Origin of the sequence: Phaeodactylibacter xiamenensis (assembly GCF_965229835.1) — a bacterium.
Lineage (GTDB): Bacteria > Bacteroidota > Bacteroidia > Chitinophagales > Saprospiraceae > Phaeodactylibacter > Phaeodactylibacter xiamenensis.
The window spans coordinates 1730142-1787812 of the sequence record NZ_OZ245931.1 but is presented as its reverse complement, the minus strand read 5'-3'; the positions used below and the strand labels follow the sequence as shown (position 1 = coordinate 1787812).

The 57671-nt window shown below is 48.4% G+C and carries 51 protein-coding genes, 1 tRNA gene and 1 pseudogene (2 of these 53 cut by a window edge); 15 read left to right on the top strand and 38 right to left on the bottom strand.

Annotated elements, in window-relative coordinates:
- From ACO08I_RS06550 to ACO08I_RS06495, 12 genes are all read right to left on the bottom strand, one after another.
- Nucleotides 1–87 carry the 5' portion of a potassium channel family protein gene (locus tag ACO08I_RS06550; protein ID WP_282774023.1) on the bottom strand. Its footprint begins 621 nt before the window's first position, so the window shows 87 of its 708 coding nt (coding positions 1–87); it begins with the start codon at nt 85–87; its stop codon lies off the left edge, out of view.
- Nucleotides 88–96: 9 nt separating this feature from the next.
- Nucleotides 97–1845: a TrkH family potassium uptake protein gene (locus ACO08I_RS06545; RefSeq protein WP_421948858.1), complete on the bottom strand. Its 1749-nt coding sequence runs from the start codon at nt 1843–1845 to the stop codon at nt 97–99.
- Complete coding sequence (locus tag ACO08I_RS06540) at nt 1845–4682, bottom strand: UPF0182 family protein (RefSeq protein ID WP_421948857.1); 2838 nt, start codon at nt 4680–4682, stop codon at nt 1845–1847. Before ACO08I_RS06540 ends, ACO08I_RS06545 begins: the two co-directional genes overlap by 1 nt.
- 121 nt (nt 4683–4803) lie before the next feature.
- Complete coding sequence (locus ACO08I_RS06535; RefSeq protein ID WP_421948856.1) at nt 4804–6525, bottom strand: SulP family inorganic anion transporter; 1722 nt, start codon at nt 6523–6525, stop codon at nt 4804–4806.
- Between the two features lie 161 nt (nt 6526–6686).
- On the bottom strand, nt 6687–7340 hold the full coding sequence (locus ACO08I_RS06530; protein ID WP_421948855.1) for a Crp/Fnr family transcriptional regulator: 654 nt from the start codon (nt 7338–7340) through the stop codon (nt 6687–6689).
- A gap of 3 nt (nt 7341–7343) precedes the next feature.
- Nucleotides 7344–7523, bottom strand: coding sequence for a hypothetical protein (locus ACO08I_RS06525; RefSeq protein ID WP_282774033.1), 180 nt, complete (start codon nt 7521–7523; stop codon nt 7344–7346).
- 2 nt (nt 7524–7525) lie between these two features.
- A complete protein-coding gene (locus tag ACO08I_RS06520; protein WP_421948854.1) occupies nt 7526–8125 on the bottom strand; it encodes a class I SAM-dependent methyltransferase in 600 nt (199 codons plus the stop codon).
- Nucleotides 8126–8232: 107 nt separating this feature from the next.
- The gene (locus ACO08I_RS06515) at nt 8233–8550 is read right to left on the bottom strand and encodes a rhodanese-like domain-containing protein (protein ID WP_421948853.1); all 318 of its coding nucleotides are present in this window, start codon (nt 8548–8550) and stop codon (nt 8233–8235) included.
- A gap of 97 nt (nt 8551–8647) precedes the next feature.
- Nucleotides 8648–8962 (bottom strand): ArsR/SmtB family transcription factor, encoded by a 315-nt coding sequence (locus ACO08I_RS06510; protein ID WP_044229081.1) that lies wholly within the window; start codon nt 8960–8962, stop codon nt 8648–8650.
- Nucleotides 8963–9086: 124 nt separating this feature from the next.
- Complete coding sequence (locus ACO08I_RS06505; RefSeq protein ID WP_282774040.1) at nt 9087–9404, bottom strand: hypothetical protein; 318 nt, start codon at nt 9402–9404, stop codon at nt 9087–9089.
- A 527-nt stretch (nt 9405–9931) separates the two neighbouring features.
- The gene (locus ACO08I_RS06500; RefSeq protein ID WP_282777984.1) at nt 9932–10600 is read right to left on the bottom strand and encodes an HNH endonuclease; all 669 of its coding nucleotides are present in this window, start codon (nt 10598–10600) and stop codon (nt 9932–9934) included.
- The gene (locus ACO08I_RS06495) at nt 10597–11871 is read right to left on the bottom strand and encodes an AAA family ATPase (RefSeq protein WP_282777982.1); all 1275 of its coding nucleotides are present in this window, start codon (nt 11869–11871) and stop codon (nt 10597–10599) included. The genes ACO08I_RS06500 and ACO08I_RS06495 overlap by 4 nt, the downstream gene beginning before the upstream one ends.
- A gap of 141 nt (nt 11872–12012) precedes the next feature.
- Between ACO08I_RS06495 and ACO08I_RS06490 the strand changes: the two genes are divergently transcribed.
- From ACO08I_RS06490 to ACO08I_RS06470, 5 genes are all read left to right on the top strand, one after another.
- The gene (locus tag ACO08I_RS06490) at nt 12013–12219 is read left to right on the top strand and encodes a hypothetical protein (RefSeq protein WP_282777980.1); all 207 of its coding nucleotides are present in this window, start codon (nt 12013–12015) and stop codon (nt 12217–12219) included.
- A gap of 109 nt (nt 12220–12328) precedes the next feature.
- Nucleotides 12329–15877 carry a tetratricopeptide repeat protein gene (locus ACO08I_RS06485; RefSeq protein WP_421948852.1) on the top strand — a complete coding sequence of 1183 codons (3549 nt, stop codon included), beginning with the start codon at nt 12329–12331 and terminating at the stop codon, nt 15875–15877.
- A 3-nt stretch (nt 15878–15880) separates the two neighbouring features.
- Complete coding sequence (locus tag ACO08I_RS06480) at nt 15881–19780, top strand: tetratricopeptide repeat protein (protein WP_421948851.1); 3900 nt, start codon at nt 15881–15883, stop codon at nt 19778–19780.
- A gap of 3 nt (nt 19781–19783) precedes the next feature.
- A complete protein-coding gene (locus ACO08I_RS06475; protein WP_282782625.1) occupies nt 19784–20212 on the top strand; it encodes a hypothetical protein in 429 nt (142 codons plus the stop codon).
- Between the two features lie 52 nt (nt 20213–20264).
- The gene (locus ACO08I_RS06470; protein ID WP_282782623.1) at nt 20265–21038 is read left to right on the top strand and encodes a hypothetical protein; all 774 of its coding nucleotides are present in this window, start codon (nt 20265–20267) and stop codon (nt 21036–21038) included.
- A gap of 18 nt (nt 21039–21056) precedes the next feature.
- On the opposite strand, the gene ACO08I_RS06465 is transcribed toward ACO08I_RS06470, so the two are convergent.
- From ACO08I_RS06465 to ACO08I_RS06430, 8 genes and pseudogenes are all read right to left on the bottom strand, one after another.
- Nucleotides 21057–21770, bottom strand: a complete 714-nt coding sequence (locus tag ACO08I_RS06465; RefSeq protein ID WP_282782621.1) for a M48 family metallopeptidase — start codon at nt 21768–21770, stop codon at nt 21057–21059.
- A pseudogene (locus tag ACO08I_RS06460) lies at nt 21770–24229 on the bottom strand (type I restriction endonuclease subunit R); the annotation flags it as partial. The gene ACO08I_RS06465 and the pseudogene ACO08I_RS06460, both read right to left, overlap by 1 nt.
- A gap of 143 nt (nt 24230–24372) precedes the next feature.
- Entirely contained in the window at nt 24373–25230 is an 858-nt protein-coding gene (locus ACO08I_RS06455; protein WP_421947430.1) for an IS3 family transposase, read from the bottom strand.
- The gene (locus ACO08I_RS06450) at nt 25230–25508 is read right to left on the bottom strand and encodes a helix-turn-helix domain-containing protein (RefSeq protein ID WP_044220061.1); all 279 of its coding nucleotides are present in this window, start codon (nt 25506–25508) and stop codon (nt 25230–25232) included. The genes ACO08I_RS06455 and ACO08I_RS06450 overlap by 1 nt, the downstream gene beginning before the upstream one ends.
- Nucleotides 25509–25540: 32 nt before the next feature.
- Nucleotides 25541–26248: a type I restriction endonuclease gene (locus ACO08I_RS06445; protein ID WP_421948850.1), complete on the bottom strand. Its 708-nt coding sequence runs from the start codon at nt 26246–26248 to the stop codon at nt 25541–25543.
- Nucleotides 26241–28736, bottom strand: coding sequence for a GmrSD restriction endonuclease domain-containing protein (locus tag ACO08I_RS06440; protein ID WP_421948849.1), 2496 nt, complete (start codon nt 28734–28736; stop codon nt 26241–26243). Before ACO08I_RS06440 ends, ACO08I_RS06445 begins: the two co-directional genes overlap by 8 nt.
- Nucleotides 28733–30571 carry a DUF262 domain-containing protein gene (locus ACO08I_RS06435; protein ID WP_421948848.1) on the bottom strand — a complete coding sequence of 613 codons (1839 nt, stop codon included), beginning with the start codon at nt 30569–30571 and terminating at the stop codon, nt 28733–28735. Before ACO08I_RS06435 ends, ACO08I_RS06440 begins: the two co-directional genes overlap by 4 nt.
- A complete protein-coding gene (locus ACO08I_RS06430; RefSeq protein ID WP_421948847.1) occupies nt 30568–30741 on the bottom strand; it encodes a restriction endonuclease subunit S in 174 nt (57 codons plus the stop codon). Before ACO08I_RS06430 ends, ACO08I_RS06435 begins: the two co-directional genes overlap by 4 nt.
- A gap of 84 nt (nt 30742–30825) precedes the next feature.
- Here ACO08I_RS06430 and ACO08I_RS06425 point away from each other — a divergent pair, with 84 nt between their 5' ends.
- Nucleotides 30826–31104, top strand: coding sequence for a helix-turn-helix domain-containing protein (locus ACO08I_RS06425; RefSeq protein ID WP_044220061.1), 279 nt, complete (start codon nt 30826–30828; stop codon nt 31102–31104).
- Nucleotides 31104–31961, top strand: a complete 858-nt coding sequence (locus ACO08I_RS06420) for an IS3 family transposase (RefSeq protein WP_421947430.1) — start codon at nt 31104–31106, stop codon at nt 31959–31961. Before ACO08I_RS06425 ends, ACO08I_RS06420 begins: the two co-directional genes overlap by 1 nt.
- A gap of 68 nt (nt 31962–32029) precedes the next feature.
- On the opposite strand, the gene ACO08I_RS06415 is transcribed toward ACO08I_RS06420, so the two are convergent.
- Entirely contained in the window at nt 32030–32881 is an 852-nt protein-coding gene (locus ACO08I_RS06415; RefSeq protein ID WP_421948846.1) for a restriction endonuclease subunit S, read from the bottom strand.
- Between the two features lies 1 nt (nt 32882).
- Between ACO08I_RS06415 and ACO08I_RS06410 the strand changes: the two genes are divergently transcribed.
- Complete coding sequence (locus ACO08I_RS06410) at nt 32883–34007, top strand: IS701 family transposase (protein ID WP_421946784.1); 1125 nt, start codon at nt 32883–32885, stop codon at nt 34005–34007.
- A 123-nt stretch (nt 34008–34130) separates the two neighbouring features.
- Here ACO08I_RS06410 and ACO08I_RS06405 read toward each other — a convergent pair whose 3' ends face one another.
- The 16 genes from ACO08I_RS06405 to ACO08I_RS06330 form a co-directional block, all read right to left on the bottom strand.
- Complete coding sequence (locus ACO08I_RS06405; protein ID WP_421948845.1) at nt 34131–34457, bottom strand: restriction endonuclease subunit S; 327 nt, start codon at nt 34455–34457, stop codon at nt 34131–34133.
- On the bottom strand, nt 34448–37159 hold the full coding sequence (locus tag ACO08I_RS06400; protein WP_421948844.1) for a type I restriction-modification system subunit M: 2712 nt from the start codon (nt 37157–37159) through the stop codon (nt 34448–34450). The genes ACO08I_RS06405 and ACO08I_RS06400 overlap by 10 nt, the downstream gene beginning before the upstream one ends.
- Before the next feature lie 504 nt (nt 37160–37663).
- Nucleotides 37664–37864, bottom strand: coding sequence for a hypothetical protein (locus tag ACO08I_RS06395; RefSeq protein ID WP_421948843.1), 201 nt, complete (start codon nt 37862–37864; stop codon nt 37664–37666).
- 44 nt (nt 37865–37908) lie between these two features.
- On the bottom strand, nt 37909–38130 hold the full coding sequence (locus ACO08I_RS06390; protein ID WP_421948842.1) for a hypothetical protein: 222 nt from the start codon (nt 38128–38130) through the stop codon (nt 37909–37911).
- Nucleotides 38131–38250: 120 nt separating this feature from the next.
- Complete coding sequence (locus tag ACO08I_RS06385; RefSeq protein ID WP_421948841.1) at nt 38251–39405, bottom strand: tyrosine-type recombinase/integrase; 1155 nt, start codon at nt 39403–39405, stop codon at nt 38251–38253.
- Nucleotides 39406–39598: 193 nt separating this feature from the next.
- Nucleotides 39599–39892, bottom strand: a complete 294-nt coding sequence (locus tag ACO08I_RS06380; protein ID WP_282781137.1) for a hypothetical protein — start codon at nt 39890–39892, stop codon at nt 39599–39601.
- 5 nt (nt 39893–39897) lie between these two features.
- Entirely contained in the window at nt 39898–41487 is a 1590-nt protein-coding gene (locus tag ACO08I_RS06375) for a hypothetical protein (RefSeq protein WP_282781135.1), read from the bottom strand.
- Nucleotides 41488–41544: 57 nt separating this feature from the next.
- Nucleotides 41545–41988, bottom strand: coding sequence for a single-stranded DNA-binding protein (locus ACO08I_RS06370; protein ID WP_282781133.1), 444 nt, complete (start codon nt 41986–41988; stop codon nt 41545–41547).
- Nucleotides 41970–43142, bottom strand: a complete 1173-nt coding sequence (locus ACO08I_RS06365; protein ID WP_421949710.1) for a protein rep — start codon at nt 43140–43142, stop codon at nt 41970–41972. The genes ACO08I_RS06370 and ACO08I_RS06365 overlap by 19 nt, the downstream gene beginning before the upstream one ends.
- Before the next feature lie 364 nt (nt 43143–43506).
- A complete protein-coding gene (locus ACO08I_RS06360; RefSeq protein WP_282781130.1) occupies nt 43507–43947 on the bottom strand; it encodes a hypothetical protein in 441 nt (146 codons plus the stop codon).
- 146 nt (nt 43948–44093) lie between these two features.
- Nucleotides 44094–44426 carry a hypothetical protein gene (locus ACO08I_RS06355; protein ID WP_282781129.1) on the bottom strand — a complete coding sequence of 111 codons (333 nt, stop codon included), beginning with the start codon at nt 44424–44426 and terminating at the stop codon, nt 44094–44096.
- Between the two features lie 133 nt (nt 44427–44559).
- The gene (locus ACO08I_RS06350; protein WP_421948840.1) at nt 44560–44748 is read right to left on the bottom strand and encodes a helix-turn-helix domain-containing protein; all 189 of its coding nucleotides are present in this window, start codon (nt 44746–44748) and stop codon (nt 44560–44562) included.
- 77 nt (nt 44749–44825) lie between these two features.
- The gene (locus tag ACO08I_RS06345) at nt 44826–45671 is read right to left on the bottom strand and encodes a hypothetical protein (RefSeq protein ID WP_282781127.1); all 846 of its coding nucleotides are present in this window, start codon (nt 45669–45671) and stop codon (nt 44826–44828) included.
- Between the two features lie 185 nt (nt 45672–45856).
- A tRNA-Leu gene (locus ACO08I_RS06340) sits at nt 45857–45940 on the bottom strand.
- A 116-nt stretch (nt 45941–46056) separates the two neighbouring features.
- On the bottom strand, nt 46057–47070 hold the full coding sequence (gene fbp / locus ACO08I_RS06335; RefSeq protein ID WP_044228821.1) for a class 1 fructose-bisphosphatase: 1014 nt from the start codon (nt 47068–47070) through the stop codon (nt 46057–46059).
- Between the two features lie 139 nt (nt 47071–47209).
- The gene (locus ACO08I_RS06330) at nt 47210–47491 is read right to left on the bottom strand and encodes a hypothetical protein (RefSeq protein WP_421948839.1); all 282 of its coding nucleotides are present in this window, start codon (nt 47489–47491) and stop codon (nt 47210–47212) included.
- Nucleotides 47492–47772: 281 nt separating this feature from the next.
- Here ACO08I_RS06330 and ACO08I_RS06325 point away from each other — a divergent pair, with 281 nt between their 5' ends.
- The 7 genes from ACO08I_RS06325 (at nt 47773) to ACO08I_RS06295 (ending at nt 57308) form a co-directional block, all read left to right on the top strand.
- Nucleotides 47773–48336 carry an RNA polymerase sigma factor gene (locus ACO08I_RS06325; protein ID WP_421948838.1) on the top strand — a complete coding sequence of 188 codons (564 nt, stop codon included), beginning with the start codon at nt 47773–47775 and terminating at the stop codon, nt 48334–48336.
- Between the two features lie 3 nt (nt 48337–48339).
- Complete coding sequence (locus ACO08I_RS06320; RefSeq protein ID WP_421948837.1) at nt 48340–49095, top strand: hypothetical protein; 756 nt, start codon at nt 48340–48342, stop codon at nt 49093–49095.
- A gap of 106 nt (nt 49096–49201) precedes the next feature.
- The gene (locus ACO08I_RS06315; protein ID WP_421948836.1) at nt 49202–51334 is read left to right on the top strand and encodes a S8 family peptidase; all 2133 of its coding nucleotides are present in this window, start codon (nt 49202–49204) and stop codon (nt 51332–51334) included.
- A 177-nt stretch (nt 51335–51511) separates the two neighbouring features.
- Nucleotides 51512–54154 (top strand): CHAT domain-containing protein, encoded by a 2643-nt coding sequence (locus ACO08I_RS06310; RefSeq protein ID WP_421948835.1) that lies wholly within the window; start codon nt 51512–51514, stop codon nt 54152–54154.
- 73 nt (nt 54155–54227) lie between these two features.
- Nucleotides 54228–56030: an ABC transporter ATP-binding protein gene (locus tag ACO08I_RS06305; protein WP_421948834.1), complete on the top strand. Its 1803-nt coding sequence runs from the start codon at nt 54228–54230 to the stop codon at nt 56028–56030.
- A gap of 177 nt (nt 56031–56207) precedes the next feature.
- Nucleotides 56208–56849 carry a hypothetical protein gene (locus ACO08I_RS06300; RefSeq protein WP_282781232.1) on the top strand — a complete coding sequence of 214 codons (642 nt, stop codon included), beginning with the start codon at nt 56208–56210 and terminating at the stop codon, nt 56847–56849.
- A gap of 78 nt (nt 56850–56927) precedes the next feature.
- Entirely contained in the window at nt 56928–57308 is a 381-nt protein-coding gene (locus ACO08I_RS06295; protein ID WP_052516456.1) for a DUF3276 family protein, read from the top strand.
- 336 nt (nt 57309–57644) lie between these two features.
- Here the strand turns inward: ACO08I_RS06295 and ACO08I_RS06290 are convergent, their stop codons facing one another.
- Nucleotides 57645–57671 carry the 3' end of an outer membrane beta-barrel protein gene (locus tag ACO08I_RS06290; protein ID WP_421948833.1) on the bottom strand. It continues 534 nt past the right edge of the window, so 27 of the gene's 561 nt are visible here — the last part of the coding sequence; its start codon lies off the right edge, out of view; its stop codon occupies nt 57645–57647.

Below are 57671 nucleotides of genomic sequence, written 5' to 3'. Positions count from 1 at the left end.
CACGCCAATGACTTCGTGACCGTCTTCCACAAGCCGCAGCCCAAGGGTCGCTCCAAAATTGCCAAGACCGATAATGATAAACTTCATAACTGAGCATTAATTGATGAAAATATCTTCTTCCGGATACCGGGCCGGGTCATGCTGCTCCTTCGCCCACTGTCGCGCCAGTCCGGTGAGAAAGGTGAGAAAGCCCACCCGCCCGATAAACATGGTCGCAATGAGCGTAAGCTTGCCGGGTTCTGACAGTTGCTCCGTGATGCCCATGCTCAGCCCCACGGTACAGTAGGCGGAGACGCATTCAAATACGATGGGCATCAGCGCGGTACCGGGCTCGAAGTGATACAATAAAAAGACGGGTACTCCAATACCTGGCAGGGAGAGCATAATAATGGCCAGAGCCCGGTTGAGTGCACTGACCGGCACACTGCGCCACCCCAGCACAATACGATTCCGGCCCAGTACCTGCTGCCAGATGTTGAGCAGGGCAATACCAAAAGTGGTCGTTTTGATGCCGCCTCCGGTAGACCCCGGCGAAGCGCCCACCCACATCAGCAAAATCAGCAAAAGCAAGGTAGGGCCGGCGAGGTTGCCTGTGTCAAAGGAATTGAACCCGGCCGTCCGCGCCGTAACGGAACCAAAAAAGGCGGTTGCCCACTGCCCAAATGAACTTTGGTTACTGAGGCTGTTGGCGCCTTCGAAAAAATAAAAACCGAGCGTACCAGCTACAAGCAGGGCTGTAGTGGTCCGCAGCACAAGCTTATCATTGGCGGAAAGCAAAGGCAAAGAGGCCGGGATAGCCCGGTCAGCGCGATTAATCACCCGGTAAAAGTAGTACCGCAGGGCTTCCCCCATGTACTGCAGGTAGCCAATGATAGTGTTGAACCCTATGCCCCCCAAAATAATCAGGGCAGCAATCGTTAAATGGACGCCATATTGCATCCGGAAGGTTTCTTCGTACAGCGATTGGGGCAGGGTAGAAAAACCTGCATTACAAAAAGCGGATATGGCGTGAAAGATGGCAAACCAGGCCCGGTTGCCGTCCGGAGCACTCCCGGTTGCCAGGCCACTGTAAATAAGCAATGCCCCTATGCCCTCTGCCACAAAGGTGAATACCAGGATGCGGACTAACAGTCCTTTAGTGCCTTCAATGGTACGGCTGTTGATCATATCCTGCAGCATCAGCCGGTTGCGGAAAGAGCCAAAGCTGCGGAAAAATAACCCGAAAACATTAGTAAACGTCAGCATGCCCAGCCCGCCCAGCTGCAGGAGCACCAGAATGAATGCCTGCCCGGTCAGGGTGAAATCTTCCCCCGTGGTCAGCACGGTCAGCCCGGTTACACAAACGGCACTTGTGGCCGTAAACAGGGCATCAACCAGAGATATTTCGACTTTGGCAGACTGCGGCAGGAGTAGCAGCAGCGTGCCCAGCCCAATCAATACTGCGAAGCTGCTGACAAAGATAAGGGCTGGGTGCATGCGCCGGGTTTCTATCCGGAATAGCCGTTCGATGATCAGCGTCAGGGAAAGGAGCAAAACCAGTAGGCGGACCAGCCAATAAGCCTGCAAAGGGAATACTTGTACCAGACTCAGCAAACTGAAAACCATAACCAGCAACCCTGAAATCAACAGCACGATCCGTGTGTTGCGCCTGAAAAGCAGCGGCCCCGGATGCCTGCCCAGGCTGTACCCTGTTTCCAGTGCCAGTAAGCTTCCAAAAAGAGCATATACCTCTCGCTCGTAAGCGAAAGCCTGACCGTAGCCATACTCCCAAACCAGGATGCTCAACATACCTGGAGCGAGGATGGTGACGGCCAGGTCAATGATATGGTAGGCAGACCACTTCATTATTGGTCTTGCGATTGCTGATTGAGGTCTTCCAGGGCGCGCTGAAGGTCATTCAGGGCTTGGGCAGCGGCTTCAAACCGCCCCTCTCCGGTCGCGTTCCGGTAGCGTTGGAAGGCTTCCCGGGCGCTTGAGATACCAGCCTGAATGCTCGTGCCTTCCTCATAGGCTGCAGAGGAGGGTTCGCCACTCTGATCCGTTGACGCAGTCGTATCGAAGAGCCCCGCCAGTGCTTCATCAAAGGTCTCGGCGTAGCTAAGCTGATCGTTGTGCATGATGCAGACCAGGCGCAACTCGGGATAAGCAGCGGTCTCAGCCTGCAGGTAAATGGGCTCGACGTAAACAATGGTTTCTGCCACGGGGATGGCCAGCACATTGCCGCGGATGACTCTTGAGCCTCTTTGGTCCCATAGGGAGAGCTGTCCGGACAGGTAGCTGTTCTGATCGATTTTGGTTTCCACCTGCTGCGGGCCAAGTACCCGTTTTTCTTTTGGGAAATTGTAGGCTAAGAACCGGCCATACTGCCCTGGATCACAAAGCCCGGCGATCCAACCGATAGATACCTGCCGGTTTTTGGGGGTAAAGGGGAGGATAAGCGAAAAACCTGCTTCCTCACTATTCGGAGGCTGCCACATAATATAGTAGGGCTCTACCGGCTGAACGCTGCCGTAGTACTTTTCAGTCGCGCGTATCCACAGGTCTTCCTGATTGTAAAAAACCTCAGGGTCGTTCATGTGGTATTTGGCATAGACCAGCCCCTGAGTCAGCAGGTAGTCGACCGGATAGCGGATGTGGGCCTGCAGCGCTTCCGGCATATTGCTCCGGGGCTGAAACATGCCCGGGAGGATCTTATCCCAGACTTTCAAAATAGCGTCGTCCTTGTCAAAAGCGTAAAAGTCAACGGCACCGGTAAACGCATTGACCGTTACCTTGACCGGGTTGCGCAGGTAGTTTTGCCCGTCAAAGTCAGAACGGTGGCCTATTTTCAGTTGCTGCTGTGTTTCTCCCTCCTTGTACTGTATCCGCTCGGTGGCATTGTAAGGGGCTGAATAGGGGAAATAGGATGAGGTGGTGTAAGCATCGATCATCCAATACAGCTGCCCATCGGCATTGACGATGTAGGGGTCCTGGTCGAGTTGCAGGAATGGGGCGAGTGCCCTGACCCGCCTTTTGATATCCCGCCGGAATAAGATTCGGCTATCCCTGCTGGGGTAGGAGCTGAGCAACAGTTTAAACTCCCCCATTTTGTAGGCATAGAGAAATTTGCGCCAGGCACTCGACAATTCCACGCCACCCTGCCCGGTATAACTGTAATATTCGTTTTGATCGCCTTGGGGATAATCAAATTCGGGCTCACTGCTATTGACAATTACATAATCATCGGTAAGCTCTCCGTAGTAAATCCTGGGCTGCTTCACTTCAAGGGAGGGGTATTTGCTTTCCGGGGGGATGTTTTTGACCAGGAAATTAGGCAGTCCTTCGGAAGTAAAGTCAGCAACGGTGGTTTGGGCAATGCCGTGGCCGTGGGTATACTTGAAGACTTCATTGACGAAGGTCTGGCTTTTATCCGGTAGGTTGGACGCCTTCATTTCACGGGCGGAGATCATGACCTGCCGGTAGCCATCGTCATAGCGGTACCGGTCGATGTCTACGTCGTTGAATTCATAGTACAGGCGGATTTCCTGAAACTGTTTCAGTACTGCATCCAGCGCGCGCCAGTCCCAAAGCCGGATATTATTAAAAATGGTGGGGTTGTCCTGAACCATGTCCTGGCTGAAGGAATCCCGCACAGGGAATTCCCGGCTTTCCACCTCATTGAGCCCGAAGCCAAAGCGGGTGTATTCAATATTATGCCCGATGTAAGGCTTCTCGTAGGAAATTTCGTTGGGCTCCACCCGGAAGCTTTGGTAGGCGCCGGGCAAAACATTGAGCGCAATCAGCCAAAAGACCGCTACCATTGCAGCCGTACTTCCAATGACATAAAGCGGATCACCTGGTTTGCGGACGCCTAACCGGAAAAGCAGGTGCTGCAGCGCCTCCCGAATAGCCGGAATCAATAAGCTGAGCCCTGCCAGTGCCGTAAATACCAGCGTGGTAGTTAGGGCAGGCAGCACAATATGCACGTCTGTCCAGCCGGGGCCAGACACCGTACCCAGGTCTGAAAAAAGCAGGTGGAAGCGGTCAAGATAAACCCCGCCGGCGAGGACAAAGAGGAGCAATCCGGCGTTGATGAACAGCATTCGGCGGGAGGCTTTGCCCCTTGCGTTGTCTGATTGGTAAAGCTTGATGCTGCGCCCCTCCTGATAAAATTCATAGCGCCCGGCAACGGTCATGCCCAGGGCAAGCAGTACCAGCATAAAGAGGAAATTGTATAGCCCGTTGAGAAAGGGCAGGGTAAAGAGGTAAAAGCTGGCTTCTACACCCAGAATTGGATCAGACATGCCCACAGGAGCCTGATACCAGAACTTCAGAAAGCTGCTCCAGTTGGCAAACCCCCAGGCGGCCCCCAGTAGCATTCCGGCAATCAGCACCCCGCGCCGCAACCACTTCTTAGAAGCAGGCAGGTGGTGGGACAAAAGTGCCAGCAGCCCAAGCCCCGACAGCGCTCCGGCTACCACAAACAGGGACTCAGCCAGAAATAACGTCCAGAAGCGGTCATTATACCCGAGCTCATCAAACCAGATTTTTTCGCCCCAAAAGTTCAGGAAACGAAACAGTAAAATCGTGCCGAGGATCAGACTGATACCTGCTATTTTCTGCCCATTTCCATCCTGCTGCCTGCTCCGGAAAATGAAGAAAACGCCAAGGCCGGTCAGTAGGACAAAAATTAAGGTAAACATGGAGGCTTTTCTGATAAAGCGCACGCAGGGGGACAGATGTTTACCCGTTACCGCCTAATAAAAAAACGCCCTGACCAAAAATGATCAGGGCGCTTTTCCGGAAGTGTAAAGCTTGGTTTTTTTAATCCAGGTTCGTCTGCAGCACATAATCTTTGTACCGCTGCGGATTTTTCTCATCAAAGTTGTCCACCGCTGTCTGAATGTGCATGAAGAACTTGTCCTTGCCCAGCTTCTCATCGAAGTGCCCTTTTTGCAGGGTGTCGCGAAGGGGCCCTTTCACGCTCGTCATATAGAATTCGATATTCAGAGAGGCCAGGAACTCGCGAATTTCCTCCAGGGCATGCAGCCCGCTACTGTCGGCGCTGTTGATGCTATTGGCGTCCAGTATAAATAGTTTGAGTTTGCCCTTGCGGCGTTCGACTTCAGCCTCGATAGTCTCCTTGAAGAAGTTGACGTTCGCGAAGTAAAGGCGCGCATCGAAGCGCATGATGAGAATGTCCTCCCGTTGCTCCAGGTTATCGAAGCGATTGATGTTTTTGTAGTGATCTTCGCCGGGTATACGGCCCAGCACGGCAAAGTGAGGCATGGTGGTGCGGAAAATGACCACACCTAATGAAAGCGCCACACCGATAAGGATACCTTGCTCAATGCCAAGGGAAAGCGTACCAACGAAGGTGGCAACGAGCATCCAAAAGTCTACCCGGTCGGTAGTCCAGAGGTGCTTTGCTTCCTTAATATCGATCAGCCCGAAAACTGCTACCATGATGACAGAGGCCAAAATAGCTTTGGGCAGGTAGTAGAACAGAGGCGTGAGGAAAAGCAAGGTCAGTGCAATGAGTACCGCGCTAATGATGGCCGCCAGCCCGGTTTTAGCGCCTGCCTGATCGTTGACCGCAGTACGGCTGAATCCACCGGTGACAGGGTAGGATTGGAACAAAGAGCCAAAGATGTTGGCTGCACCAAGCCCGATCAGTTCCTGATTAGCTGAAACCTTATAATTTTTGTGTTTGGCCTGAATGGCTTTGGCTACCGCAATGCTTTCCATAAAGCTGACCAGAGCAATAGTCAGTGCGATAGGCAGCAGAGCGGAGAAATCTTCACCTGAGAATGTCGGAATAACGAAAGAAGGTAATCCCTCAGGAACAGTCCCCACTATCTTAACGCCTTGGTCCACCAGTCCCAAACCATATACCGCAGCTATACCAAACACTACAGCCAGTAGTGGTCCGGGAATAGCTTTATTGATTTTTTTTACGCCCTTAATCAGTAAGATACCTCCAATACCTACGCCGAAGGTATACCAGTTGACCGCTCCAAATTGTTCTATGGCATTGAGCAGAATTTCGTGTACATGGTGGCTCCTTGGGATATTCACACCCAACAGGTGCTTAAGTTGAGAAAGGCCAATAATCAATGCTGCGGCTGAGGTAAAGCCGCTAATGACCGGGTGGGAAAGGAAGTTGACCAGGAAACCAAGCCGGAAAACACCGAGCAAAAACTGTATAACCCCAACAAAAAGGGCCAGGGCTATAGCCAGCATGATGTAAGTCTCCGTGCCGCCCTCTGCCAGAGCACCAATACCTGCAGCGGTCAGTAGAGAGACCATGGCGACCGGCCCTACCGCCAGCTGACGGGAAGTGCCCAGGATTGCATAAATGATCAAAGGGATCGTGGAGGCGTACAGGCCGTAAATTGGGGGGAGCCCGGCAATCATCGCATACGCCATACCCTGAGGGATGAGCATGACGCCAACGGTCAGGCCTGCCGATAAATCGCCCTGCAGGTTGCTTGCCTTATAATTTGGAAGCCAGTCCAGAATGGGTAGAAAGTCTTTAATTCGCATCGCGGAGAACTATTTTGATTTTGTCAAATGCGGCTTGACAAAAGCTTGTTAACAATTTGGCTGCTCAACGATACAAAAGTCTGCCTTTTTGCCGAAGCTGGCAGTGACGAACATCACAATAAAGGCTTTCTTCCCTTCCCGGACTGACTTTTTGAAGAGGGCTACAACAGTTCTATACGATTGCGCCCAAGCTGTACAACCCCATCCTTTTCCAGCTGTTTCAGCAGCCTGGAAATCGCTTCTCTGGAAGCATTCAGGTCATAGGCAATTTCCTGGTGTGTGGCATTGAGCGTCTGGCTGCCGTTGGCTTCGGCTTTTTGCTCCAGGTAGTCCATGAGGCGTTCATCCATCTTTTTGAAAGCGATGCTATCAATGGTGCGCACCAGCTCCAGCATACGGTTATCGTAAGAAGTCATCACGAAGTTCTTCCAGCTTGGATAACGGCTCATCCATTCATCCATAAAGCGGGTGGGGATGCCAATGAGAGTCGTGTCCTCTTCTGCTACAGTCCGGATTTCACTCTTCTTGTCCATCAGGCAGCAGGTAAAGGACATGGAGCAGGTCTCTCCGGGCTTCAGATAATACAGGAACAATTCGTTGCCTTCTTCGTCTTCCCGCGATACTTTGATGCTGCCCTTGATGATCAGGGGCATAATTTTGACGTAGGCACCAAAATCCATGATTAGCGATCCGCTTTTGAAATGCATGATCGTACCTTCATCTGCGATAGCATCCTGCAGGTTACGCTCTGCCAATTGGGGGTAATGCTGGCGGATGAGCGACAGGATTTCCGGCCTTGCCTTTTCTGTAATCATAGGTTAGTCGTCTTTTGCTTCTAGTTTTGCTTCGATTTGCTTCAGCCGTTCTTCCAGCTGCAGCAGTTTATCCAGGATGATAATGTGTGTCTTCTTTGCGTCGATGCCTACCGGGCTTTGGTCACTGTGGATTTCTTCGGCTATGGCATCGAAGGTAGATTGGACTACTTTAAGGCTTTTCATATTTATTGGTGTTTGGTTGCGCGAATTCGAACGGTCTCAGCAGGCCCGTGGTGATAAGGGCCTTCCTCCAAAATAACACGTTGGCGGGAAATCTGGCCGAGGGAAAGGGCTGCAAAGTCAGCTTCCAGGTCTTCCAGGCTAAAAAGCAGCGTTTCCTGCTTTGGCCCGCCGGATTGCAGAGGGAGTTGCTCTTTGTGAAAGGCTTCCAGCAGTAACGTGCCGCCGGGGCGCAGGGCAGAAGCACATGCAGCGTGCAGTTGTTGCCGCAGGGTAGGAGGTAAGTGTACAAAGAACAGGGCAATAAGATCGTACTCTTTACGCTCAAAGGGAAAGCTTTCTATAGAAGCAACCTGATATTGCAGGTTTACCTGACTATCTTTTGCCAGGCGCAATGCTTTTTGCCGGGCGGCGTTGCTGTAATCAAATGCCTCTACCGACCAGCCAAGCTGGGCTGCGTAAACGGCATTACGGCCTTCCCCTTCTGCAGGAAAAAGGGCATGCCCCGGCTCTAAATGTTCCAGTTCGGTGCGGAGGAAAGTGTTCGGCGCTTTCCCGTATGCGTATTCTTCGGCTGCATATCGTTTTTCCCAGAATTCTTTCATTAACGGTTTGACTTTCAAAGTTTTAAGGAACAACAAAGTTAGGAGCAATTGATGCTCTGGTACAAAAAGATACTTTGGGCAAATTTCTCCCTGCTGCAGTAATAGTCTTACTGCTCAAATTCCTGTATTTCCTTTCGTCCGCCCTGCAGGTAAGCAATTTGCCTGAAGCCCCGGCGGACCATAAAAGAGGCCGCTAGAGGCGCCCTTTTGCCACCGTCATCATATAGAAAATAAGGCCGTAGCCGGTCCAGTGTTTCTATTTCATCATCGAAGGTGTCGCTGAGGTAGTCTATGTTCATCGCATGGTCCATCAACTTATCCTTTCGAATTTCCTGTGGTGTTCGCAGATCGATCAGGACCGCATCTGACGTAAGTGCCAGCTCAACCATGAACAAATCTGCCGGCAGCGATCGGTAAGGTAGCATAATAAAAAGCTTAAATCCGAATATAGTTTGTTTTGTTCATGTAAAAATGAAAAAGAAAAAGCATCCTTCCAAACGGTCAATGCTTCATCCTGTTTTTTTACATATTGCAGTTGCAGTTCTCCAGGCAGGAGATAATGGAGGAGACATCGCGCTCTTTAAGCGTGTAGAGCATACTGCGGCCATCCCGTTCGGCATGCAGGATACCCTTAAGGCGCATATTTTGCAGATGGTGGGAAGTCAGGGATTGTTCTGAACCAAGCATTGTACAGATTTCGGAAACAGAAAGCTGCGGGTGCTGCTCGAGGAGGTGCACAATGCCTAGTCTGAGCGGGTGAGCTACCGTTTTCAAGATGAAAGCGATTCGTTCCAGTTTTTCCGCTTCTTTTTTGCCGATTGTTTTTTTGTCTGGCATGGTTCCGTAGTGTGAGGTTAAAAGGCGGTCAGTAGGGGACTGTCCTTAAGTAATGACTAAGAAACGCAGGTCAAAGAGCTTAGTTGAAGCGGGGAAGAGAAAATCTATAAAAAAGGTAGGAATTTTATCGTTTGAGCCATTTTTTAAACCGGTCTTTAAAGGAGTCGCTCTTCGATATGGTAAAACTTCGGATGCCTGAAACTTGTCCAAGGGTTATCCATGCATTGTACCGTCCAGGTGGTAAATTACCAAGGCGTATAGTGGCTTTGTGGGGCCCAGGTTCCAAGTGGGCTTTGTGGGTGCGGTAGGTTTTCCCCTGCTCGTTCAGCACATCCACGTTGAGCGGGGTCCCCTCTGCACAAAAGCAGTGCAGGTAAGCTACAACCGACTGTTTTTCAACTACCTGTAAATTACCGATTTTAGTCTCCGGAACTTTCTTCATCTGTTGTCTGAGTAAGTCTGCACGATTACAAGCGGTAAGCTTGAAATCTTATTTGTTGAGTTAAGGTTAAGACGGTACCTTAGTTCTTTAGTCACTTCGTGGGCAAAAAAGGCAGGAGTAACATGAAATTCATCAAGTGATTTACTCTTATTCTGTTTTTTCGCAGGACACAATCAGGACGGACTTTGAATAGCCCGTTTCTTGTAGTGCCCGGTTTGGGTGTTGTGCAGGAGTGTCAGAAAAGTGGAGTGTGTATATCTGGAGTTTATAGAAAAAACTCTTCTTTCGACTATTTTATGCTTTATGCCGTAAAAGTAATTCTTTTTCGGGTAAAATCCAATAATGAGAGTTCTAAAGAAAAAAGCCTGACTGTCAGTGACAATCGGGCTTCGGTGCCCAGAACAGGATTTGACTTGTATTTTTAGAATATTGATAATCAGGGCGATAGGGTAGGGGATTGGTTTTTTGTGAATTATTTGTGACAAAGGTGCCGGTTTTGGGGGTAGAAGTGGACGGATGCTTGTTGTTCAAATAAGTGCGTGGAGCCGTTTTACCCTCTTTCCGTTTGAGTCACTTTGCTCAAACGTATTTGGAAACTTCCTGCATATAGCATCCCGTAGGTTAGTCTCATCTTTAAAAACACTCATCCATACAGAAAAGAATCCAGTAGATTCGGCAATTTCAGGTATAGCGATAAGCAAGCCCGGACGATTTTGCTGGGTTTGCCAAGCGGCGTACATAGCTTCCGCTTTTCTCCAGGCTTCTTGCCGGTTTTTCCAACGCCTATCTTTTCGGGTTGAGTTAGCCGCGGTTCTGCTTATGCCCGTCAGCTTTATCAGATTGTTGGCAGCCTGGTATTGCTCATCAGACAGACCTGCAACCGGTCGAATTACATACGGTTTTCCATATTCGAAAGCTAAGTCCGTATTGTCTCTGTCCGGCCAAAGATGGTCAGATCGACTGGAATTCCTATCCCACTTTACGCGGTTGCAGAAAAAGCAGCTGGGCACGAGGTTTTCCCAAGCCAGGCGTTGCCCGCCCTTGGCTAATGGGTGTACATGGTCTACATAGCCCAGGTCTGCAACGGGCATTTCGCAATACACACAGTACGGCCCAATGCGGTCAAATAAATCGGGTTTAGCATCTGTATAATTCAAGTAGGCCCGAGGAGCCACTCCCTTATCTACAGCTCTCATTGCTTCATAGCTTTAAGCGCCTCAAGGTAGGCGTAGAACAGGGTGTCTTCAGTGAAATCTTTCTCAGCCTGCGTCATTTCCTCTTCGATATTGTCAGCAGTGCTGCCTTCAGCGACAGCAGTGTAGTATTTTTTGCCAATTTCGTACAAAGCCTCCCGCTTGTTGCTCCAGCGTGGGTTGACAAAGCCCTGTAGTTCCTCGGCGATGTCTTCCAGGCTCAGGTTGTTGCCTGATCCTATTTGCTTGACTTTGCAGTCTTCCAATACAATTAACTGGTTAGCCTCAGTTTCTTGTATGAGAAAAGGAGAGTGGGTGGTTACTACAAATTGAATCTTAGGAAAAGTTTCGGTGAGACTCCTGATGACGCTCTTTTGCCAGGAAGGATGTAGATGCAGATCGAGTTCGTCGATCAGAACGATCCCTTCCGTTTGCGCTAAGGCTTTTTCCTGCAAATGCGGATTGAGCAATACACAGCGATGGGCAATATCTGCCATCATGGCGAAAAAGTTACGAACCCCGTCACTCAGGTATTCAAAAGGCAAGGTACGGCCATCTGTCAAAGCTACAGTCAGCCCCCGATTTGTATCCGGGTCAAAATCGTAGAATACATCCTTACAATTTGGTAAGTTTTTGCGGATGGCTTGTTTAACCATAAATAGCGAAGGGTCAGTTTCTTTTTTTTGCAACTGGCTCAATTCTTTCAGCTCAAACCAATCTACAAAACGTCGGAAACTAGATTTCGCATCCAGGCTTTCCCGGTAACCCCTAAACCTGGAACCCAACTCCTTTTTGCCATTTCGGGCAGTTGGCTCCTTTTTCCGGCGGCTTTGAGCCTCGACAAAAAGACGGCCGGTAGAGAAATAGCTGATCAGCGGTAAGTCTACATATTCCCCTGATCTCACGCGATCGTCCATGGTTTGGGCGATTTGGCTAATGGGTTGAGCATTTTTATAGTTTGTACTCCCGGTTTTACTGTGCCGCTCTCTGCTCCAACTAACCCTATGACCATCAATTATACCATTGGCTTCAATAATAACAGGGTAGGCATATTCCTGCTGAACAGTATAGCGGACATCATCATCACCAATACCACGGGTGGACACATCTCGGAGCCCAATCATAAAAGCTCCTACTGCGACCGTAAGTGCTTCAAGTATAACGGTTTTACCACTTCCGTTTTCACCAATAAGGATATTCAGCTGGTCGTCAAGATCAAGTTCGATATACTCAATGCCGCGGAAATTTTGTATGACTACCTTCTTCAGTCTCATGCTTGGCTATTTGTATATTCCAAAGGTAAAGAAAATATCAGACCCAATTTATTAGCTCAAATCCCATACAAATTTGAGTGTGGGCTACAATTTTTCACGCATTTTCCGCATTATTACCATTGGACTAAATGACCAAACCCTATGCGCCGCGAAAAACACACTATCCAATGCCCCTGCGAGAAAGCCAAGCAGTTCCCTATCGTATTGGAATACGATGAGACCAAGCTCGACGGACCCAAGACACAAGAGCTTTACTGCCCCTTCTGCCAGGATATGCTGACCATAGAGGAGCCCGGTACGGTACAGAATAATGAGACGATCCTCCGAGGGCTGAAAAAGTCGGACTAATACTACCCTTTTCGTGTCTTGCCGCTGTAGCCTGCTTGTGAAAGCAGGCTAAGAGGTCTTCCCTTGCAGCCAATTTAAATCTTGTGATCTTACAAACCCTAGTGATAAGATGTCAAATACGATCAGCTACAACATTACCCTTAACATCTCGTCCCAGCAACAGGAGCAACTCACCACCCACTACGACCACCTCCTCCTAAAACTAGAAAACGGCCGCCCCCTAACCCCGCAGCTGCTGGACAACCTCCGGCAATCCATGCGCGAAGTGCTGGAAGCCCAGCCCGAATTACCCGAGATACTAGAAGCCGCCCGCACCCAGCACCAGCTCGTGCAGCTTACCCACGAAGACAATACCCTGCTCAACCTGCCCTGGCGGTTGGCGGTGGAGGACATACCATATTTATACCTCACCAAAGGGCTGCCCGCCTCCAGGCAAAACGAGCAGGCCCTGCAAAACCCGCTCCCCCTCAAAGTACTGGTGATGATCTCCTCGCCAGAGGATACCCACGCCCGCCTTTCCTACGAGGAGGAAGAAGACCAGATTATCCAAGCCTTCGGGCCGCTGTATGAGCACGGGCAGGTGCAGCTCGACTTCACAGAGGATGGCTCCCTGCAAAGCCTTAAGCGGAAGCTGAAAGAAAACCACTACCATATCCTGCACTTCAGCGGGCACGGTACCTTCCGCGATGGGCAGGGCTGGCTGGAACTGGAAGACGGGCTGCGCATGGAAAAGCAGCTGACTTCCGCTGCCGACTTTGCAGCGGCCCTGAATGCCAAGCCGGAGCACTGCCCAGCGCTGGTGCTGCTGTCTTCCTGCCAGACGGCGCAGGGGCAGAAGGAGGAGACCTTCAAGGGGGTGAGCAACCGGCTGCTGGAGATAGGCGTGCCCGCCGTGGTGGCGATGGGGCTGAGCATCAGCGATTACTTTGCGACGGTCTTTGCCAGCCATTTGTACCAGCAACTGGCGGAAAAAGAGCCGCTGCACCGCGCCTTTCAAAGCGCTGTACGCTTTACACAGCAGGAAGAAGCCCGGCTATACCCAAAGCAGCCGCCCGCTCAGTGGATGATCCCTCAGCTGTATACCAATGGCACGGTGAGCAATCTGGTAGACTGGAAAGCGGCATATACTCCGCTGGCCTTCCAAAACTACAAGTTCATCACCGGGCAGCACGCATTGCTGCTGGAGCGGCACGAAGGCTACCAATTTCTGGGGCGGCGTAGGGAGCGCAGGCAAGCCCTGCCTCTGCTGATGAATAAGCAACCGGTGCTGCTGCGCGGGCAGGGTGGGGTAGGGAAGACGGCGATGGCAGAGCATTTGGTGCAGCGGCTGGCATTGCAGGATGGGAGTATTTACCCCTTTGTCTTTAACGAGAATACTGCCCGACTAGAGGATGTGATTAAGGCAATGAAGGACTATCTCCGCACAGAGCACGATGAATTCCTTATTGATAGTGAAGTAGAGGAAGCCTCGGATGAGGCAATGAAGCAATTCCTGTACCTATTGAAAAGAGTCAAAAAAGTCTGCACTCCCTGCTTCGTCTTCGACAACCTGGAGACCTTCCAAAGCGAGCCGGGCGGTAGCTTCGCCACGGAATATAGCGACACCAAGGAGGTCATCGGCTTCCTCTACCAAAACAAACTTTGCCCTCTGTTGCTTACCGGCCGCTACCCGCTGGGGGACTTTCCGGAGGTGGAAGAAATCGACCTCAACCAGGTACGCTTTGCCGATTTTCTGAAAAAATGCCAGCAACTGGGCCTGGACAAACTGCTGCGGGAAAAAGCAACAACGGCCCTCAAAAAAGCGGCTCCGGGCACTTTCCAGGAACTCGCCAAACAGCTGCACCAAAGCTTTGGCGGCAACTACCGCGCCCTGGAGTTCTTTGATAAGCTATACCGGCAGCATCAGGAGCAGGCGGAAAACACCCTGGCTACCCTGCACGATTACCTGGAGCAGTACAAAGGGGATGTACTGCACGAAATGAGCGAAAACCTGGTCTTCAACCAACTACTCGGCCTGCTCACGGAAAAGGAGCGCCACTGCCTGGGGCTGATGTACCCCTTCCGCCGCCCGGTACTGCCGCTGGCTATCGCCATGCAAGAGGCTGAGATTAGCGATGAGGAAAAAGCACTGGAACGGCTGGTACAGCTTACACTCCTGGAGCGGCAGGAGGAACCCCTAGATACGGAGCAATCGCTGGAGTACTATTACCTCACCCCATTGGTACGGGGCATGCTGGAGCAAGTGGAACTGCAGCGCCCGGTATTTTCGGAGGAGAAGGCGGGGGATTACTACTACCACATTGACAAAACGGTCAATCACCGCAATTACAGTGACCTGAAAGAAGCGTGGCAGCATTACTACGCCGCCAAAAGAAAAGAGCGGGTGAATGAGATTGGGGATGTGCTTTGCCATTTTTACTATGGAACTTCCCAATTCCAGCTCAGCTACTTCTATGGCTTGCGCACCGAGGAGCTACTGGGGGATGCCACACACGACCGCATTTACAATAACCTGGGGCTAATCTTGGATTTATACGGACAGTACGATGCCGCTTTACAATACTACGAGAAATCATTAGTAGTAAAAAAGGAAAAAGGGAATATTCAAGGAGAAGGGGCCACCCTGAATAATATCAGCCAGATATTCAAAGCGCGAGGGGATTACGGCAAAGCCTTGGAGTACCTGGAGCAAAGTTTGAAAATTAGTCAGCAGATCGGCGACCGTTCCGGAGAAGGGGCCACCCTGAATAATATGGCTACCACTGCCTATGCGCGAGGGGATTACGGCAAAGCCTTGGAGTACCTGGAGCAAAGTTTGAAAATTAGGCAGCAGATCGGCGACCGGAAAGGAGAAGGGGTCACCCTGAATAATATCAGCCAGATATTCCAAGCGCGAGGGGATTACGGCAAAGCCTTGGAGTACCTGGAGCAAAGTTTGAAAATTAGGCAGCAGATCGGCGACCGGAAAGGAGAAGGGGCCACCCTGAATAATATGGCTACCACTGCCTATGCGCGAGGGGATTACGGCAAAGCCTTGGAATACCTGGAGCAAAGTTTGCAAATACAGCAGCAGATCGGCGACCGGTCCGGAGAAGGGGCCACCCTGAATAATATCAGCCAGATATTCAAAGCGCGAGGGGATTACGGCAAAGCCTTGGAATACCTGGAGCAAAGTTTGAAAATTAGGCAGCAGATCGGCGACCGGAAAGGAGAAGGGGCCACCCTGAATAATATGGCTACCACTGCCTATGCGCGAGGGGATTACGGCAAAGCCTTGGAGTACCTGGAGCAAAGTTTGAAAATTAGTCAGCAGATCGGCGACCGTTCTGGGGAAAGTACAACTTTAGGTAACATTGCTAGTATTTATAAAAAACAAGGAGATCGCAATAAAGCACTTCAATACTTTGAAAAAGACTTGGGCATATGCCAAGAAATCGGGGATTCAAATGGTATGGCTATTACGTTGCATAATATTGGAACCATGCATTTCGAGCAGGAAAACTGGGAAGCTGCCGTGCCATTTATCGTCCAAGCTTATACTATCTTTGATGAAATTGGGTCGCCGAATGCTAAGACCTCTGCTGGCTACTTAAATGCCCTTGTCGAAAAACTAGGCGAAGCCCGCGTCCAGGAAATCCTCCAACAGCTAAATCAGTAAGCCATGCAGCCCCACACCCTAGCTCTACACCTCACCTTTGACCAGCATGAGGCTCTCACCAACCACTACGACCACCTCCTCCTAAAACTGGAAAACGGCCGCCCCCTAACCCCGCAGCTGCTCGACAATCTCCGGCAAGCCATGAGCAAAGTGCTGGAAGCCCAGCCCAAAATACCCCAAATACTAGAAGCCGCCCGCACCCAACACCAGCTCGTGCAGCTCACCCATGAAGATAACACCCTGCTTAACCTCCCATGGCGGTTGGCAGTAGAGGATGTGCCGAACCTCTTCCTCGCCAAAGGGCTGCCCGCCTCCCAGCAAAACGAGCAAGCGCTGCAAAACCCGCTCCCCCTCAAAGTGCTGGTGATGATCTCCGCGCCGGAGGATACCCACGCCCGCCTTTCCTACGAAGAGGAAGAAGACCGCATCATCCAAGCCTTCGGACCGCTGTACGAGCACGGGCAGGTGCAGCTCGACTTTACGGAGGACGGCTCTCTGCAAAGCCTGAAGCAAAAGCTGAAAGAAAACCAATACCATATTCTGCACTTCAGCGGGCACGGCACCTTCCGCGATGGGCAGGGCTGGCTGGAACTGGAAGACGGGCTGCGCATGGAAAAGCAGCGGACTTCCGCTGCCGACTTTGCCGCTGTGCTGAATGCCAAGCCGGAGCACTGCCCGGCGCTGGTGCTGCTGTCTTCCTGCCAGACGGCGCAGGGGCAGAAGGAGGAGACTTTCAAGGGCGTAAGTAACCGGCTGCTGGAGATAGGTGTGCCCGGCGTGGTGGCAATGGGGCTGAGCATCAGCGATTACTTTGCTACCGTCTTTGCCAGCCATTTGTACCAGCAGCTGGCGGAAAAAGAGCCGCTGCACCGCGCCTTCCAAAGCGCCGTACGCTATACGCAGCAGGAAGAAGCCCGGCTATTCCCCAAGCAACCGCCCGCGCAGTGGATGATCCCACAGCTGTATACCAATGGCACGGTGAGCGATCTGGTAGACTGGAAAGCGGCATATACTCCGCTGGCCTTCCAAAACTACAAGTTCATCACCGGGCAGCATGCGCTGCTGCTGGAACGGCACAAAGGCTACCAATTCCTGGGGCGGCGTAGGGAGCGCAGGCAAGCCCTGCCGCTGCTGATGAATAAGCAGCCGGTGCTATTACGCGGGCAGGGCGGCGTGGGCAAGACGGCTATGGCAGAGCATCTGGTGCAGCGGCTGGCCTTGCAGGATGGGAGTATTTATCCCTTCGTATTTAATGAAACCACCGCCCGGCTGGAAGATGTGATCAAGGCGTTGCAAGATTACCTGCGCACTGAGCATAAGCGGGTGCTGATTGGGCCAGAGACACAAAAGTACAGCGACAAAGCCATGGAGCAGTTTTTGTACCTGCTGCAAGAAGTACTGCAAGTCTGCACCCCCTGTTTTGTCTTTGATAACTTGGAGACCTTCCAAAGCGAGCCGGGCGGTAGCTTCGCCACGGAATATAGCGACACCAAGGAGGTCATCGGCTTCCTCTACCAAAACAGACTTTGCCCGCTGTTGCTTACCGGCCGTTACCCGCTGGCGGACTTTCCGGAGGTGGAAGAAATCGACCTCAACCAGGTACGCTTTGCTGACTTCCTGAAAAAATGCCAGCAATTGGGTCTTGACAAACTGCTGCGGGAGAAAGCAACAACGGCCCTCAAAAAAGTGGCTCCGGGCACTTTCCAGGAATTCGCCCAGCAGCTGCACCAAAGCTTTGGCGGCAACTACCGCGCCCTGGAGTTCTTTGATAAGCTCTACCGGCAGCACCAGGGGCAGGCGGAAAACACTCTGGCTACCCTGCATGACTATCTGGAGCAGTATAAAGGTGACGTACTGCACGAGATGAGCGAAAACTTGGTCTTCAACCAACTGCTCGGTTTGCTCACCGAAGAGGAGCGCCACTGCCTGGGGCTGATGTACCACTTCCGCCGCCCGCTACTGCCGCTGGCTATTGCGATGCAGGAAGCGGAGATTAGCGATGAGGAAAAAGCCCTGGAACGGCTGGTACAGCTTACACTTCTGGAGCGGCAGGAGGAACCCCTGGATACGGAGCAATCGCTGCAGTATTATTACCTCACCCCATTGGTACGGGGCATGCTGGAGCAGGTGGAACTGCAGCGCCCGATATTTTCGGAGGAGAAGGCGGGGGATTACTACTACCACATTGACAAAACGGTCAATCATCGCAATTACAGTGACCTAAAAGAAGCCTGGCAGCACTACTATGCCGCCGAGCGAAAAGAGCGGGTGAATGAGATTGGGGATGAGCTTTGCCAATTTTATTATGGTGCTTCTCAATTCCAACTCAGCTACTACTATGGCTTAAGTACAGAGCAACTACTGGCATCGGATACACACGACCGTATTTACAATAACCTGGGGCTGATCCTAGATTTATACGGGCAGTACGATGCGGCATTGCAGTATTATGAAAAGTCCCTTGAAGCGGATAGAAAAAAAGGAGACCGTTCGGGAGAGGGCACTACGCTGAATAATATCAGCCAGATTTACCAAGCGCGAGGGGATTACGGCAAAGCGTTGGGTTACCTGGAGCAAAGTTTGAAAATTATGCAGCAGATCGGCTATCGTTCTGGAGAAGGCACCACGCTGAATAATATCAGCGGAATTTACAAAGCGCGAGGGGATTACGGCAAAGCGTTGGGTTACCTGGAGCAAAGTTTGAAAATTAGTCAGGAGATCGGCGACCGTCAAGGTGTTGGGCAATGCCTGAATAATATCAGCCAGATTTACCAAGCGCGAGGGGATTACGGCAAAGCCTTGGGTTACCTGGAGCAAAGTTTGAAAATTATGCAGCAGATCGGCTACCGTTCTGGAGAAGGCACCACGCTGAATAATATGGCGACCAACGCATATGCGCGAGGGGATTACGTCAAAGCCTTGGGATACCTGGAGCAAAGTTTGAAAATTAGTCAGGAGATCGGCGACCGTCAAGGTGTTGGGCAATGCCTGAATAATATCAGCCAGATTTATGATGCGCGAGGGGATTACGTCAAAGCCTTGGGTTACCTGGAGCAAAGTTTGAAAATTAGTCAGGAGATCGGCGACCGTTCCGGAGAAGGCACCACTTTGAACAATATGGCAATCATCGCATATGCGCGAGGGGATTACGTCAAAGCCTTGGGTTATCTGGAGCAAAGTTTGAAAATCAGGCAGGAGATCGGCGACCGTCAAGGTGTTGGGCAATGCCTGGATAGTATCAGCCGGATTTACAAAGCGCGAAGGGATTACGTCAAAGCCTTGGGTTACCTGGAGCAAAGTTTGAAAATTAGTCAGGAGATCGGCGACCGTCAAGGTGTTGGGCAATGCCTGAATAATATCAGCCAGATTTACCAAGCGCGAGGGGATTACGGTAAAGCCTTGGGGTACCTGGAGCAAAGTTTGAAAATTTGTCAGCAGATCGGGGATCGTTATGTAGAAGGAGCCGCGCTGAATAATATCGCCCAGATTTACCAAGCGCGAGAGGATTACGTCAAAGCCATGGGTTACCTGGAGCAAAGTTTGAAAATTATGCAGCAGCTCGGCGACCGTTCCGGAGAAGGCACCACGCTGAATAATATCAGCGGAATTTACCAAGCGCGAGGGGATTACGGTAAAGCCTTGGGTTACCTGGAGCAAAGTTTGAAAATTATGCAGGAGATCGGGGATACTAATGGAATGGCACAATGCTTTCACAATATGGGAGCGATGCAGTACGAGCAGGAAAATTGGGAAGCTGCCGTGCCGTACATCGCTCAAGCTTACTCAATATGGAATAAAATCGGCTTACCTAATGCGGACACCTCGAAAAGCTACTTAAGTGCCTTAAGCGAAAAACTAGGCGAAGCCCGCGTCCAGGAAATCCTCCAACAGCAAAATCAATAGACTATGTCCCAAGAAAAAGAGCCACCAAAAATCATCGCCGCCAAAAAGACGAGCGAAGCCGACCAATCCTGGATCAAGCATCAGCGGGAGGTGCAGCAGAAGACGCCGGAGCGCATTGAGGATGCCGCGAAGTTCCTCTCGGGCATGATCTCGATCTCACTCACCATCTTCCTGAAGCTGAATCCGGATGGGTTTAAAGAGATGGCGGGGAGTGGGCTGCTGAATACGGCGGTACTGCTATGGATTGCTTCGCTGGTGTTTACGTTTTTGGTGTTGTTTCCGGCGCCTTATCGGTATCATGATTCTTCTGCTGCGTCTATACGGAAGATGCACAAGAATGTGGTGCGGTATAAGTATGGGATGCTGGCGGCGGGGGCAGTTCTGTTTTTGGCGGCGCTGGGGGTGTTGGTGGGTTTGTATGTGGCGGGGTGATATTCAGGATTTCACCATAACCTTAAACCTGTTCTCTAACAATTTTGGTAATATGACCTATAAAGAGTTGAATAGTCAATATGATGGATATATCCCCTATCAAAGTCTACTAAGCTGCAATGAATGGCTGGATAGAAGAAAGCAGATTTTAAAACGAGACGAGTACTATTGCAGGGACTGCGGAGTTTCATCTTCAATTTTCCATGATAATTTCACCCTGAATTTTCAAAAAGGCACGAATCTCAATCTGGATCGTGTAGTATATTCAAAGACTCAATTACCCCAATTCAAAGCGTCTTTCACGACCGGAGATATTAAGGTTTATAAGCATCCTGAGCTTGGGTCTATATATGGTTTGAGTACAAACTATATTGTTTTTGCCATGAATCAGGCGAGCCTTAACACCCCTAGAAAAGAGCTAGTTGTCAACTATTATCCAGATCATTTAAGTGGACGAATTATCCCAGTTGTAGATACTCAAAATGGTAGCGAACACCCCATCCCTTTACCCATTACAAATACTACCAGGCAAAAAGTACCACTGCAAGTTCATCATAACTATTATGTCCATAGACGTTTACCCTGGGAATACGAGGATGAAGCGTTAGTGTCTCTATGTGCTGTATGCCATCATCGTTTTCATGAAGAAAACCAGGTCAAAATTTTCACTCAGAAAGGTAATGAGCTTATCGAGTTAAATTACACCCCATGCAGAAGATGTAATGGCCTTGGTTATTTTGACCAGTTTTCAAAAGTTCAGGGGGGCATCTGTTTTAGGTGCCACGGAGCACGATTTGAAGAGTTAATTCAATCTGGAATTGGGTGATTTATCAGAATATCCTGTTTAATACTCCCAATCCACATGACTGTAAGGCAATCTATTGAGCTCTTCTCTATGAAACTGCCACTTGGGCATAAACTCATCCATAAGCCGCACAAAACGCTGGTTGTGGCTTCTTTCCAGCAAATGCACCAGTTCGTGTACGATAATATATTCCAGACAACTTTTAGGCTTCTTTGCTAACTCCAGATTCAACCAGATACGCCCGGCCTGGGTATTGCAGCTCCCCCATTTGGTGCGCATCTTTTTGATGCCGTGGTCATTAGCCTTAACGCCGATCCGCTTTTCCCACTTATTGATGAGGCGAGGTACAATCTTCTTAAGTTCTGTTCTGTACCATTCATCCATAACTTTGGCGCGCTTGTCAGCCGGTGTATTTGGCCTGACGTATAGGTGAATGTGTTTATGATCTAGTTCGACTTTTGGAGCAGCGTCCACTTCGTGCACTTTTAATAAGTAACGCTTCCCAAAAAAATAATGACTTTCGCGATTTAGAAACTCCCTCTTGGGTTCGCGCTCTTGCTGTTGTAAGATTTCCTGCTGGTTCCTGATCCACTTCAACTTTGAAATTGCAAACACCCGAATTGTATCCAATTCCATTCTTTTGGGTGCAGCAATACGTACCCTCCCGTTTGGGGGATAAACGCTCAGATGGATATTCTTAATATCCTTTTGCTCTACTTCTATATCAATCTCCCCTAGCTTCAAATACTGCATTAATACTCTGGCTGTTCCTTGATGATATTAAAGATCTTTTCCACTTTGGCCGGAAGACCGTAACCTTCCGGTGGCTCAGCGACCAATTGATGATGCGTGGGTTGCTCATCAGCAAGTGCACTGACCAGTGTGTCATAAATATTCCTTTTGACGACGTTTTCCCGTGCCTTGACCCCGCGCCAATCCGCAGGGTTTTGAGCTTTTAGTACAGCATCAATTCTCACAACCAGACCTAAATCCTCATTCAGGTTATTGTACAGCACCCGCATACCCACTGTCGTAATCTCATCGGGAGTATCATCCGAATGACCAGCATTGGCTTGCCGGGCAAGTTCAGCGATTCGCTGCAGATACTCCTCGTATGAAATGGCATCTTCTTTACGCAGCCTGATCAATTCGTCCAACAGCTTCGATATTTTTTCAAAAAACGCCGGATCTACGTGTTGCTCCTTGATAACCTTTTTCCGGACGTTATTCTCAATCGTCTCAGCGATGGCTCCCCGATTGCCTCTTATGCTTTTTGGCAATGCACCGATAGCCTCGGCTACCCCTTCATTCGATATAATATCTAAGAGCGACATGCCCTCAAACGGAGTGATGTTTTCGGAGTCCTCAGCCTGAATATACGCATCCAATAGGTAGCGCATATCGGCTTCGTAGGTCTTCATATCCAGGGTCTCACCAGAAGCTTTTTTGATGTTTTCCCGTAGCTTGTAATAAAAATCAAGCTCTCTTTCAATGTTCTCTACCTCCTTGCCAGAGTACCCTACCTCTTCCAACTCATTGGATATATTGCCATAGGCACGGATGAAAGCTACCGTTTTCTTATACAATTGAGTACGCCTCAATGCAGTATTTTCTAAGTCTTCCTCATTTTCTGGATTACCGCAGAAGTACCGTTGGTACTCCAAAGTGCCTCTTGGGGGTAATACAGGCTCACAGAGCAGTGCCAATTCTTCCAGGGCATTATCCAGCCGTTTCTTGCCTTCGTCCAAACGGTCTTTGAGGTTGATAGAAATATCCTCCTCGTCAAAGCCCTCATCGTCCAAATCTGAGGTGTAAACTGAAATGGCTTTGCCTACATGATCAAATAGTTTTCTGTAGTCCACGATGTACCCAAAGTCCTTGTCCTCGCCATCTACCCGGTTAGTCCGGCATATTGCCTGAAACAAGCCGTGATCCTGCATGCTTTTATCCAGATAAATATAGGCACAGCTGGGAGCATCAAAACCGGTTAGTAGTTTGGAGACAACTACGAGCAATTTCATGTTGGCCGGCTCGTCTTTAAACTTTTGCTTTGCCCGGTCTTCGTAGATTTCTGTTTTTGACCGGTTGCCTTGGGGTACTACCTCTTTGAGGATCTCTTTGTATAAATTGTAAATGGCTTCCTTTTGCGTATCTGTATTGGCACCGGTATCTTCTTTAGAAACATGGCTGGGGTTGGGGCTGTAGGAGGTAACTACCGCACATTTACCTTTAAACTCAGTAGCTTGGAATAACTTATAGTATTCGCATGCCTCATAAATAGAGTTGGCGACCAAAATAGCATTATGCCGTTGTGAATAAAGGTGCCTCTTTTCTCTGAAATCAAGGATGATGTCATCCACGATTTTTTGCATACGGGACTTACTGCTCAATACATTTTGCATCGTGCCCCATTTCTTTTTTAGCTCTGCCTTTTGAAAGTCGTTCAAATCGGCGGTATTGATATCAAACCATTTATCGACCCGCTTAGGGGAACTGAGGCGTTGGTCAATGTCCCGGGCTTCGTACATCAAGTCCAAAATCACATTATCTTCTACCCCTTCATTGAATTTATAGGTATGGATGTAACGCCCAAACACCTGCTGGCTGGTTTGCTTATCTTTTTTCAGCAGAGGCGTACCGGTAAAACCAATGAAAACCGCATTAGGAAGCATCGTTTTCATGATTTTATTTAAATCGCCACTTTGAGTCCTGTGACACTCATCTACAAACATAAACAACTCTCCGGCAACTTGAATTGGATTTTCTTTCAGCTCTTGAATGTATTGCTTGAGGCTGCTATTCCCTTTATTGCCAAATTTATGAATGAGCGAGCACAGTAACCTGGGTTTGGGTTGCGCTAACACACTCATCAAATCCCTGCCGCTTCTGGTTCTGAAAATAGTTTCATCCGCATCCGTAAAAACCCCCTCTATCTGTTTATCAAGCTCATCCCGGTCTGTAATGATGGCAACCCGTGCTTTGGGATTGTTTTCCAAAATCCATTTGGCGAGATACACCATGGTGATACTCTTCCCACTACCCTGGGTGTGCCAGATGATACCGCTTTCATATCGTTTAACAAATTTCTGGGCTTCTTTCACCCCAAAATATTGATGTACACGGGGCAATTTTTTGATACCTCCATCATAAAGCACAAAATCATTGAGTAACTCTATGATGCGCTCTTTAGCACACATTTTTATAAGGTACTTTGGACTTACCCCAATTGTCTAGACAGCTTTAGCTGTATTTATGATTTACAAATTAAACAAAAAACACATTCATAATCATCATAATATTTTCTTTTTTTGCTTCTTTTTTTCTTTTGATTTCCACAGCAAAAATGTGGATAAGTTCATTGACATAAGGCTGGCCTAGATTGCAGGTACAACTGGCTCGGGTACTTGTCCCCAATCTTGGAATGCCGCCTGTGGAAATTCCAATTATAGAAGTACTGGGCCAAGCCGTTATGCAGCTCTATGCCGTCCTCGTAAGCTTTAAGGTAGATGTCTTCGTACTTGGCCATCTTCCACAAGTTTTCGATGAACGCATTGTCCGTTGCCCGCCCCTTGCCGTCCATGCTTAGCCTCACTTCTTTGCCCAGCACAGCGCTGGTGAACGCATCGCTGGTGTATTGGCTGCCCTGGTCTGTATTGATGATTTGAGGGGCGCCCCATTCAGCTACAGCCTCCTCAAAGCAGCCTGCACACCATTCAGCGTCCATTGTATTGGACAAAGACCAGTTGACCACAAATCGGCTGTACAGGTCTATGATGGCTGTAAGGTACAAAAAGCCTCTTGGCATCGGGATGTAAGTGATATCGGTAGCCCAGACTTGATTAGGCTGCTCAATTGCTAAGCCCCTCAATAAGTAAGGATAAACTTTATGGTCTTTGCCCCGCTTCGAGGTGTGAGGGCCCGGGAAAACAGCCCTGAGCCCCATCACATCGTAGTACAGCCGATAGACCCGGTTGCGGCTGACTTTGTAGCCTTTATCCTGGGTCAGGTAAACGTACATCCTTGGGCCGCCTTTGTAGGGGTGGTCGATGTAATGCTTGTCCATCAGGCGCATCAGCTCCAGGTTCAGCTCCGAAGCTGCCCTCGGTTTATAATATAGCGAGGACCGGTTAATACTCAACAGCCTGCACTGCCTGCTCAAGCTCAACTTGGGGTGGCTGCTGTCCAGAAGCAGCCGTTTTTCTGCTAGTGGCATCAGGGCAGCCTTTTTTTTAGAAAATCGATTTCAATGGCCTGTTCCCCGATTTTGCGCATCAGCCGGTCTTTTTCAAGTTCGGCCTCCGATTTGCCGGAAAGTGCCTTGCCTTTGCGGAAAACCGAAGAGGCGCCTGACAAAAACTCCTTTTTCCAATTGGTAATCTGCTGTGGGTAGATCTTATACTTATTGGCAATCTCAGCCAAAGTATTCACCTCCTTGAGGGCTTCCAAGACTACTTTTGTCTTGAAATCAGCGTTGAAATTTCTTCTGCTCATGATAGCTAATTTAAGGGTTTTTATAAATCAAGCTACCTGTCTAGTTTTTTGGGGGAACTCCACTTGTCTAGCAGCAAGCGGGAGTTATCGTCCTCGTCTTCTTTCCAGCTTAGGTAGAATTTCTCTGGACTGCTAATGGTCCCATAGCGCAAACCTTCGGAATCATTACCCGCAAACAAGATCTGGTTAGTGGCAAAAAAGGGCATGATGAATTGCTCTTTGGTATTGGCAATATTTTGGCGTATGCCTTCCCCAATATCTACAATACCGCTCTTTAGCTCTAAGACGGCCACCGCAATCCCATTGATGTAGAGCACCACATCGGGTCGTTTACTGCGGTTCCGCCCCGCATCACGGTAAGCCACAGTGACTTCTTCGGCAATGTAAAAATCATTATCTGTGGGGTCTTCCCAGTTGATGAACTTTACCGTTTCGTAGTTATCTCCGGCACTGACTTTTACCTGCACGCCGTAGCGCAGCTTTTTATAAACCTCCTTGTTGGTAGTGTAGAGGCTGTCATTGAAATTGGTCGCTACCTGCTTCAGCTCAAAAATGGCTTTTTTGCTTTGGGCTTCTGAATACCCTTTGCGGAGGAGGTAATCCTTCAGCAGGTCTTCCTCTATATTGCTGTTGCCTTCCCGGTCTTCCCAGTTGCCGAGATAGGTATAGCCAAGCTCTTCTTTAAACAACTTAACGACCCTGTTTTGGGTGAGGCGTTCTATGTCGGTTACCTTACTCATGGGCACTACCATTTATTTTGTTTAAAGTACTACGTATTTCGTTTACTGTACTTTCTAATTTCTCATAATCAAAAGCTTGTGACTTTAAGCGCTTATCCATCTTAATAAATCCCTGGCTTTCCAACGTTTCTATTATCTCCGGATCTATTTCACCCTCGGTTCGCCTGCCAAGTATTAAAACAAATTTATTACGCTCGAACCGACAGTCCATGTAGTATTTTTCGCCTTTATGCTCCCAACCCTCAAAAACCAGGCATGGGTTATTATTGCCACGCTCACCTGTGTAGTACCAGAATCCGGGAAATGGAGGAAATTGAGCATCCTTGTGCTTTATATAATAATGCCAGGTCCTTAATTCTCGCTGCTGCGAATAGTTCCTGCTCTTACTCAAGAGCCGTACATCCCCATCTGGTCTTATAGCTAGCATAGCAGATTGGCAGTATTTCAACATCGCAGGTTCATCCAAAATAAAAAACTTCCAATTGGCGTAACCCAATTCCTTTTTCTTCTCGTTGATTATGCTTTGTATTGCATCCAATTCACAAGTACTACTGTCAAGTAAGGTTTTCAAAACCGAACGCTTAAAGACAATGCGCCAGTTTTCATTTCTATCCCTCGAGTTGCTCCTCGATGGCTTGTAAAACATATACCGGTTTGCCGACAAACTCTCCAACCAGGTGTTTTTATCATCAAAAGCAAAGAAGAGACTTTGCAGTATAAACGTATCGGAATCAACATTTTCCTTGCAAAATAGCTTTTCCAGTTTGGTTAGATACGTATCAAAGTCTTGGAGGTTTCGCCCGGATAAATCAAGGATAAACCCGATTTGACCATAGAAATAAAAATGATTTTCGGCAGTTTTGATAAGTGGATCCCATTCGACACCATTCTCCCCTTTAGAAAGCAGGGCAATTTTATTACACTCTTCTTGTTGTTGTTCTCTGTTGAAGAATGTGATCCATTTCTTCTGATCTTCTTCAGTTGAGATTTCACACAGTTCCTCGTAAGTATTGAATACAACCTGATCTTCCAGTTGGCTTAAAGCCTGAATGGCCGGTATATACGCCCTGTCGTCATCTATTCTGGAATTATAAATGACGTTTCTGGCTACCCGCATCCAGTTGACCAGTTTAGCCCAGTCCTCTTCAGTATATGCTTCAGGAAGTTTCTGACGTGCAGTCAAAAACCTCAATAGCGCAAAAAGAAAGGTTTTATGGTACAAATTAAGACCATCAAAATCGGTCAACAACAGCTTGGTGAAGGAGGACGCTTTGCTGGTATTGAAAGTGGCTGTCCAAACTTCCTTTATTTTGTTATCCAGCACATCCTTTTTTTCATCCGTTACGATGTCAAGGATGGTGAAGATAAAGGCCAGCGACTCCTTTGTAAAGACTTCTTCTTTTTCGTATTCGGATGTTGAAGTGAAACGCTTAGATTTTAACAAACTAATTAAATCCCGCTCCTTTTTGTATTCTTTATCGGATGACCCCGCATGCTCTGATATTTTCCAGAATAAGCCCATGTTTTTAAAGAAGGCTAAGAAGTTAATATCCACATCTTTGACTTCCTTCTTAGTTTTCCAAAAGGCATCCAGCCATTGCTTATCCAGTTTATTTATCCAGTCATATTCCTCCAATTTTTTATTATTCTTATGCTTCTTTTCCAACCAGGCCCGAAAGTTTTCAAAGTCTGTCAGAGCTTTGCCACGGGCATTCATCTTGACGTACAGGTCTTCGTCAAAACCGCCCTCCTGAATATCAAAAAAATCGAACTCAATGCAGAACTTCTTCACGAGATTATCCCAGGCGCTGTGAACATCAATATCCTTTTCAATTAGTTGGCGCTCTATTTCGTCAAGCATCACCAACATGCCGGATACCGTGGGGTCTTTTTCCCAGGAACGGAAAAACCAGGGCTGATTTTTCAAACAGGCAGAAATGGAACTTTCTTCTTTTACATCAGGATTGATTTCAAAAGAGGCAATGAGGTCTCTGCTTTCAACCAGTTTTTCCGTAAATGAAGAGCTGCTCTCCCTAGTCTTGTACTTAAATCGCTTTAAATCAGCAATATCCTTATTCGCCTTTGCTCCTATGAACACATGAAGTAGAAACAAAGTAGTAAGCCGTTGTTGCCCATCAAACGGAATCAGTATGCTGTCCTTGCCTGAAGTGACAGGTTTAGGCGCTATTTCACTTTTAAAGCCAACACCTGTTGCTTCACTATACCGTTCCAAAACGGCCAGCATCTGCTCTAAACTGCGCTTGCTTTTCTCAAAATTGGCCTGATTTGTTCTGTCTACGGACTGGCCAAAAACAAAGGCAAGGTTTAATTTGCTGCCTTCCCCACTTATGGCATCTAATAAATCAGACACAAAGGATTTTCTGATGGCGTTTACCCGCTCGCTTTTTCGCCCTTGGGCATAGTCTCTCTGAATTTCGGGTATTTCAATGCTTTGCTCCCGAATGACGTCCCAAAATGTCTTGCTCATAGCTCATCTGCTTTTGGGGGTAGATAATCGGTTAGCAGCCTTTCAATATCTTTAGTATAATCTTCCGCATCCTGAGCCGACCAGTAACTCATTTTAATCGTATTGTCTTCTCCGGCTTTCGTTGTTTTCTTTAAGAAGTTTTGAATGGTGCCCAGGGGGATGTATTGGCCGCCCTTATCAGATTCGTAAATGATGCGCTTACGCTTTTCTAAAAAGTTTTTGTTCCCTATTTTGGTATTGGTGTTTTTATCCAATAAGGCCAGATTGCCAATTCCGTGCAACCCTAAAGCATCGTTTACCAAGTCTGCAAATTCCTTTAATTGATTGGACAATTCGATGCTGAGGCTCTCTTCTTCCTGGAGGTTTAGCCCATTCTTTAGCTCTTCGATTTTTCCTAACTCTTCTTCGGCTTCGCTACCTTCGTCCTTCAGTCGGGCTTCATAGTCAGATAGCCACTCCAAGGCATCCGCTTTTGAGGTGAGCTTTCTGGGGTTTTGCGGATGAATATGCTCAATACTCCACTTGGTATCCGGATTCTGATACAAGTCAAAGGGGAAACGTTGTCCCGGAAAACGCGTTTCAATCAACCGGATATTGTAGAACAGTAAAACATGCTGACAGGCATCGTAGCTTGCATCGTATCGCAAGTTATCCAGCGCATAGACTTTAATAGCAATGCCGTCTTTTTTCTTTTCTTGCCCGAATTTATCCTTAATCTCCTTCTGAAAATAGGCCCTTATGTCAGACTTCTTTTTATTCTCTGTCTCGCTAATGATTTCCTCCAACGATTTTATGCCGGCATTGATTAGAAAACCAATGAGGTGGTAGCTTTCTACATCATCGTACCATTCTTTCAGGCGCTGGAAGGTATTCTTGATCTCTTCCCAGTCTAAGGTTTCTTTTTCGACATATTGGAAGTACGCGTACAAATCATCTGCTTTCGATGTTTTCCCACAGTCGATGTCAAACAACTTACCTATACGCGTGGGGTAATCCTGCTCATTATTATTGATGAAGTACCAAAACGTATCGTTGTGCAGTTCATTTTCGATGGCATCCCACTCGTTGGCGAGTTTTTTCTTTTTGAAATCTCTGATGTCCCAGGGCTCATCGCTTTTGTCGATGTCCGTGATGAACAGGGCCTTAATGAGTTCGGCACTGGTGAGTTTGATTTTCCCCGCATTCATATTGATGAAGAAGTCTTCCACAGTTTGTGTCCCGTAATCTTCCAGATTTACGGGGTGCCATATTACGTAGGTTTGCCTGAGCAGTTTGGTATGGAATTGATTGCGTTCATCAGGAGATAACTTTGTAAGCCAATTATAGATGGTGAAATAGGCTTGAAAAAGATGATAGTTATCTACGTTATCTTTATCCGGATATTCTTTTGCAAAGTTTATCCATTGGCTTTCGACATCAGCACCCCAAAATGGCTCTAGTATATTCTCATCCTTTATGTCCTCCAGGAAGTCTTTGGTAGCATCCCGCGTACGGTAGTCAATGGCATAAAAGGAATCAACAATTATCGAAAAGTTATTTTTCAGCACGGCCTGTATCAGATATACCGTAGTGGTGCGCTGCTGCCCATCGATTAATTCCCACCGGGGTTCCCCTTCAGAACTTTCGTGCCGGGCCACTGCTAAGGGCTGAATGCAGTACTTTTTACCCTCCTCAATCCCGTTTATATCATCGAGCAAATAGGTAACCTCGTCAACGCCCCACCGATACCCACGCTGATAACTGGCTACATAAAAGATTCTCAGCCCCTCATGCCTATTGAGTTCGCCGATGGAAAGCAAACCGATTTGATCCAGGTTTTTGACCTCCGCACTCACACCAACCTGATTTTTCCCGTGAGCAACTGCTGCATCATGCCCTGCTTGGCGAGTTGGTATTTGGCGAGCTTTTGCTCCAGGGCTTCGATTTCTTGATCCAGGTCGAATAGAATTTTTGAAAATTCTATTTGTTCATCAATAGTTCTTGGCGTCCAAAAATCGAATGCCACAAAATCTTTTTGATAAAGGTGGTGGAGTTCCCCCAAAAAACTAGACAGGTAGCTTGATTTATAAAAACCCTTAAATTAGCTATCATGAGCAGAAGAAATTTCAACGCTGATTTCAAGACAAAAGTAGTCTTGGAAGCCCTCAAGGAGGTGAATACTTTGGCTGAGATTGCCAATAAGTATAAGATCTACCCACAGCAGATTACCAATTGGAAAAAGGAGTTTTTGTCAGGCGCCTCTTCGGTTTTCCGCAAAGGCAAGGCACTTTCCGGCAAATCGGAGGCCGAACTTGAAAAAGACCGGCTGATGCGCAAAATCGGGGAACAGGCCATTGAAATCGATTTTCTAAAAAAAAGGCTGCCCTGATGCCACTAGCAGAAAAACGGCTGCTTCTGGACAGCAGCCACCCCAAGTTGAGCTTGAGCAGGCAGTGCAGGCTGTTGAGTATTAACCGGTCCTCGCTATATTATAAACCGAGGGCAGCTTCGGAGCTGAACCTGGAGCTGATGCGCCTGATGGACAAGCATTACATCGACCACCCCTACAAAGGCGGCCCAAGGATGTACGTTTACCTGACCCAGGATAAAGGCTACAAAGTCAGCCGCAACCGGGTCTATCGGCTGTACTACGATGTGATGGGGCTCAGGGCTGTTTTCCCGGGCCCTCACACCTCGAAGCGGGGCAAAGACCATAAAGTTTATCCTTACTTATTGAGGGGCTTAGCAATTGAGCAGCCTAATCAAGTCTGGGCTACCGATATCACTTACATCCCGATGCCAAGAGGCTTTTTGTACCTTACAGCCATCATAGACCTGTACAGCCGATTTGTGGTCAACTGGTCTTTGTCCAATACAATGGACGCTGAATGGTGTGCAGGCTGCTTTGAGGAGGCTGTAGCTGAATGGGGCGCCCCTCAAATCATCAATACAGACCAGGGCAGCCAATACACCAGCGATGCGTTCACCAGCGCTGTGCTGGGCAAAGAAGTGAGGCTAAGCATGGACGGCAAGGGGCGGGCAACGGACAATGCGTTCATCGAAAACTTGTGGAAGATGGCCAAGTACGAAGACATCTACCTTAAAGCTTACGAGGACGGCATAGAGCTGCATAACGGCTTGGCCCAGTACTTCTATAATTGGAATTTCCACAGGCGGCATTCCAAGATTGGGGACAAGTACCCGAGCCAGTTGTACCTGCAATCTAGGCCAGCCTTATGTCAATGAACTTATCCACATTTTTGCTGTGGAAATCAAAAGAAAAAAAGAAGCAAAAAAAGAAAATATTATGATGATTATGAATGTGTTTTTTGTTTAATTTGTAAATCATAAATACAGCTAAAGCTGTCTAGACAATTGGGGTAAGTCCAGTGGTTTATAGTTGATCCAGCACTTAGTTGGCTAAGAAATTTAGCGAAATACTCTGATAATAGGATGTAATAAAAAAAACCAGAATGAAAGGAATTAACAATTGGCCTGATGACGAATACACCACTATTCAAAGTGGCAGGTTTAGGCACTTCATTTATAAAGGCAACTTTTCCAATTGTACCATCTTTAGTAACCAAAATATCATTGACTCTGACTTGAATATTCTTGTCTTGATCGTATCGCATTTTTTTAACATAAACACAGTTTTGCCAGTCTATTAATCCATTCTTAAAGTCTGTCCCCGTAATTAAAAAATATTCGCCCATTTCTTGGTATTCGGCAGTTGTCAATCCCTGCCAACCAATTCTTGCTTTTAAGATAGCACTTTGCCCAAGGTTATGTTTTACCCACCCCTCCTTCGGCCTCAACAACTCCTGCATCACCCCTTTTTTAATCAGCTTTTTCTTGGCGATCTTTTTTTCCAGGGCCTGGATTAGGGCATCGGTATCGGATAGGACGGTGGCGATGGCGCGTTGTTCGGTGAGGGTTGGGGGGAGGGGGATGTTCATGTCTGCTATCATCTCCATTCTTACAGAATCTACAGAAGATTTTGCAGTCATTGCCATTACCCTATCAAAAAAACGAGAAGAAAATTGTAAATAGAAATATTTTCCATCTACACCATTAAAATTATAAACTGACCTTTCGCACGCGAAAGATTTGGAAAATTGATTAATAATGTTAGGGCAGTTATCTTGCAGCTCAAAGGAGCGCAAGATGAAAGACCCAAAGTTACTTGACTTGTATTCGGACTACCTGCTGGCATCGTTTCGCATGGCGACAGCCACCGGCTTGTCCGAGCTGACCGATCAGGCACTGAGCCATGACAAGATCAGCCGTTTTTTAGGGCAGGAAGCCTTCACGGCAAAAGACTATTGGCGTTGCATAAAGCCTTTGGTACGTAAAGTGGAGCACCCGGACGCGGTCATCAAGATAGATGACACGATCGAGGAGAAGCCGCACTCTACGGAGAATGAAGTGGTCACTTGGCACTGGGACCACTCCAAGAAGCCGAAAGCGGGGCACACCAAAGGGATCAACATCCTGAATTTCCTTTACCAGAGCCCACAGGGTATAGAGCTGCCTGTTGCTTTTGAGATCGTGCGCAAGTCGCAAGAATACGTGGATGCCAAAAGCGGGCAGGTAAAGAAGCGCAGCCCCCGCAGCAAGAACGAGATGCTGCGCGACCAGCTTTTTGCACTTGTCAAATACAACCGCGTGCCCTTCCGCTATGTGGTATGGGACACTTGGTTTGCTGCCAAGGAGAACTTCGAGTTCGTGCATTATGAGCTGGGCAAGCATTTCATCAGTGCCTTGAAGAGCAACCGCAAGGTCGCCCTTAGCATGGAAGACAAGCTGGAAGGCAAGTTCCACCGAGTCGACGGGCTAGAACTGCAAGCAGGCCAGGCCATTACTGTTTACCTCAAAGGGCTGGATTTCCAAGTCCAGTTGGTCAAGCAGGTCTTTATAAACCAAGACGGCTCAACTGGAGACTTGTACCTGGTCACCAACGATCTGGAGCTAAGCGGCCCAGCTATCTGCACAACCTACGGGACACGCTGGGGAGTGGAGGTATTCCACAAATCGCTCAAACAAAACGTGGGGCTGGAAAAGTCCCCCACCAAGCACGAGACATCCCAGTGCAACCATGTTTTTGCTGCCATGATTGCCTGGACTAAACTCGAACTGCTGGCTGCAAAAGAGCAGACCAACCACTTTGCCCTAAAAACCAAAATTTATGTCAATGCCCTCAGGGCGGCTTTTCAAGAGGTGCAAAGGCTCAAAGCCTATGTCCCTAAAATTGGACCGCCGGATGGGCTAGCCACCCCTCTTTTGGGGTAAGGCCTTGATTAACTTGTTCATGCGAGTGCTTTTTCAGTGCCATGCACTGAGTGGGCTTGCTGTGCCAAGCACCCTGAGTACTGCTAATTTTTTCAATTATCATAACCTTTCGCGTGCGAAAGGTCAGTTATAAATGCAATAAACTCTTTGATGAAAATCAAACTTTCCATCTATGTAATGGTAAATTTTTCCAACACCAACACCATCACCAGAAGTTAATACTGCTTCACAATCGAAAGTGTATTGATTTATTCTTTCAACTTTTTGAGAACGAACATAAAACGGATATTTTCCATCATCAATTCTATCTTGTGTATCACTACCACCTGTTGTTATTGATGCTATATTCTTAACTTGAAGCATCTCCCAATCTTCAGGAATCACGCCTACTTCGGTTTGTTTGTATCCTTTCGGTACTCGTTGGGTATTGGTTTTAGCTGCTAGTTCCATACAAATCCCATTTTTTCCAGGTGAGCGTTTACGGTATTTTCCAAGGCTTCCACCTCTGCATTGATGTCTGGCAGTGGAGTATCGTAGCGTTCCGCCAGTTCCTTAATCCGGTTGGTGAGGCGCTGACTGATCTGATCTATTTCGGTGCTGACGGCATTTTCTATGGTCGTTAGCCACTTATCATTGACCACCAGTATCTTTACCTCCTCTTCGGTCAGTTCCGGATATTTGGCGTAGAGCTTATCGTCCAGTGCCTGCTCTTGTTCCTTGATCTGTTTTTTGAGGGCACTCTCGGCATCTCGCAGATCGAGGTAGTGCTGTATGATGGTCAGCTCGAAGAGGTATTCCTGGTTTTTGTCCTCGGCTATTTTGGATTGAATGGACTGCTCTATGGTTTTGCTCAAGGTCTTCAGTTCTTTTTTAGCCTCCGAAATAGCCTCGTAAGTATCTAGCCAGCGCTTCAGGGCTTTGGCATTTTCCGCGCTTTCATCCATGGCATCGTAGGCTTTGGATACAGCGGTCTTGGTCAGGTTGCCTCTTGAGTTTTTCAAACCATCAAAAATGGCATCCCCACTTTGGGTATTGAGTTGGGCGGTGCTTTCGGTAAGTTGTTCATTGAGCTGCTCGTACCGTTGGTGCACCTGTGGGAAGTACTTGCTTAGTGCCAAATCGGTAAACTCTTCCAGGTTGTCTTTGGCGTCCGACTTTTTAGTCACCCCTTCCAGGGCCCCCTCTTCGGCACTATGCTCTTCTTCCAGCTCCTCGTATTGTGCAACGGTATTTTCCAGTTCGGTATTCAGGTTTTCCAGCTCCAGCTTCTCCGCCTCAAAAAAACGGTTGATCACCAGCTCCTTTGGGACCAGGTCACAAGCCCAGCCTTTGTCCACCATTTTCTTTTTGCTGTTCTCTTTCAGGATGCGGTAGGTCTCCGCCTTCCAGCCATCGTAGGAAATGATGTAGAGGTCATCCTGCATGGTCTCGTTCCAGTAGCTCAGCAGGTGCTGGTAGATGTCATAATTATCGACCAAAGGCTTGCCCGCATAGTCGTTGAGCAAACGCTCCGAAATGTCATCAATAATCTGCTTGGGGTGGCATTCCTTACCCTGTGCTTTCAGATAGGCTTCCGTTTGCGCTTCCCACTGATCAAACAGGGCGGCCATTGTTTCCATAAACTGCACAAACTCCGGATGCTCATAGATGGAAGCGTTTATCTGATCCACCGGTACTTTCAATGCAGAATAGCCTTCCCGCTTCGGGCTAAACAAATCTGCTTTCAGTGTTGGATACATCTTCCAGTATTTATCCAGTGCGTTGATATCCACATTGGGGATCCCTCCCTTCAGATGCGCGTCAATATCCTGTATGTCTTCTTTTTCCTGCGTATCAATGTAGCGGGGAATATTCAGGTTGTATTCATTCTCCTCAATGCTGGCTACGGACACCATTTTGCTATAGCCTTCAATGACTTCCTGATCGTTAAAGACATCGGTAATCCGGCGGATATCCTGTTCGCGCAACCGGTTCTTAGGTCCGTCTTTGACAAAGCCCTCGCTGGCATCAATCATAAAGATGGCTTTCCGGTTTTGGGCGTTTTCCTTATCCACCACAATGATACAAGCCGGGATCCCCGTACCGTAGAACAAGTTAGGCGGTAAGCCTACGATGCCTTTGATATAGCCTCTTTTGATGAGGTTCTTCCTGATCTCCGCCTCGGCATTTCCCCGGAACAGCACTCCATGCGGCAGGATGACGGCGCCTTTGCCGTTCCGCTTCAAGGACCTGATGATATGCAGTAAGTAGGCAAAGTCGCCATTCTTGGAAGGGGGAATGCCAAAGCCTTCGAAGCGATTGTATTTACCATCTCCCGGAAGAGTCAAACCATTGCTCCAGCGTTTGTCGCTGAAGGGAGGATTAGCCACCACATAATCGAATTGCTTGAGGCTGTTATTTTCCTCAAAAAGTGGCCTGGCTAAGGTATTCCCCTGCTTTATTTCTGCCGTTGGATAGTCGTGCAGGATCATATTCATGCGCGCCAGGGCAGAGGTTGCCGAATCCTTCTCCTGACCGTATAGTGTAACTTTAGTGTTGGCGGCGGTACCTATTCTCAGCAGCAGTGAGCCGGAGCCGCAGGTCGGGTCATATACGGTAGTCCTTGCACTTGAATCAGTTCCGTGAATCCCAATGATCATAGCCATGATACGGCTTACCTCAGCAGGCGTATAGAACTGTCCTTTGCTCTTACCGCTTTCGGTAGCAAAGTGGCGCATGAGGTACTCGTAGGCATCCCCGAGGATATCGTCCCCTTCCGCCCGGTTCTTGCTAAAGTCCAGTTCAGGCTTTTCAAAGATGGCGATGAGGTTGGTGAGGCGGTCTACCTTCTCTTTGCCTTCGCCCAGCTTGACCGGGTCGTCAAAGTCAGGCATATCCGAAAGGTTATTGGCCTCTTTCAGAGGCCCAATAATCTTCTTGTTGATCTGGTCGCCAATATCCGTTTTGCCCTTCAGCTTCGTCATATCCTGGAAGCTCGCGCCTTCAGGTATCGTTATGGGCGCATAAGGCTGTCCCGCCCATTTATCACTGATGTACTTGACGAAGAGCATCACCAACACATAGTCTTTGTATTGGCTGGCATCCATACCGCCCCTTAGCTCATCGCAACTCGCCCAGAGTGAGCTGTATAGTTCTGATTTCTTTATCGCCATTGTCGTTGATCGATTTTTGCAGTTGAGGCGGGGAAAATACGGTTTTTCTGGTGACTGTGTATAGCCTCTCGGAAAGATTAAATAGCCCCAGACTGCTGATTAATTGTATTATCTGAGACCATACCTGCTGCTAACTTCAGCCCCGCAACGACTAAGTATTGCTTAAATACATCCTGCTGCAGCTCCCAGACTAGCTCACGCAATTATTTGAATGAGCTTACCTACAAAAATCGACGTTCCAGAAAGAAATTATGGCGAAAAGCACGCTAACCTGTAAGCCCTAGTACACTGTGTAAAAAAATTTTTTAAGCATTTTGAAGGGCTCTTTTTCCCTCACTCATCGTTGCGTGCTCGCCTTCGTAGCCTCACGAAGGAAGGGAATTAAAAAGGGACCCTTTCTGAAGTCGAGGCTCCGCAGCGCCTTGGTTGAGGCAAAAATACCCTCGTTCAAAATACTCACTAACTTAATACACAGTGTACTAGCCACATTTTTTGCACCCTTACTCATTCGTAGCTTCTCAGCTCCCCCGTCATCGAGACCGTCTTCAACGCCTCTGCAAATTCCAGTATTTCTGCCTCTGGTGAGGCGAAGAAGCCGGTGGAGCTTCGTTCCCGGACTTTGGTAGCCATAAATTCGTACAGTAGCTCGCGCAGCCCATCTAGCTGGTTTTCTTTGGAACGGGTACGGTTTTCCCGTGCAAGCATACGGTCGATTAGCCTGCTTGGTTCGCCCCCATTTTACAGTCTTACTAAGGCTCTTTATAATGATTCCAGGTATCCACCACCCAAAGCGTTTCAATGACTACCTGCACAAAGTTTTGACTGTAGGTTTTAATTGGCGCATACATCATTGCGCCCCGGAGCCAGGCCAAAGCGTATTTGACCATCGTTTCCCGGGTGGAAATGGTACCGTTCATTTGGTTCAGGTGGGCACGCCACCGTTGTAAAAGGAGTTGTTCTTCTATGGACATAATTAAGAAAGTTACTAAGGAGCTCCCGCCTTGAGAGCGTAAGTTCTTCTTAAAGGTTTAGGGCTTAATGTGCCCTTAGTAAATTCATGGTTTTTCTTTCAAAAAACGGGATGTGGATCCTCACTCCTTAAAGAAATCATGATCCGCCGCCTGAGTGGCAGAGATCATCTGACTGGCGCGTAAATACACCTGTAATGTGGTGAATTTTTTCCAGCCGCCGACATCGGCAATGATCTTTAAGGAAAGGCCGGAAAGATAGGCGTTGGTGGCTCCGCTGCGGCGGGCGGTGTGGAAGGTCACAAACTGGCTTTTGGGGGCAGATTTGCCGTCTTGCTCCACAATTTGATTGATGCCAGCCATGCTTACAATGCGCTTTATTTCGCGGTTGGCTTGCTGATTGCTGGTGAAGTTAAGCTTCCAATCATATTTTTCGAGGAGCTTAAAGGCGTTATCGCCAATGGGCACAGTCGCCTTGATTTTCGTCTTTACGCTGATGTACACCAGGAAGCGTTTGCCCTTAGTGGCCACCATCATTTCCCGGTTGACGCTTGCGATATCGGAATAGCGCATCATAAACTTGTACGCCAGCCAAAACCGGTCGCGTTCTTTTTCAATTGCTGGGTTATGGCTTAAGTCCAAATGGTACAGCGCGTCCATTTCTGCCTGGGTCAGATAAATCTTATTGGTAGTGGGCTCTTTGGGCATCTTAATCTCTTTCCAGGCATCGGCATCGTGTATGCCTTGGGTATGCCCAAGCCTTAGTACCTTCTTGATCTTTTTAAGGATCTGCAGTTGCCCGGCATCTTTACACCCCAGATCGTAAAGGTAGTTCCGGAATTCATGGATAAAAGCGGGGGTGAAATCGTACGGAGTGAGCATTTCTTTCCCGACTTCAAAGCGGTAATTACTAAGGTGGCGGTGGGCGGATTTGTATATCCTCAAAGTTCCTTCGGAGAGGGATTGTTCTCGTTTGATGTACTGAGCCATGTAGGCCAAAAAGTCATTGTCGTTGGTTGACTTGTTTAACTGCCTGACCGAACTGCCTTTAAGGAGGCCCGATTCAATCTCATGCTTTATAGCGTTGAGCTTCCGATTGTAGGCTTTACTAAGCGGGTGGGTTTTCTTCACCTCCCCTCTTCTGGCATTCCAATCCTTTTCCAGAATATTCAAATCTGTCGGTACGTACGATTTTTGCCCGTTGTGGTAGACATAGATCCGGATCGCCTTAGTACCATCCTGTCGTTTCCGGTAGGCTAAAACTGCTTTTATAGTCATGATGATTTTTTGTTTTTTGAGTTAAGAGCCCCCTTTCCTTTAAGGCTGGGGGCTCCTTAGTAATTTTACTAAGGACATTCGTGCCAAAATGCCCTGGTATTTTACTAAGGACAGCTGTACTAAAAACTACCCTTTGTGATTTTCAAAAGACAACCATACCCAGAATCACCCTTAGTAATTTTACTAAGGACGTTTACACACAGATGTCCCCTTCCGCCACCTTTAAGGCAACAGCCCTGAGTTCATCTTTCCAGTAGTAGGGCGTTTTTCCAGCCCGGACTTTCTTTAAGATGCCCCGCTCTACTAAGCGCGCTAAACGGCGGCGGTGAAATTTCCCCTTAGTACGGGGAATGCCTAGCAGATCGGCAGCATCTTCGGGGTTCGCCCAGGGGGAGCGTTCACGGCGAAGGGTTTCCACGGCTTCCTTAAAGGCTTCCGTGCTTTCCTGGATCGCCTTAGTAAATTGTTGTAATTCTTGAGCATTCATAGTGTTTAGTGTTTAATGTTGTCGATTAATTGCTGATAGTAGCTGACCCAGTCTTTGTTGTTGGACAGGGCATTGAGCGTTCGCTTCGGTACGGGTTTGCCTGCTTTTTCAGCAGCCCGCTTTTTAGCCTCATGCTTGCCGACCCGCTTCTTGTACATTTTCAACCGCTGAAGGAGGTCAGCAAGCGATAAATCAGCATGATCGGACGGTGTTCTGTTTACTGCACACGAATCATTTGGTGCTGGTGCTTTTTCGTTGGTGTTTGAAGCAGTTGAATCCACCGCCTCACGTTGATTTTCAACGTCTGGAGCTGTACGGGGGTGTACGCCGTTCACATTGGGCGGTTGTTTGGGAGAAGTACCGGTGGGGTCAGGGCTTTGCGTTTGAAACCCGATGGGCCGGCGTTTGGGTGTCAGGTAAATGACCCGTTCTTCCGGATCCGCTGCCTGTTCCACTTTCAGGTTGATGGTAATGTTGGCCAATTGCGTAGGGTCGTACAGCTCCGTTGGGCGCGTAGGCAATGGCGCGGGCGGGGTCTGATCGGCAAAAGCTTTGATCCGGTTGCGCACCGTAAAGTGGAGCCGTTCGCGTACCGCATGCCAACCCTCCGCTATCATATTCGGAGCGATATCGTACTGGCTTAGTTCAACGGTTTCCCGTATGCCGCTGCCCTTACGGTGAATCCGGTCTAAAATCATAGAAGCCAGGAAAACCAACAGCGCAACGATGGTGAACCACGCCAATCCACTGCCATAACTGCGTACGGTTTCCGTACGGTGTACAGTAGCTTCATTGTTTAACTGTTTGAGGCTGTCTACACTGGCTTTGTACGCTGTTTGGGAATGGCTCAATGCCATCAGCAGGCGTTCCTTTGCCGTTTGGATGGCGTTGGCTTCCTGCGTACGCAATGCAGCTACCTGTGCCAAGTGATCGGCTTCCAGGTCTGCCAGTTCTTGGCGTACGCGATCTTTGGCGGTTGCGTAGCTATTGCCTGTACGGATTTCCCGATTGTACCAGTTGGAAAGCGTCCGGCGGAGTGCTTTATACTGCCCTTCGTACGCCTGTTTTTGAGCGGCGATTTGGGTAGCAAACTGCTTAGTAAGGGCTGTACTGTCTGCTTTCCACTCCGCATACAGCCGGTCTTTTCTTCTTAGTAAAGTACTGTCAAAGGGAGTACTTTCCCGGGTCTCCGCTGCAGGTGTGAACTCTTCCACGATGATGAAAGCGTTATTGAAGCTCAGCCATCCGGAGGTCGCAATCAAAAAGACAGTCAGGGTCATCGTCGCGATGGTCATGGCAAGGTGCAGCCCATGGTACCTTTTGTTGAGCACCGCATCAACGCTGTACGGTGCCAGTGCGCGGAGCCCCACCTCAATCAGCGCAGTGCCCAATACCGCAATAATACCCGCTGCGGTGGTTGCCAGATAGGGGAAGATGGGCAGCAGAGCTGCATACGCAGCCGCGTAGATCCCGCCGATTTCGGTCAGCCCGCTGATGACCTGGGCGATCCAGCCGCTTCTGCGGATGGTGGCGGCTAGAGGGGCGTAAGTCGCGAAGAAGACCGTATCGCTCGGGGTGCTCTTTATCTGTTTCACTTGCGTAGGTTTTTGTGCCTGTCCAGCCGCGTAAGCCGGACAGGCAGGTGGTTAATGTTATTCCTCCCAGGGCACCGTTTCCTCCGCTCCGGCAGGGGCTTTTTCGGCACTTTTGGCTTTAGCAGGCTCAGCGGTTTCAGGCTGCGGCTCAGGGTTTTCCTGAACGTTCCCAGCCGTAGCCGCACCGCCCAGCAGCTGAAGCTGTTTGACGTTTAGCTGAAAATCCGGGAGCACTTCTCCAGTCGTCTTGCTGACGTAGGTCTTGACGTTGGGCGTGCCCTCGACGTAGATGAGCTGGCCTTTGCGCAAGTAGTTGGGCAGTTTGGTGTCGCCTTCCCGCCACAGGGTGCAGTTGACCCAGGTCGTGGTTTCGTGTTTGGTGCCGTTGCTGTCCGTGTAGGACTCGTTGTATGCAACGGTGAAACTGATAGCGCGTTTGCCATTCCAGTGGCGTACAATCGCGTCCTGGCCTAAATGGCCGATTAATTGTGTTTTAAGCATGATTGATTATATTTAGAATGATAAAATCGATAAGGTCCTACGCCCCATTTCCCGGTCATCTGATCCATCTTCTTCGTCCTGAAAGCCGACAGGGCAGCATTCTTCTGCATGTACTTGATTGCAGCAAGAGCAGTGGGTGCAATAGAGCGGTGTAAATACTTTTTCCGCCGGGGCGTGGTGATACTGATCCGAAAATTATCATCAGGATTGACAAATACCCGGGACATACTGATCGTGAAGTATTCATAGTCAGTACGTTCAGCAGGCACACCGGTTTCCGGGTTTTGAATCTCCTGTCCGATCTCCTCAAGCGTTTGTTTAATTTCTTCCTCATCCTCTTCTGGCTTGCTCTTGATGTTGAGCATTTTAGCATCTGGATGAGCGTTCTTAGTACCGCTGTGGAAGGCACCGAATTTCCGGTACAGAGGCTGCCCTTTGATTGCAGGTAAAATTTCCACCACCAGGTCCATATCCAGAGAACCGTCTCTTTTGAGCGCCAAGGGCTCAAAGTGGTACTTCAGACATTCCAATATCCCGTTCAGGAAGAATTCCCCATCGCTGGGGTGGACCCGTTTTTTCCAGATGCCACTGTGTTCACAGTACTGATAGCCTTTTTTTGGTGTTTTACTGGAGATGTAAAGGGTTTCAAGCCCTATAAAGGTAGCTCCACTTGGGTCAAGTTGAGCTACATCCTTCTCGGTTAGCAGTGCATTTCCTTTCCGGATCGCGAGCTGTTCTTCTTCGTTTAGAATCTGTCGCGTTCCTGCCCCGGCAGTAATCCGATTCCAGGCGAGAAGGATATCCCGTTGAAGGATATTCCGGTTTTGTGTGCCTTTTTTCACCAGTAGTAGGGCATGGATGTGGATATGCAAGCCCGAATCATTACGGGTCACCTCCACTGAAAACTCGCCAGCGTACACCTGCTTTTTCCAGAAAGACCGCTTGCGCATCAGGTTGAAATCCTTCATCAACTGGGAAGCGTAAAACCGGGGGTACCTGCTGCTCTCATGATGATGGGGAACCGTCAGGGTGAGGTGCATGTGGTCATACCGCTTCATCATTTCTGGGTTCTTTTCATAGAATGCCCGGAATTTCCTTCTTGAGTTCTTCGATCGCTGCGCATTGCAGACCGGGCAGAGCTTGTGCCCGCACATGAAGGAGGTGATGTATTCTTTAGAACCGTTGCTTTTGTGCTCTCTGAATAATGACTTATTGCAACAAGAGGAAAGGCAATGCCGATAGTCTAGCAAGTGCTTTACTTGATCCGGGGTGAGCGAATCTCCGTGGTATTCCAGATACTCGTGGATGTCATCCCGGTACCGGTCTGCTTCTTTTTTCGCTCTGACTATCTTGAAACACCTGCGCCGGTTTCCCTTCACCCGATCGTACTCGGCTTTTGAACTTTGCTTCCGCCGCTTAGATACTCCGATATTCAGATGGCCAATTATTCCAACTTCGGGTTCCTTTGGATAGCTTCCGACCGTTCCTAATGTATGAACGTAGGGTTCTACCTGTATATTAGACGTGCACATTTTCCCGGCTTTTATCGCTCCCAATCTTCAGATCAGCAGCTTGGGTTAGAAAATCGAGTTTTGCGCACTGTGACCGGTAGAAACGGCTGTTAGGATGAGATAGCAGCTTTTCTGCCTCGGGCAAGAGCAAGTGGAGGTATTCCTGAGCTTTCTCCAGCTTATTGTTCCTGCGTATTTTACGCAGCAGGTCATAAGACTGCTCCAGAGCGTTTGCCAACTCGGGCTTGAGGTAATTGCCTCTTGACTTTTTCGCCAATGCCAAATAGCGATGGGCAATGTCCTTAGACCTAAGGATGAGCTGTCGCCGCAGCTCTTTCTCAGCTGCGTAGCGATCTGCTCCTACAGCGATAATGGTCGGATCCAATGCCGCATGTGGTAGCAGGATTTCGGTCTCTCCCAAAAGGGATGCCTGATAATGTAGTTTCATAGCAAATAGGTTTATCGTCCATAGGGGACTTTTGCCAGCCTGCCAGCAAGACATAGTTGGGCCAGGGGAGCAGCGGCTAACGCCGCCACTCCCAACTTGCTGTATAGGCCCACTGGCCCAAAGTCCCCACAAAGGACAAGTGGTTCTTATTTACGCTTGTTAATGCGCTTGATGAGCTGATCCATTTGATCGATACCCTTTTCTATGCTATTCTCAGGCTTGAAATACTTCTCACCCATAGAAAGAGACTTTCTCAGACGATGGATATGATCATTGTAATCTGAATCATCTCGTATAGCCTTAATTGTTTTGAGAACGGAACTAGCGAAGTCATCAAATTGAGTACGTGAACTTGCACCTAACTCATTGACGTCAACACTAAGCACTTTGAGTATGCGTGCTCTGGTTTCACGATCTAATTTTTGAAAAGGGATCTCCTCAAACATATTGTTCAGGAGCGAATGGATGGACTTTGCCATGGTTCAACGTTTTTGGTTGAATAATGGCGCTGTTACTAAGGAAGGAAATACTTGTTTTTGTACGAACAAATCCGTACTATTGCATTATCATAATATTCTAGAAGCGGTGTCCTTCCTTGGGGCAGCGCTTTTTTTATGCGGTCTCCTTACAGCTTTCGATGTAAGCTTCTACGTCTTTCAACTTATACATGACTCTTCCCCTGACCTTAAAGAAAGGAATAGCCATGTCTTGGCGGATACGGTAAAGAGTTCTACGTGAACACTTCAATATTTCGCAGACTTCAGATGGTTTTAACAAAACGCTAGATGGTGTATTTTTCATTTTTAACCCAGTTGTATTGTCAAAAAAAATGCCTCGCTTGGACAAAGATAGACAAACTACTGGGTTAAAACAAATTTTCACCCCATCATAGCTATGTGTTTTTTATTTATTTCACGAACGAATGTTTTTAACTTGTTGATATAAAAGGCCTTAGGTTTAGATGGAGGGTTTAAAGAAAGTAACCTGGAGTAAGGGTTTTCCAATGGAACCTTTAAAAGAACACTTCTATCATAAAGCTCTTTCCTGTCGAGAAATGCTTCAAATCTTTGCAGTCCTCTGTAAAATACAAGTGAGCCATATGATACACGAAAATTGAAGTCGTTATGGGATGCAAGGAGAAAGTAATATTCTATGTCGTATTTAATATCTTCAGGTAACTTGATAAATTTATTGACGATGAATCTTGATATCGCATTATAGTTTGACTCAAAAGTATTTTCCAACCTTACGTATGGACTAAACCTTCCCTGATCATACTCTCGAAGAAATGATTTTAATTTAGTAGTAAGTAAAGTATCCAAAGGTTCAAGAGCGGTAGTCCTAAGCAATTTTACCCTTTTCCCCAAACCATTAAGTGAAAATCTCTTTGGAGCAACGGATATTTCATACTGGATTACTGCTTTTATGTAATCCATATAATTTTTAACTTCTCTAGCAAGATTCCAGCCGAAGCCTTCTGTTTCAAAGTCCATTCTTTCCAAATCAAGCATAAGATGCTCATATTCATCTTCGTCAGCGTAAAAAGCATACGGATCTATATCATCTATATTGTACAAAGGGAGTACCGGTAAATGAGTATTCTTAGATTCATAAATTACTCTGATATATAGCTGATAGCTTTCAGGAGCATCACCCAAAACTTTGGGCTTAAGCCTAGTATTAAGAAACGGAACACAAGTAATGGTCTTTTCTGAAGTAGCCATTTTCTCAAATTTATTTCCAGATCCGGCATTTTAGAAAATGGAGAGAAAGCAAATACCTTTTTCTCCTGGTTTATACGCAAAAACACATCATCCTTTTGGGTCTGTTATCAAGCTAAAAAGCCCTGTATTCAGAGAATACAGGGCTTTGCTAGCATTTTTTAAGGTATTGCGTGAATACCCTGTCGTGCCCAGAACAGGATTCGAACCTGCACATCCATAAGGACACTACCCCCTCAAGGTAGCGCGTCTACCAATTTCGCCATCTGGGCATGGATTAGTAGTGCTTATTTTAAAAGCGATGCAAATATACACTTCTGGTCTTTACAAAAGCAAAGTTTTACGGCATTTTTTTGATCGCTTTTTTAAAAACCAATCCTTTGACCGTTTAACCGTTAAACACAGGAATTGCACTGTATCGTTCCACAAAGGCTTTCATTTCGTCAACCATGCCAGGTGACCCAATTGCAATTGTAGCCCTTTGGTGAAGGTGATTGACCTCGAGTTCAAGGATGCGCTCCAGCTGACAGGTGATGGCTTTGCCACCGGCCTGCTCCACAATATAAGCCAGCGGGTTGCACTCGTATACCAGCCTGAGCTTTCCCTGTGGGTATTTACGGGTGTTAGGGTAGAGGAAAATGCCGCCCTGGAAGAGTATACGGTGAATGTCAGAGACCATAGACCCGATATAGCGCAACCGAAGGTTCAGGTCAGAACAGTGGTCTATATACCGGCGCATTTCCACATCAAACTTCAGGTAGTAGCCCTGATTGACGGAGTAGTAGTTTCCGCGGTCCGGTATCTGAATATCGGTATGGCTCAGACAAAACTCTCCGATTGTGGGGTCCAGGGTAAAACCGTTGACTCCCCGCCCCGTGGTGTAAACCAAGAGGGTAGAGGTACCATAAAGCACATAGCCGGCAGCCACAAGGTCTATACCCCTCTGCAGGAAATCTTCTACTTCAACGGTAGACTCAGCATCGCTAAGGCGGCGGTAGATCCCGAAAATAGTCCCTACAGAGACGTTGACGTCGATGTTGGAAGACCCGTCCAGCGGATCAAAGACCACGACATACTTGGATGCTTTGGAAGCCACAGAGTTAATGGGAATAATATCTTCCAGTTCCTCCGAAGCCACCCCACAGCACTCTCCGCTGTTTTTCAGGCAGTCGATCAGTTTCTCATTGGCATAAAGGTCGAGTTTCTGTACGGTGTCGCCGGAGGCATTCTCTTCCCGGGCCTCCCCAAGGATGTTGACCAGCCCGGCTTTGTTGACTTCGCGGTTGACAATTTTGGCAGCTACGCCAATATCGCGCAGCAGGCCGGTCAGTTCTCCGGAAGCATAGGGGAAATCTTTTTGCCGTCGGATGATAAATTCATCTAAAGTGACGATTCGGCTCATAATTTGGATATTTGTGGTTAGGAAGGGTAAATATAAAAACTGAGCCGGAGTAAAGGGGTGACAAATGGCATTAAAAGCTCCCTGACCGATACCGTTGTACCAGGAAAGGGAGCCGCAAACACTATTTAGAAATGCAATTTTAATTTTTGCAATCCGGGTCAATTGCACAAGCAATCTCCCGCAAGAAATTAGCGATTGCCTTTTTCACATGATACCAAAGTCTCTTGCCCCATTTTCGTAAAAGACCGGGCGATTTCTGCGACATTACCATGTCTGCGGCATAGCTTAACAGTTCACTTGCCTGTTTCATCTCTGTGGCTACGGTGCGGTCATCTACCTCGTCAGCGTTAGCTGTGTCATAGACTAAATTTGCTGATTGGTCAATCAGCTTTGACAGGATTTGCTTTTCTTCAGCAGTCATAATGATTTGGTTTTTGAGGCTTACTCTGTTTAAGAGATGCTAACATAGCATCTCTAAGGCTTTTCGGCATCCGCCTATTCGTTTTTTGGGTTGTACAGATTTGAAATACACCAGTCTATTGCAGCTTAGGGTATAACCTTACCGTCTTGGAGAAACTTTTTTCAAAAAAAACAGGAAAGTTGACTTTGACAGGGGAACAGTAACAAGTTGAAAGGCCCAGAGCGCATTATTTTTTAAGCGGGTGCAAAAAAAGCCAAAGAATCTCTTATAATTGTACAGCGATGGAACAACACCCAGATCATAAGCACATACTGGCATTGCGCCAGGGCGATTTCTCCACCCTGGATCATATATACAGGGAGCATGCTCCGACTATTACTCAATGGGTAGTACGCAATAGCGGCTCAGTGTCTGATGCTCAGGATGTTTTCCAGGAGGGGATTATCGCACTGCACCAGAAAGCGCAAGACCCAACTTTTTTGCTCACCTGCCCCCTTGGGGCATTGCTCTTCCAAATTTGCCGGAATAAGTGGTTTTCCCAGCTCCGCAAAAAAAATCGGGAAACGGAGGTAAGAAATGCAGAAGCCGAACGATATGAATCTGAAGGCATCGTTCAGAACACCCTGGAACAAATTGAAGAAGAAGAAATCAGGCAGCGTAAGCTCGACCAGGCATTTGGCCAGTTGAGTGAGCTCTGCCAGCAGCTACTACAACTTTTGGCTTCCGGAATGGCTTCCGCCGAAGTCGCCGAACAACTTGGTATGAATAATACTAATACGGTGTACCGTCGGAAGAACGCTTGTGCAGAGCGGTGGCGCAATTTGTTTAATGCTCAAACCGCCTGACGTATGGAAGCATCAGACTATTTACTCATCGACCAATACCTGCAGGGAGAGCTGCCCGAAGAAGCGCAGCCTGCTTTCGAGCAACGCCTGCAGGATGACCGTGCATTTGCGGAAGCGCTCAGGGAGCGGCAGCAGATGCAAAACTACTTGAAGCATCAAGTGCAAAAGCCTGCGCTGGAAAAACGCATGGCTGATCTGGGGGCACGGTACTTTCAAGACGAAGCAAACACGGATTCCGCTGACCCGAAAGAGGGAATAGTGGTGCCGCTTTGGCGACGAAAGCCGATATGGCTCGTAGCGGCTGCCGCAGCCATCGCCTTGATATTATTGGTTTGGAACCCGTTCCAGACTTCTGCAAACTTGTACGAACAGTACGCCCTGCACCCCACGCTTGCCCTGCAAGAACGAAGCGTGGACGGCAGCAGCCTGGAGACGGCAGAACAAGCCTTCAACCAAGGGCAGTACGAAGCTGCCTACACCCAACTATCTGCTTTGGAAGAGCAACTACCGGAAAATCCACAGTTGAAGCTGTCTTTAGGCATCGCTGCATTGGAAACCGATCGGGTTCAGGAAGGCAGGGCTCAATTTGAGGCACTAGCTGAAGGCGATACTGCCCTGCAGGAATACGGCCGCTGGTATTTGGCGCTAAGCTATGTCAAAACGGGCGACAACGAAGCAGCCCGGCCCCTACTGCAAGCACTGGCCGAACAGCCCTCTGCTTTCCAGCAACAGGCACAAGATTTACTCCAGCAACTTTAATCCCTAGCTGAAAAAGCAATAATCCCAACACACCCTGTCAGCACCAGCCATTTGCCTGCTCAAAGCCAGGCCTGGGCTTATTTTCTAAACCTCAAAACAACGCATTATGGAGACTCTACGCTTTTGCATATTTCTAACCTGTTCATCCCTGCTCGCTACGTTTTCCTTCGCCCAATCCCCTATCATCGCTTTCCCCTTTGACAACAACGATGATTTCATGGAATGGGATACCCCAGGTGGCAACTGGCAATGGGTAGACGATGGTAAGGCTGAAGTGTTTAATACAACGCTATGGGACGGCAGAGACTCCATCCTTTCCCGATCCCAGGGGGGAGCAGCGGCGATTGCCGGCACACCAGGAGTGCTGGTTAGCCCTCCCATCGACCTCAGCGGGGAGAGCCAGGTGTTTCTCCGCTTTAATCAGTACTACCGCGCGCTGGAAGGGTCGACTGTTGTAAGAGTACGGAACCTTTCAGGTGGCGGTCAGGAATTCTTTACCATCAACCAGAATGTACTGCCACAAGTAGAAACGGGCCCTAGGGCAGTAGAAGTTATCGACATCACCAGTATAGCGGCAGACGCTAACGTTGAGATCTCTTTCTTTTTTGAAACAACTCAATACTTTTGGATCATCGACGATGTGGAGTTCTACAATACGTTTCCCTACCCTGAGACTCGGCCCGCCCAATATCGAGACACCTTTCCCGCTTTGGGCTACGCCTACACGCCAGATGACGCCGGTTGGCCCTACATCCCTAATGAAATTGTGGTACAGATCGTACCCGGAACCGATCCCGATAGTGTGGTAGCCCTGCGGGACACGCTCGGGGCAAAACTTATAGACTCTTGCGTCTGCAACTCCCTCCAACTTTGGGAATTGGGCGACAGTGTCATCACCAATCAAAATGGAATGCTGTTCCCTGTAGGACCGACTCTTGATATCTTAGAACGCGTTAAAGGCGCCAGCTCTTCAGTCATCATCCAGGAAGCAGACCCCAACTATTACACCGTAGCACAGTTGCAGCCTGAGATGATTACGGACAACCCTATGCTTACGCAAAATGATCTAGCAGGCATTCCTGACGCCATTAACGATGCAGTGCGCATTGCCGTGTTGGATACGGGTGTAGATTACAAGCATGAAAAACTAGATGGATACATCTACAAAAAGCCGGATGCCCTCAACAACGCCACAGACGATGATAACAATTGCGCTGAGGACGACCCTATCGGTTGGGATTTCGTTTCTGAAGATGACATCAGCAACAACCCGATGGACGACCACAGTCATGGCACGCATGTGGCGGGCATCATCGCTCAGACACTCGATCAGGCTTGTACTGAAGGTTGCCGCTTTCAAATCATCCCGTACAAAACACACGATGCTCAAGGGGTCTCCAGTTTATATCAAGTGGCCTGCGCCACTTACCAGGCAATAGAAGACAGTGTGGCCGTCATTAATGACAGCTGGGGTTTTTACGGTAGCGGCGCAGGTAGCGATGGCAGCAACGATATTCTGAAAAATGCCATCGACTCAGCAGAACTTAACAACATATTGGTCGTTTCCGCAGCGGGGAATGACTCCCTGATGCTTGATACCCTATTGCAATACCCGGCCTGCTATAATGCGCCTAACGAAATCACTGTAGGATCTATACTTCAAGATGGAGACCAAGTACTAGGCCGGGCCGTATTCTCTAATTTTAGCGATACCTGGGTGGATATTTTAGCGCCGGGTGTGAATATCGACAGCTATTTACCTCAGGATAGCTCCGGCCTAAAATCCGGCACTTCCATGAGCGCGCCGGCGGTGAGCGCAGCGGCGGCAATCGTCTATTGTAAGCTAGGAAGGCAAACACCCTACGCAGAGGTCAAATCACTCCTGCTCAATACGGCAGACAAGACACCATCGTTGGACACCGTCGCTGTTGACGGCAACTTACTTAATATACTGACCTTGTGTACGACCCCTACGCAGGCTGCCCCGCTAACTGAGTTCATACATTTCTACCCCAATCCGGCGCGTGACGCTGTACAGCTGGAATTACCACCAATTCCAGATGCAGCCGAGTTAGAAGTCTTCCACCTCAGCGGCCAGCGTATGGGGCAATGGCAAGTCTCCTCTTCCGCTTACCCCCAGACGATGGATATTGATGTACAGCATTTGCCAGCAGGCACCTATATGCTACGCCTCCTGTACAAGGGACAGCTTTGGGTAGGCCGGCTGATTAAACTATAACAGTCAAATACCCTATATTACGGATAACAAACCCTCTTGCCCCAGTTCGCATTTCGTGAGCTGGGGCATCAACCCTTCAAGTCTATGCCTGCACACCGCCTTCCATACCTTCTGCTTTACCTTCTTTTCAGCTTTTCTGCTTTCGCAAAATGCCCGAAAAAACCTATTCTACCCATAGTGAAGGCTGGAGACCGGGCGGAACTGCAATTATTGGCTGAAGCGCTGAAAGACTGCCCAGAGTTGGTGGATTCGCTTGGCTTGGTCTACCATACGCTTGGTGTATTATCCTTTCAAAATAGAGACATGCCCCAGGCTGTTCAAGAGATGCAACAAGCCGTGGATTATCGTAATAAAGCATTTGCCGGCAAAGCACACGAAGACCTCGGCCGTTCCTACTTCAATCTTGGATTTTTCCACGAAAGATTGAAAGCCTACGGAAAAGCGTCGACTTGCTACCAAGCGGCGGCGGCCATTCAGCAGGAACTCAACAACAGGGTATTGCACCGAGCTGCTGCGCTCCGGGTGGCAAAGATGGATAGCTATGCCGGCGATTTCGACAAAGCAGAACGCCTGCTGAGATGGGTAATCGAAGACACACAGGAAGGGGAAGCACTCAACCTGGCGAAAGCAAGATCAGATTTAGGGCTTTTGTACACAGAACGAAAGGCTTCTCAAAAGGCCATCCAACAGCTTCAACTTGCCCTGCCCTACTTCAGTCAACAGGAGATGCTTCAAGATGAAGCCGCCGCTTTGCTGAATTTAGCGAAAGCCCACTATCACTTAGGCCATTTCACAGAGACGAAGCAATTTGGTTCACAAGCGCTGGCCAGTTACCAAGCCCTTGAAGATATCGATTACCAAGCCAGAGTAAAAAACCTTTTGGGGCTTGCTGCAATGAAAAGCCAGCAGCATGACTCCGCAGCGCAGCTATTAAAAGAGGCGTTGGAACTCGCCCGCATAGCAGAGGCAAAAGAGGATGCTGCTGCCATCATGGATAACATTGGGGAGCTTGCCTTGCAGCAGGGCAAACCGGATCAAGCCGCCGATTGGTTCCTGAAGGCTATGCAGACTTTGAAAGCTGATTTCTACCCTGACAGCCCCTTGCAAAAAGCCGAAAGGCAATATTTGGAGAAGACACCATACAAGGTAGATTTATCTATTTACCTCAATGACCTGCTCCGGGCATTGCTTGCCCAACATGAGCAATCTGGTGAGGAACAGTACCTACAGGCCGCTGCACCCTGGCTAAAGGCTGGCGATTATCTCATCGACCAGTTGAGAAGTGCCCATAGTGATGCCGGCACAAAACTGTTTTGGCGGGAAGAAGCCCTGCCTTTTTATGAGCGGGCCGTCCGTATTTGCACGGCGCAGCAAGCCACAGCCGATGCCTTTTACTTTTTGGAAAAAAGCCAGTCCGTTTTATTGCTGGAAGCTCTGGCGGAGGCAGATGCCCTTTCCTCTATACCAGACTCGCTGCAGCAGCAGGAGCGAGCCCTGCGGAGGCAGTTGAACCGCCTGCAACTGGAGCTGGATCAAGCCGGTTCTGAAAGCGTGGCCGTAGTGCTCGATCAGGCACTTGGCGTAGAACAAGAACTGGAACGCCTTACAGACTACCTGAGCCAGTCATTTCCCGTGTACCAAAGACAAACAGCTGGTGCAGCTGTGATCGGTTGGGAGCCCTTCCAACGCAACTACCTCAAAGGGCAGAGCCGGGCACTGATCCACTATCTATTCGGTGAAGAACGAGCCTATCTGCTTTATGCCAATGGTCAGGAATCGCAACTCCTTGATTTGGGTAGTAGTGATACGCTAGCCAGGCAAGTGGAAAGTTTCCTGCATTGGTTTAGCGCTCCCACTCTCATTGAGCAGGCACCAGCAGCTTATAAGGAACAGGCATATGCCTTGTTTCAAAAGCTATTACCCATCTCCGGTCCGCTTAAGGCAAAGGCACTGCTTGTTATCCCCGGCGGGCCACTTGCTTATGTGCCTTTTGAAGCCTTGCTCTCTGCCTCTTACCCTGGTACCGACCTCAGCACAGCCCCTTACCTTGTGAACAGCCATGTAGTGAGCTACAGCTTTTCTGCAACTTTGTACGATCAGTTGGAAAATAACACAGGCAGTCCAGTCATGCAGGCTTATGCCATGGCTCCCTTCGCTCAGCAGGCAAAGGGTAGTCATGGCACCCTGGAATACAGTCCTGTCGAGCTGGAAGCTATAGCTGCCCATTTCCAGGTGCACTCCTTCCGTGATGGTGCTGCTACCCGGCAAGCTTTCATAGCAGCCATGGGGCAGGCAGGTATTTTGCATCTGTCTACCCATGCCTACGGTGCCTACGATGGCAAACAGCCGTATATCGCACTGGCAGACTCTTCCATCTTCCTGACTGACCTGTACCATTGGGATATTCCTGCAGAACTCGTTGTATTGAGTGCCTGCCAAAGCAATATAGGGCGCCTGGCGCGGGGAGAAGGCGTGCTTGGCCTGGGTAGGGGCTTCTTTTACGCTGGCGCAAATAGTATTGTGGCTAGCCTATGGAACCTCAATGATCAAAGTGCCAGCCAAATCATTTCGGCCTTCTACGCAAGCCTGGCGGAAGGGCAGCCCAAAGCTGCAGCCCTACAGTCTGCCAAGGTACAATACCTGCAAGATACCAAAGTGGCTGCTTTCCGAAAATCTCCTTACTACTGGGCGGGCCTCACGTATTATGGTGACAGTAAGCCATTGAAAGCCGAAGGGGCAGGCTCCCCCCTGTGGTGGGCCTTTGGATTGATTGGGTTCCTGGTCATAGCAGCTTACTTTTTTGGGCGGCGCAGAGCCTGAAGATGCCTGGCCAACTCAACCAATCCGACAATCAATGGTTTACAAAGGGTACCAGAAAGAAGCCAGACCACACGTGAAGCAATTAGCCTATCTAAATAAGTTTTTCCTCCGTTACAAAAAGCACCTTCTTTTAGGGATCCTTTTTGTGTCCCTGTCCAACTATTTCCGGGTGCTGCAGCCGCAGATGATCCGCCAGGCACTGGACCTGGTAGTGGAAAATATTGGTTTGTTCGGGCTGTTAAATGGCTTCGAGCTACAGCCCAAACTGTACAGTATGCTGGGCAAGTCGCTGCTTTATTTCGGCGTGCTGGTGCTGTTGTTCGCCTTGCTGATGGGGGTTTTTATGTACTTCATGCGCCAGACGATCATCGTCATGTCCCGGCTCATTGAGTATGATATGCGCAAAGAGATTTTTCAGAAGTACGAAGACCTCAGCATGGCTTTTTACAAGCGCAACAAGACCGGCGATATGATGTCGCGTATCACCGAAGACGTTTCGAAAGTGAGGATGTACCTTGGGCCCGCGGTTTTGTATGGCATCAACCTGGTTTCGCTTTTTGTGCTTGTGATTTACTCTATGCTGAGCGTAAATGTCGAGCTGACACTTTATGCCCTTGCCCCCTTGCCCATATTATCTGTATCAATATACTATGTTAGCAATCTGATCAACAAAAAAAGTGAGATCATTCAGCGGCAGCTGGCTCACCTGAATACGAATGCGCAGGAGATTTACTCTGGTATACGGGTTGTCAAGTCCTATGTACAGGAGAAACCAATGCTATCTTTTTTTCGAAAGGAGAGCGATATATACCGGGAAAAAGCACTGGACCTGGCTAAGGTTGATGCTTTCTTTTATCCGTTGATGGTCCTGCTAATTGGTGCAAGTACGGTAATCACAGTTTATATCGGGGGGCTGCAGGTCGTGCGGGGTTCGATTAGCACGGGCAATATTGCTGAGTTTGTTATTTACGTCAATATGCTGACCTGGCCGGTAACTGCTATAGGCTGGATTGCTTCTATCGTTCAGCAGGCAGCAGCATCCCAGAAGCGGATCAATGAGTTTTTGAGCCTTGAACCGGAGATAACGAACCACACGGAGACCACAACGGAGGAGATCCGCGGAGCAATCGCCTTTGAAAAGGTCTCTTTTGTTTATCCCGATACCGGGACACAGGCCCTTAAAGATGTTAGCTTCGAGCTGCAGGCAGGGCAAAAGATGGCCATTATAGGTAAAACGGGGTCGGGCAAGTCTACCATTGCAGATCTGCTGGTCCGTATGTACGACGTTGAGCAGGGTCGGGTCACGGTGGATGGTAAGGACGTCCGGGACCACAACCTCTTTCAACTGCGCCGCGCAGTGGGGTATGTACCTCAGGATGTCTTTCTGTTCTCTGACACCATCGCGCATAATATAGCATTTGGTAAGCGGGACGCCAGCCGGGAAACAGTGGAGGAATATGCTCGCTATGCGGCTGTATATGACGACATCATGGAGCTGTCTAACGGCTTCGATACCTTCGTAGGCGAAAGAGGGGTGACCCTTTCCGGGGGGCAAAAACAAAGGGTGTCTATTGCCAGGGCTTTTCTTAAACAGCCTGATATTGTCTTGTTGGATGATTGTCTGTCTGCGGTGGACACGAAAACCGAGCAGCAAATTTTGGGGTACCTATCCGGTGCCCTCGCCAACAAGACCGCAATTATCATTACGCACCGGATTTACTCGTTGTTGGAATTCGACAAAATCCTGGTCCTTGAGGATGGCCGAATCGCAGAATCCGGTACTCATGAAGAGCTGATCAAGCTGGGGGGGTACTATGCGGAAATGGTCGAAAACCAGCGCCTTGAGGAAGTCGATGAAGGCCAGCCTGCCCGATGATTAAAATCACTCTTTTTGCTGATTATTAACAGTGCTTTTTGAGCCTGATCTCTTTAGGATTGGGATGTAAAGAGTGTTATGATTCCTGGCTTAAATATTGCTTCAGGATAGCCTCATTCAACTCACCTCGCTGAATACCAGTCTGATACCAATATTGGTTCACCAAATATACGAGCCATGAAAGCTTACCAGGTTATTTTTACAGCGGGCTTTTCCATTCTCCTTTTCCTAATCATGGGCTGCCAGAAAGAAGAAACGGTACTGGCAGAGTCAATTGATCGCAACCCCACGCTGATCAGCCGTTATGTGCCTGGCCCGGGCACTTCAGACTGCCTGCTTATTGATTGTGAAACAGCTATTGAAAACGCACGGGAGGCACTTATGGAAAAAGCGGAAAGTGAATGTGGGGTGTTCATGTCTGCCATCCGGTGCTGTGAAGCTAATCAGGAAGTCTATCTGATGTACCGGTACAGTTCGGACTGTGAGCGTGGCGTGCCATCAGAAGCTCCACTGAGCAGCGGTGATGGCGCATATGCTTTACTGGCACCCAGTCCTGTAGGTGTCGAGCTTTTAGAAAGCCATTGTATCAATGGGGGCACCTCCCTGCGCATCATGCTGAAGGGTGGGGCGCTGCCGCTTCCACTGGGCCCGTTTGAAGTTCATTGGTGGGTAGATTATGAATATCAGGGGAACGATACCCAAATTGATTGCGTATCCGGGGAAGAAGCTCAGTTGCTGATCATCGATCACTGGAACGAGGGCGCAAAACAGTGGTACAGGTTTGATTTGCACGAAACCGACCCTGTATTTACGCATTAATGGGTGCTTTGAAATCTCCTGCAATTATTTACTTTTGTAAGGCACGTTTTCATTTACGTAACTAAACCTTCACAAGTAGTGGATAACGGGAGTAACCAAAGAAGAATTGATAGCGAGTACTCGCTTAAAATGCGTGCTGGCAAACGAAGAACCTACTTCTTTGATGTGCGGCGAACGAAAGGTGACGATTTTTACATTACCCTCACCGAAAGCACCAAAAAGTTTAATGGCGACGGGTACGAGCGGCATAAGATTTTCTTGTACAAGGAGGATTTTAACCGATTCCTGAGTCACCTTGAGGAAACAATAGACCACGTTAAGGAAAACCTGATGCCGGAGTATGACTATGACGAGTTCACCCGCCGGCATGAGGAGTACGAAGATGAACAAGCCGATAATGGTAGCTTTTCCGATAACGGCAGTGATCAGTTGGAGACAGACGAGGATATCAGCTGGTAAAAAGAAGAACAGGCTTTGCTTGTCAGCGCTTGGTTGATACAATGCCTGCGTTTATGCCATTCCACATCCGGTTGGCAAGGGCGAAAAGCCTGTCCTTCTTTATTTACCCCGTACTTTTGCGGGTTCATAGATCCTTGGTTTGGAATAGAGCCAGGCTCCAAACATAGTCTGATATAACCGGTTAAATACCTTATTCCTTAACCGGGTGGCATTGCAGTGCTGTCTGATTGCCAATGACAGTCAGTCTTTTAGAGCGTGTTGCCGAAAGGGTAGAGGCATACCTTGTCATGTTTTGCCTCTTGCTTTTCCCCATCGGTAATGCAACTGTGCCGGAGCTTAAAGCCTGACGCTAATGCCAATTGT

Bases quoted from the DNA above. Each gene is read 5' to 3' on its own strand.
- ACO08I_RS06545 (WP_421948858.1), bottom strand. From the start codon at position 1,845: ATGAAGTGGTCTGCCTACCATATCATTGACCTGGCCGTCACCATCCTC.
- ACO08I_RS06540 (WP_421948857.1), bottom strand. From the start codon at position 4,682: ATGTTTACCTTAATTTTTGTCCTACTGACCGGCCTTGGCGTTTTCTTC.
- ACO08I_RS06535 (WP_421948856.1), bottom strand. From the start codon at position 6,525: ATGCGAATTAAAGACTTTCTACCCATTCTGGACTGGCTTCCAAATTAT.
- ACO08I_RS06530 (WP_421948855.1), bottom strand. From the start codon at position 7,340: ATGATTACAGAAAAGGCAAGGCCGGAAATCCTGTCGCTCATCCGCCAG.
- ACO08I_RS06525 (WP_282774033.1), bottom strand. From the start codon at position 7,523: ATGAAAAGCCTTAAAGTAGTCCAATCTACCTTCGATGCCATAGCCGAA.
- ACO08I_RS06520 (WP_421948854.1), bottom strand. From the start codon at position 8,125: ATGAAAGAATTCTGGGAAAAACGATATGCAGCCGAAGAATACGCATAC.
- ACO08I_RS06515 (WP_421948853.1), bottom strand. From the start codon at position 8,550: ATGCTACCTTACCGATCGCTGCCGGCAGATTTGTTCATGGTTGAGCTG.
- ACO08I_RS06510 (WP_044229081.1), bottom strand. From the start codon at position 8,962: ATGCCAGACAAAAAAACAATCGGCAAAAAAGAAGCGGAAAAACTGGAA.
- ACO08I_RS06505 (WP_282774040.1), bottom strand. From the start codon at position 9,404: ATGAAGAAAGTTCCGGAGACTAAAATCGGTAATTTACAGGTAGTTGAA.
- ACO08I_RS06500 (WP_282777984.1), bottom strand. From the start codon at position 10,600: ATGAGAGCTGTAGATAAGGGAGTGGCTCCTCGGGCCTACTTGAATTAT.
- ACO08I_RS06495 (WP_282777982.1), bottom strand. From the start codon at position 11,871: ATGAGACTGAAGAAGGTAGTCATACAAAATTTCCGCGGCATTGAGTAT.
- ACO08I_RS06490 (WP_282777980.1), top strand. From the start codon at position 12,013: ATGCGCCGCGAAAAACACACTATCCAATGCCCCTGCGAGAAAGCCAAG.
- ACO08I_RS06485 (WP_421948852.1), top strand. From the start codon at position 12,329: ATGTCAAATACGATCAGCTACAACATTACCCTTAACATCTCGTCCCAG.
- ACO08I_RS06480 (WP_421948851.1), top strand. From the start codon at position 15,881: ATGCAGCCCCACACCCTAGCTCTACACCTCACCTTTGACCAGCATGAG.
- ACO08I_RS06475 (WP_282782625.1), top strand. From the start codon at position 19,784: ATGTCCCAAGAAAAAGAGCCACCAAAAATCATCGCCGCCAAAAAGACG.
- ACO08I_RS06470 (WP_282782623.1), top strand. From the start codon at position 20,265: ATGACCTATAAAGAGTTGAATAGTCAATATGATGGATATATCCCCTAT.
- ACO08I_RS06465 (WP_282782621.1), bottom strand. From the start codon at position 21,770: ATGCAGTATTTGAAGCTAGGGGAGATTGATATAGAAGTAGAGCAAAAG.
- ACO08I_RS06455 (WP_421947430.1), bottom strand. From the start codon at position 25,230: ATGCCACTAGCAGAAAAACGGCTGCTTCTGGACAGCAGCCACCCCAAG.
- ACO08I_RS06450 (WP_044220061.1), bottom strand. From the start codon at position 25,508: ATGAGCAGAAGAAATTTCAACGCTGATTTCAAGACAAAAGTAGTCTTG.
- ACO08I_RS06445 (WP_421948850.1), bottom strand. From the start codon at position 26,248: ATGAGTAAGGTAACCGACATAGAACGCCTCACCCAAAACAGGGTCGTT.
- ACO08I_RS06440 (WP_421948849.1), bottom strand. From the start codon at position 28,736: ATGAGCAAGACATTTTGGGACGTCATTCGGGAGCAAAGCATTGAAATA.
- ACO08I_RS06425 (WP_044220061.1), top strand. From the start codon at position 30,826: ATGAGCAGAAGAAATTTCAACGCTGATTTCAAGACAAAAGTAGTCTTG.
- ACO08I_RS06420 (WP_421947430.1), top strand. From the start codon at position 31,104: ATGCCACTAGCAGAAAAACGGCTGCTTCTGGACAGCAGCCACCCCAAG.
- ACO08I_RS06410 (WP_421946784.1), top strand. From the start codon at position 32,883: ATGAAAGACCCAAAGTTACTTGACTTGTATTCGGACTACCTGCTGGCA.
- ACO08I_RS06405 (WP_421948845.1), bottom strand. From the start codon at position 34,457: ATGGAACTAGCAGCTAAAACCAATACCCAACGAGTACCGAAAGGATAC.
- ACO08I_RS06400 (WP_421948844.1), bottom strand. From the start codon at position 37,159: ATGGCGATAAAGAAATCAGAACTATACAGCTCACTCTGGGCGAGTTGC.
- ACO08I_RS06395 (WP_421948843.1), bottom strand. From the start codon at position 37,864: ATGCTTGCACGGGAAAACCGTACCCGTTCCAAAGAAAACCAGCTAGAT.
- ACO08I_RS06390 (WP_421948842.1), bottom strand. From the start codon at position 38,130: ATGTCCATAGAAGAACAACTCCTTTTACAACGGTGGCGTGCCCACCTG.
- ACO08I_RS06385 (WP_421948841.1), bottom strand. From the start codon at position 39,405: ATGACTATAAAAGCAGTTTTAGCCTACCGGAAACGACAGGATGGTACT.
- ACO08I_RS06380 (WP_282781137.1), bottom strand. From the start codon at position 39,892: ATGAATGCTCAAGAATTACAACAATTTACTAAGGCGATCCAGGAAAGC.
- ACO08I_RS06370 (WP_282781133.1), bottom strand. From the start codon at position 41,988: ATGCTTAAAACACAATTAATCGGCCATTTAGGCCAGGACGCGATTGTA.
- ACO08I_RS06365 (WP_421949710.1), bottom strand. From the start codon at position 43,142: ATGTGCGGGCACAAGCTCTGCCCGGTCTGCAATGCGCAGCGATCGAAG.
- ACO08I_RS06360 (WP_282781130.1), bottom strand. From the start codon at position 43,947: ATGAAACTACATTATCAGGCATCCCTTTTGGGAGAGACCGAAATCCTG.
- ACO08I_RS06355 (WP_282781129.1), bottom strand. From the start codon at position 44,426: ATGGCAAAGTCCATCCATTCGCTCCTGAACAATATGTTTGAGGAGATC.
- ACO08I_RS06350 (WP_421948840.1), bottom strand. From the start codon at position 44,748: ATGAAAAATACACCATCTAGCGTTTTGTTAAAACCATCTGAAGTCTGC.
- ACO08I_RS06345 (WP_282781127.1), bottom strand. From the start codon at position 45,671: ATGGCTACTTCAGAAAAGACCATTACTTGTGTTCCGTTTCTTAATACT.
- fbp (WP_044228821.1), bottom strand. From the start codon at position 47,070: ATGAGCCGAATCGTCACTTTAGATGAATTTATCATCCGACGGCAAAAA.
- ACO08I_RS06330 (WP_421948839.1), bottom strand. From the start codon at position 47,491: ATGACTGCTGAAGAAAAGCAAATCCTGTCAAAGCTGATTGACCAATCA.
- ACO08I_RS06325 (WP_421948838.1), top strand. From the start codon at position 47,773: ATGGAACAACACCCAGATCATAAGCACATACTGGCATTGCGCCAGGGC.
- ACO08I_RS06320 (WP_421948837.1), top strand. From the start codon at position 48,340: ATGGAAGCATCAGACTATTTACTCATCGACCAATACCTGCAGGGAGAG.
- ACO08I_RS06315 (WP_421948836.1), top strand. From the start codon at position 49,202: ATGGAGACTCTACGCTTTTGCATATTTCTAACCTGTTCATCCCTGCTC.
- ACO08I_RS06300 (WP_282781232.1), top strand. From the start codon at position 56,208: ATGAAAGCTTACCAGGTTATTTTTACAGCGGGCTTTTCCATTCTCCTT.